The organism is uncultured Lawsonella sp. (genome assembly GCF_947252745.1).
Classification (GTDB): Bacteria; Actinomycetota; Actinomycetes; order Mycobacteriales; family Mycobacteriaceae; genus Lawsonella.
Genome location: NZ_CAMXWW010000001.1, coordinates 172456 through 230126 on the forward strand (window position 1 = coordinate 172456; position 57671 = coordinate 230126).

Sequence of the window (57671 nt, forward strand, 5' to 3'; positions counted from 1 at the left end):
AGCGGGCCTTTGAGCTTGGCGGGGCAGTATTGGCTGAGGAAGAGCGAGATTCCCAGTGAGATGGGGAGGGCAAGGAGGAGCGCTACCAGCGACACCACGAGAGTGGTCCAGAAGAGGTTGGAGATACCGAACTTCATGGCGTCTGGGTCGTCGGTGGACCAGGGGCCGTTGTAGGTGAAGAAGTTGACGGTGTTGTGCTGCAGGGCGGGGATGGCGTTCCACAGGAGGAAGATGCCGATGGAGGCGATCACGACGACGATGAAGATGCCGGAGCCCTTCATCGCTCCTGCGAAGACTTTGTCCTGTGCTTGTGTGCCTCCACTCATTTGTTAGCCGCCTCTACTGTGGCCATGAGTTTCTTCTGGTAGCTGGGGGGCAACGGGATGTATCCGTGGGTGCTGACCACTTTTTGGCCTTCGGTGAGGGCACTGTGGAGGAAGGTCTGCAGGAGGCCCCGGTCTGCTGGGGAGTACCCGGCGGAGCAGAAGATCTCGTAGGTGGTGAGGAGGAAGGGGTAGGCACCCGGCTTGTTCAGCGTGTACAGGTGCTTAGTGTCGACAACGCGGTCGAAACTCTTGTCGCGGAAGCGAATGTGGTCAAGGGCGCGGCCGGCGGACTGGTCTGTCATGGCAACGGGGCCAGAGCCGAAGTCCAGGCGGGCCTTCTGCATTTTGGCAGCGTATCCGCCCTCCACATAGGTGATAGCGTACTTGTTGCCCATAACGTCCCCGGCGACACCGGCGGAGCCCTGGGCGCCGTTTCCGACCCCCTGCCAGACTTTACCGGTGGCGTGCGATTTCCAGCTCTTGGGCGCGGTGTATGTGAGGAATTTCTGCACGTTGTCGGTGGTGCCGGATTTGTCCGAGCGGAAGATGACAGAGATGTGCTCCTCAGGAAGATTCTTGCCCGGGTTGAGCTTCTGGAGGCGGGGGTCGTTCCACGTGGTGATCCCGCCGTTGAAAATGAGGGCGAGAGCGTCGGGAGTGAGGGCAAGGCCATCTACACCTGGAAGGTTGTAGGCGATGGCGACGGGGCTGATGACGAGGGGGAGGTGCCAGGCGGGATGTCCCTTGCAGCGTTTGAGAGAACGCTGGGCTTCATCCTCATCGAGGGGAGAGTCGGAGCCGCCGAAAACGACGACGCTTTCTAGGAATTTCTGGACGCCTGCGCCTGAACCTGTGGCATTGTAGGCAAGGTTGATGCCATGTTCTCGAATAAGCACGTCGGCGAACAGGTTGATGGCGTTTTGTTGCGAGGTGGCACCTTCCCCGGTCAGGGTGCCGCGCGTGTTATCCGGGTTGCCTCCGCAGGCGGTGAGCACAGCACTGGTTGTCCCGAGAGCCAGCAGTGTCATGGCAATGCGCGCTCCGGTGCGCCGGGGGCGGAAAGCAGTGTCGTCTAGCGTGTCCATACACCGTTCACGGTACCGATAGGCAAGGAACGAGCACCTCCTTGGCTGGGTAAACAATTGATGAAATAAGCCGAGGTAGAGTGCCTATCTGGCGGAGAGGAGAGAGGGATCGTCCGCATCACAGCGGTACGCCACATCGCAGCGTGCCACGGTAAACCCATTCCGCTCATACACCTTCAAGGCGGCGGCATTGTCACCCTCCACGTAGAGGATGAGCTCTGGTACCCCTCGCGCCGCCAGCCGGCGTAACGCAAGCGAAGTGAGGACGGTGCCAATACGCTTGCCCTGAATCTCCGGGTCGACGCCGACGAGGTACAGTTCCCCGGCGGTCCCGGCGGGAGTGGTGTCAGTGACACCGTGGAGCTTGGTCCACACGAAGCCTGCCACCTGTGGCTGGGAACGGTGGTAGGCAGTGTCGTCGGTGACGAGGGCGACGAAGCACTCCTCCGAGGCGAACCAAGGTTCCTCCCGATGGGAGAGGATATCGTCAACGGTCCAGCCGCTCTGCTCGGGATGCCAAGAGAAAGCAGCATTGTTGACGTGCAGCATCTCTGCATCAATGGTGTCCTGTCCAAAGCGGGCATCAGCTTCGGCCAGGGAGATGATGTCGATACCGGTGGCGAGGTCCGGCAGGTTGACGATGAGGCTGTCGGCGGGACAGCTCATCCGCAGGAGTCCCCGGGACCTCTCGAGATCAAGGCGTTCCGCCAGGTGCCGGGAGGCAGGTAGGTCCCCATGCGACCACACCATGGGACGTTGGTCGAGGGACTCGTCACCGTCCGTACTGGCGGTACTGGTGTCGGTATCGCTGGGGCTGATGCGGAGGGCAGCATCGAGAAGTGCCCGCAGAAGCTTCTCGCCCGACCCTTGGTTTCGGGCGGTGGGGTGCACAACACATTCGATGGTAGGGATCCGGCGCGCATCGACGTTCCCGTAGCCCACCAGACGCCCATCGTCGGTTACCCAGGCGTGGAGGAGGGTAGCGGAGGGATCCGCCCAAATGAGGGCAGCGGCCTGTTCTGAGAGCGGTTCAACGCCGTCGTGGGACAGGGCAGCCGCACATACGATCTCGGCTTGCGCCCGCAGTTGAGCGGGAAAATCGATCTCGCAGTGTAGTTCTGGCACAGAGTTATCCTTCGCGTGAGGTGATGTCCATAGCACTCTCCGATTTCCTGCTCGCGGAGGGTGCCACCGCTTTGTAGCCTACGTTGCGCACTGTTGTAATGAGAGACTCGTACTCCGGGCCGAGCTTGGCGCGCAGACGGCGCACATGTACATCCACGGTGCGAGTACCACCGAAGAAGTCATAGCCCCACACTTCTTGGAGGAGCTGGGCACGGCTAAAAACTCGCCCCGCATGCTGGCACAGGAATTTCAGGAGCTCGAATTCCTTGTACGCCAGGTCGAGGGAACGCCCCTTGAGGCGCGCCACGTAGGTATTTTCGTCAATAACAAGATCACCGAGTGTGATGATGCCGTCATCCAACCTTTCTTCCGCCTCCTGTAGGCGCGCGACCACCATTCTGAGGCGGGCCTCCAACTCCGCTGGACCGGTAGTGGTGAGGAGCAAGTCCGCTACTTTCCAGTCTGGGCTCAAAGCAATGAGGCCACCTTCGGTAAGCACGGGGATGACGGGCTGGTCGCAGGTGGCGGCAAGGGAGCGGCACAAGGAGCGAGTTTCTGCCAGTTCGCTACGAGCGTCCACCAACACGACGTCACGCTCTTCTTCGTCGACGAGGACGCGAAGATCTTTGGGACGCATCACCACAGTATGGGGTAGCAGTCCGAGAGCCGGCACTACGGACGCGACATCCGTCTCGTGGCTAAGCACGAGAATACGCATAGGCTCTCCCTTCAGGGCACCTGCCGGGTTGACGCATCAGCTACCGGAGCAGAACAGCCAGGGCAGGCTCATTAATTACAGCCTATTCTACCCAACCACATGGCCATAGTTGTTAGTAAGCAGAGAACCGATAGTCCACAATAGGAGTATGCGCACGTGGAAAACGACGGTGATGAAGTGTCTGGCCGGACTGGCCATCGTGGTGGTACTGCTGGGAATCGTAGAGATCGCCATCTCCTCCTCTGCGGAGAAAATGTTCGCCAACGCCATCCTCACCAACCCGCGTATCCACACCCGCCCAGAGGTGGCCATCAAATCTTTCCCCAACCTCGTCAAACTTCCTGCCGGGCGCACGGGCGGGCTTCTCGTCAACCTCAATGACGAGCCCCACGCCTCCCCCGATATCCCTCGCGCTAACGTCCAAGTGGAATACTCTAACCTGCGCTTCGACCAGCACGATCTGTTCGCCGGGCGGTTACGCGACTTCAGCTTTGGGGAAGGGACAGGACGCGTCTACATTTCCGGCAGCGCCTTGGCCGAATACTCGGGCATAAGTGACCTCCAATTCCAGGCCGCCGACAATGCCTCCCCCGCCGGCACTGGAGAGGACAAAGCACTCCTCACCGGCACCCTCCAGCTCCCCTGCGGCAGCGACGGCCCCCACCCGGTGTTGGTGGCAGTGCGCGCCCACGTCTTCTTCTGGAAGGAAGGGAAGCGACTGGAAATTGACCCAGAAAATCTGGAAAAGTTCGTCGACACGTCACAACGGCTCAAACCAGACAAGTGCTCTGTCAACGACTCTCTCACCCAACAGGTATTTAAGCGGCTCTCGTTAAGCTTACGGGTCCCCTCACTCCCCCTCGGAATCGTCCCCCAGTTGGCTTTCGCGCAAGCCGGAAACCTTGTCATTGTGGGACCAACCGCCCAGTCCCCCATCACCGGAACAGACACCGCCCGGTATCCTGGAGGTACCTCAACTCAGGCGCGGTGGGAAAACCTCACCAACTACTTCAAGTTCGCCCCACAGTAACGACGTAACTCCCCCACCCCGCGCGTCAGAAAGGATGTGACGATGGTGACGGCAATGCAGATTGTCCTCATCCTGGTCGCCCTAGCCCAGGCGGTCGGGATGATGGCCGTACTGATCTACAACTTTCGCCGCATCCCCGTAGACGCACCGGACGATGACCCTCTCGACAGCGAGACCGCCGACACCGCCCTTTTCCGCAGCGACACCCCGGTAGACGCCGAGGACAATGGAACAGTGCGCCGTTCCCTCCGTACCCGAGACAGTCGCTCCAGCCGGCACCAGCGCCGCACTAACCGACGAAACTACTAGGACTCATCACCATCATGACTGACACCACTACCCCTCGCGACGACGCACCCCTCACCGGCAACGAAGCCATCACTAAAGCGGAGGAAGTTGCCGCCGCTACCTCCGGCCTCAACATCCCCGCCCTCGAAGGCCTGCCCATTGCCGACGACACCGCCAACCTGCGCTACGGGCCGGACATTCACGAAGGCCTGCTGGCCCTCCTCCCCCTGGTGGGCGTCTGGCGGGGGGAAGGCGTTGGGAACTACCCCGAAACCACCCCCAGCGAAGAAGAAGCCAAGAACGAGCAAGGGGACTTCGCCTTTGGACAGCAGCTCATTGTCTCCCACAACGGCGAAAACTACCTGTGCTGGGATTCTCGCACCTGGCGACTGGACGGGGACGGCTCCGTCACCAACCCGGATGTGCGCGAGACCGGCTTCTGGCGCATTAGCCCCACCGATGAGATTGAGCTACTGGTGTGCACCAGCACCGGACTCTCCGAACTCTACCTGGGGAAGCCGCTGAATGAGCGGGCTTGGGAACTGACAACCGATGTGTCCCTTGCCTCCCCCACCGGCCAGGATCTGGGCCGCAGCAAACGTCTTTATGGTCTCGTCGAAGGCACAGACCTGGGATGGGTCGAAGAGCGCGAAGTGAGCAACGAGTATGTGCCACGCATGTCCGCACGTCTTCACCGTGTTGTCGGCTAGCACCAGCTGAGCGGGTTAGACGGAGAGGAGCCGGCGCTCAGGTGTCGGCTCCACATTCATTACCTGCACACCCTCCGGTAGCTGAGCCGGCAGCACATGCGTCACCACCACCACCGCTTGGTCGGGGGTGAAGATATCATCTGCCGCCAAAATTCGCTGCATCATGGCGGTCACGTCCACCGCGTCCATGTGCTCGGTAGGCTCGTCGAGGAACACCACTGAGCGCTGCGACACCAAGGCGCGTGCCAGCAGGATGCGGCGGCGTTCACCACCAGAAACCGCTTCCGCACCACCCACCAGCTGGGTGTGCACTCCCGCGGGAAGGTGCTCGAGCCACTCGCCCAAGCCCACTTTCTGGAGGGCAGCCACGGCCTCGTCCTCCGTCAGGTCACCTGTCACCACATGCAGGTTCTCCAACACCGTCGTGTCGAACAGGTGGGCATCCTCGGGGAACACCCCCACAGCGGCGCGCAGGCTGGTCTCTTCCGCTGTGGCCACATCCACACCATGGATACGGGTCGATCCGTTGAGAGCCGGAAGCAAGCCAGCCATGGTGGAGAGCAGGGTGGTTTTTCCAATACCGGAGGGGCCCACGATAACCACTCGTTGGCCGGGCTGCAGCTGCACACTGAGCGGCTCATTGAGGGGGTGTGCAGCGTCCCAGCCAGCCACCAGGTTCTCCACCTGAACTGCCGGGGTACCCGCCGGTACGTCTGCTGGCACCGAAGTTCCCTCGGCCGTGCGGGGTGGGGTGAGGAGTTCGCGGAGTCGGCGGAGCGACGCGCGCGACTGCACATACTGTTGTGCGGCAGCCGGCAACTGGTCGGAGGCTTCAAAAGCAGCGAGCGGAAGGAGCGCCATCACCAGCAGGGTGGTGGGTTGCATGGCAGTTGTCTCGGCGAAGATAACCCCCGCCCCATTCTGGGCGTAGAGGATGATGCCGATCATCAGACAGGCCAGTACAGTCAGCCAGGTGGCAACTGGCCCGATAGCCGAGGCAATCGCGTTGGGGACCGCGCTACGGTCTTCTTCCCGCAGACTGCGTTGTCCGGCACGATCAGCGGAATCGATGACTGTGTCGAGACGCCCCGCCACAGCCAGCTCGGGGGCATGGTCCATGACGGTGACGACATCCGAGTAAAGGTCGTGTTCGGCCTCCGCGCGGGCTTCCTCGGCGGCAGTGTAGGAGCGGGCAGACAGCCATGGAACCAGTACACCGGCCAGGAGGAGGGTGACGGCTAGCACGAGCCCGGCCCATGGGGAGAGGAGGAACATCCACACCACCGCAATGACATCCAGCACGAGGGCTACGCAGGCGGGAATGATGGCGCGCACGATAAGGTCTCCCACGTCATCTACATCGGAGCCGAGGCGGGCGAGGAAATCCCCCTTGCGCATCCGCAGCACCACGGTGGGGTCGCCAGCGGCGAGCCGCTGGTAGATAGTTTCGCGGGCGTTGACCAGCCCGCCCAATGCAACTTTGTGGGAGGCCAGGCGATCCAGGTAGCGGAAGAGACCGCGGGACACGCCGAGTGCGCGCACACAGGTCACCGAGACAGTAATGGCAGCGACCAATGGTTTCTGCCAGGTACGTGCAATGAGCCAGGCAGACAGGCCGGCCAGGCTGAGGGCTGCCAGGAGGGTAAGACTGCCCATGAGGACAGCGAGGGCTATCCGCCACTTATTCATGCGGAGTAGATCGAAAGCGAAGCGAAGTTCGTTCACTGGTCAACCTCCTCAGATGTGGGAGCTAGGGCAGAGACGTGTGATCTTTCTCCGCTCTCCTCAGTATCCTTGTCCAGCCGTGCGACCTGCACGACCTTGTCTGCTGCCTGGAGAAGTTTGTCCCGGTGACCGACGATGAGGATAGTGTCTCCAGTGGCGGCCCGCTCGCGGAGACGCGCAATCACGCGTGCTTCTGCCTCCCCATCAAGGTGGGCGGTGGGTTCGTCGAGGAGTAGCACGTGGCGTGTGGTATCAGCGAGAGTGCGGGTGAGAGCGAGACGCTGGCGCTGCCCGAGGCTGAGTCCGAGGCCGCCGGATCCGAGCCACGTGTCGTAGCCGTTTGGGAGCTGGTCGAGCACAAGGTCGAAGCCCGTTTGGTGGGCTGCGTCGGCGATAGCTGCCATGTCGAGTTGTTGGGACGGACCAGTGTCACTGACGCTAGTGCCGCCAGCGGTGGTGGGGACACCGAGGTTGTCGAGTACGGTGCCGGCAATGAGGGCAGCACGTTGCGGTAGCCAGCTGACGTGGTCCCACAGTTGTGCGGTGGGAATGCTGGCAACGGGGTGGCCATCAACGGTGATGTCACCTTGGACACCGGGATCTCCGGGGAGCATACCGGGCATACCAAGGATACTGAGGAAGCTCGTAGACTTGCCCACACCGTTCGCACCGGTGAGGACGGTGATCTGTCCGGGTTCAGCGGTGAAGGAGAGCTGGTAGGGGGCGTAGGCGCCGCGCGAGTCAATGGTGAGGCCGGTGACAGCGATGCGGCTGGCAGGGGTAAGAGTGCAGGCGGTATCAGTCTCTGGCTGGCGGTGGGAGAGCTCCTCGGCCAGAGCGAGGGCGGTGAAAGCGCGGTCGGCGGCATGTTGGCCATCTTCGGAGTCGTGGAATTTTGACCCGACGGTGCGGAGTGGCTTGTAGACGTCTGCCACCAGAATGAGGACGAAAATGGCGTTGAAGAGAGGAACTTGGCCGGTGTAGCCCATGAGGCGGAAGCCCAGTTCGACGGCTACGAGAGCGACGCAGAGGGTGGAGAGAAGCTCCAGTACGGCGCTGGAGAGGAACGCGATGCGCAGCGAGGCCATGCTGGCGGCGAAGTGTTCTTCTCCTACTGTGCGAACGGTCCGGGCGGGGACTTTTTCGCGGCCGAGGGAGATGAGGGTGGGAAGACCGGCTACCAAGTCGAGGAGGGTGCTGGCAAGAGTCTTCATGGAGTTGAGGTGACGGCGGGTGCGCTCTTCGGTGAGCATGCCGACCAGGATCATGAAGAGGGGAATGAGCGGAATAGTGAGGGCGATGATAATGGCGGAAAGCCGATCCGCCCAGAGGATTGCCACCCAGGTGAGGGGGCTGACGGTGGCCGCCAGCATGAGGGCGGGGATGTAACTGATGAGGTAGGCGGGGAGCCCGTCCAGCCCCGAGGTGGCGACGGTGCGGAGTTCATCTCGGTTCGCGGCCAGCACGCGCGGGTTAGTGCGGCGGGCGGCGCGAAGGAGAGCAAGGCGCAGGTCGAGGACGACACGGCCGGCTGACCGGTGGGCGAAGCGGTCTTGTACCCAACCGGTGAGGGCGCGCAGCACGATCATGCCGGCGAGGAGGCTGAGTTCCAGTGTCCACGCGCTGAGGTGGCGGGTGCTGGGGTCGGTAATAATGCCGCTGGTAATGGTAGCGATGCACCAGGCGACAACGATCATTTGGGCGGCGATAAGAACGCCGACAACTACCGAGAGAACCAGGTAACTGCGGGCGCTTCGAGAAGCTTTCCACAGTCGCGGATCAATTGGCGGTTGTCGGCGTTCTTTGTTGTTCTTCACGAACTAAAGGCTACCTAATTTTGTCTTAGGAAGCCGGCTCCAAGCCGAGTCCATCGGGGATAAGAGCCGTGGTCAGTCGCTTACGGAAGACCCAGAAGGTCCAGGCCTGGTAAGCGAGGACAATCGGCGTCATCACACCCGCGGCGATGGTCATCACCTTCAGGGTGTATTGAGTGGACGAGGAGTTGAAGATGGTCAGCGAGAAGCCACCTTCCAGAGTGCTCGGCATGAGGTACGGGTAGAGGGCACCGAACAGCAGCAAAACCACACCGGCAATGGTGAGGCACATGAGGCCAAAGGCGGCTGCTTCCTTTTCGAGCCATGCCAGGGCGACGGCGGCAATCAAGGCGAGGGCGGCAATGACGAGGGCAGCCCACGTCCAGCCCTTTCCGTGTGCCAGTTGAGTCCACAGGCCGAAGGCTGCCACCACGATGATAGTGGGGATGGCGACGTAGCGAACTGCCTTAAGAGCGGACTCGCGAACGATGCCGTCGGTCTTGAGGGCCATGAAGACGCCTCCGTGGAGGGTGAACAGGAGCAGGGTGGCCAGGCCGCCGAGCAGGCCGTAGGGGTTCAGCAGGCCCCACAGCGGGGTGAGAATGTTCTTGTTGGCGTCAATGTCGACACCCTGGACGATGTTGGCGAAGGCCACACCCCAGAGAAGCGCCGGCAGCAGGGAGCCAACGAAGAATCCGATATCCCAGGCCTTGCGCCATCCCTTGGTCTCGATCTTGCCGCGGAACTCGATGGAGACGTTGCGCCAGATGAGGGCAAGGAGGATGAGGAACAGGGCGAGATAGAAGCCGCTGAACATGGTGGCGTACCACTGCGGGAAGGAGGCGAAGAGAGCGCCACCACCGGTGAGCAGCCACACTTCGTTACCGTCCCAGTGGGGGCCGATGGTATTCAGGACAACGCGGCGCTTCTTCTCTTGCACATCGGGATTATCGTGGCGAGAGACGAAGGGGGACAGAATGCCGACACCGAAGTCGAAGCCTTCCAGCACAAAGTAGCCGAGGAAGAGGACTGCGACCAGAACAAACCAGGTGATTTGCAAACCCATGTCAGTAACCTCCTCTTAGTAGGCGAAGGAGAGCGGGGTGGGGTCCCCGTTCTCGTCTTGAGCGTGGTCGGGGTAGCCGTCCTTGTCCTCATCCTTGAATTCGGGCAAGGGTTTCTTGTCGTGCTCCAGCAGACCTTCCATGGTGTAGCGGCGCATGAGGTAGAACCAGACGACGGCGAGGATGAGGTAGACCAGGGTGAAGCCAATCACCGAGATCCACACCTCGTAGGGCTCCAGCGGCGAGACGGCTTCTGCGACCGTCAGGTGGATGCGCGGGTCACCTGAGGGGTTCGGGTGCACGATCCAGGGCTGGCGGCCCATTTCCGTCATGATCCAGCCGAGAGAGTGGCCAATGAACGGGAAGGGCAGGCAGAAGACCGCGAAGCGACCGAAGTGCTTGCTGGTCGGGATCTTCCCCTTGCGGGTGACGACCAGGCCCACGATGGCGAGAATGGCGCTGAGGAGGCCCATCGCGATCATGAGGCGGAAGGTCCAGTAGGTGACGAGGAGGTTCGGGCGGTAATTACCGGGACCGTAGATGTCTTCGTACTGCTTCTGAAGGTTTTCTACACCTTCCACCTTGACGCCGGTCGGCTTCCATTCGAGAAGCAGGGACAGTACGTGCGGGGCACCAAGGACTTCCTTGGCATTGTCACACTTGTTGTCCGGGGCTGAGGTGATGACGGAGAAGTTCGGGTCCATCTCGGTCTTGCAGACCAGCTCGGCGGCAGCGCCCTTCATCGGCTGATCGCTGAAGACCCACTGCATCTGCACGTGGCCAGTGACCATAACGAGCAGGCCGGAGATGATCATCACCAGGAGGCCGAGGCGGAAGACCGGACGGAAGACGTTTTCAGCATCGTCCACAGTGTGCTCGCCGATATCTTCCTTCTCGAATTCAGCCGGCAGGGTGCGGTTGCGCACGATGCGGGACATCCACCAGCCGGCGATGCCGGCGATGAACGTGGCGGAGAGGAGGAAAGAGGCGGAGATGACGTGGCTGAAGGCCAGCAGACTGGCGGGGTTGCCGAGCAAGGCACCAAAGTCAACGAGTTCTGCACGGCCCGTTTCTGGATTGAACTTGGCACCGACGGGGTGCTGCATGAATCCGTTAGCGGTGATGATCCAGAAGGCGGAGATGTTGGTTGCTAGTGCGAAGGCCCAGGCAGATGCGAGGTGGGCCTTGCGGGGCAGACGGCCCCAGCCGAAGATCCAGAGCCCGAGGAAGGTGGACTCGAGGAAGAAGGCCATGAGGCCTTCGAAGGCGAGCGGTGCGCCGAATACGTCACCGACGTAGGCGGAGTATCCGGACCAGTTCATACCGAACTGGAACTCCTGCACGATGCCGGTTGCGACACCGAGGGCAAAGTTGATGATCATCAACTTGCCGAAGAACTTGGTAGCGCGGTACCACCCCTCCTTCTTCGTACCCATCCACATGGACTGCATGATGGCAACGAGGACCGTGAGGCCCAGCGTCAATGGCACGAAGATGAAGTGATAGACCGTGGTGATCCCGAATTGCCACCGGGAAAGGTCTAATACATCCATTGAAGCGACTCCGTTTGCTAGGCGTTTAAGCCATTGCGGCGATCCCGAAACATTTCGGGCCTAGGCTAAACTTAACAGGCCTGCCAGCTGAAATGAACCTGAATGCGACAGACTGTCTCATTATTTGTCATTAAGTGTTCGTTTTGAAACGGATTTCTTTTTCCGAATCGCTGTAGCACTTTCGTGACCGGCATTTATAGTGGCGTACGTCACAATTGATAACTCAGGCTAATCGTATTTTTTGACACTATTACAGACGGAATGCTTTACCCCCAAACGGGGGTGCTCCTGTTTTTATCCCGGATTTATCCTGAATTCCTTGGCTTTTGGCGGTGCACAATACGCCCTCCTGACACACACCGACAGTCTCGCTACACTTTCCCTATGACTACCAGCTACCAGTTCCCCCACGCGGTTTCTGCCCCCGCTCCCGCACAGAACCCAACCTGGCACTGCAGAGACCCCTTCACCGAGCAACGCGCCGCCCAACACAACGGTGCCCTTGTCGACTTCCGTCACCTCGCCGTTCTCAGCATCAGCGGAGAAGACTCCCCCAGCTGGCTACACTCCCTCCTCTCTCAAAAAGTCCTCGACATGCCCGCCGACTCCACCACTCGCAGTGAATTGCGCCGCGCGCACGTCCTCGACGCCCACGGACACATCCTTGAAGAATGCTGGGTAGCTCGCACCAGTGACGGTTACCTCCTCGCCACCCCCCGCAGCCACCAACACAGCCTCCTCGACTACCTCACCAGTATGGTGTTCTGGTCGCGCGTCTCCGTCACTGCCACCGACCACACCGTCGCCGCCATCCTCGGCCCCTTCACAGCAGAACACACAACAGAGGCTACGGACACTGCGGACACAACAGAGAACTTCCCCGCAACACCCCGTCCTCCCCTCTCCACACCAGTTGCCGAGATTATCGACCACAACCACCTTGTGGCAGCGGGCGGCTCTCCCCGCGGACTCCCCCTCACGCTGCTCTTCATCCCTCCCACCGCGGACCTTCCGCAGACAATTGACGCACTATTGGCCACTGGGCTCACTGCCACCGGCAGCTGGACCTGGGATGCGCTCCGCTGCGCCGCCGGACTGCCAGAAATCACCACTGATGTGGATGAGCGTTCCCTCCCCCACGAATATGACTCCGTCGGCGATCCGGCCACCGGTGCCGCTGCCTCCGTCACCAAAGGGTGCTACCGCGGGCAAGAAACTGTCGCCAAGATCCACAATGTGGGCCTTCCACCCCGACGCCAGGTGGTCCTCCTCCTCGATGGGTCCTCCGAACTACGCCCAACCCCCGGCACAGCCCTCTACGCAGATCCCGAGCAGAAGAAGGTTACCGGGCGCATTGGCACGGTGGTGGATCACTGGGAATACGGCCCCATGGCGTTGGCACTTGTCCGCCGCACGGTGGACGACACCACTGAGCTCACCTGGAAAACAGATGAAGGCGCAGGTAGTGCCGCAATCGTCGGCGAGCTTTCGGTTCATCCCGTCGAGCACCGCGCAGGCCGAGACGCGGTAAAAAACTTCCGATCTTCGGCACGGAATAGGAACTTGTAACGCGAAAAAGGAATTTTGGAGGGAAAACCGGTATCCTAGTTGCCAGGAACATACTTAAAGCATTCGGTGACTCACATCAGTGAGAGCCATCCACATTTCAAGGGGGTCAGGCCATGGGCCGCGGCCGTGCCAAGGCGAAGCAGGCAAAAGTTGCTCGCCAGTTGAAGTACAACTCTCCTGAGACAGATTTTGAAAGCCTTCAGCGTGAGCTGTCAGGCTCCTCTGGGGATGACGATCGCTACGTCGATAAGTGGGCGGACGAGTACGACGACGATACCGATGACGGTGACGACGATCAGTACAAGAAATACGCAGATTGGCAGTGACCAGCCCACGCGCTGAATGTTTTTCCACTCCATCCTTCTTCGGTGATGAGTAGCCTCACCATAACCTCACTTCCTTAGACCGATGACGGTACCCCCTACCCTTTGTCAGCGGCACACCCGCTCCCTCCTACTCCTACAGACCACAACAAAGGAGCTCCGCCCTTACAGACGGAGCTCCTTCACGTTTGTTTCTCGCACGGTTACCGGCGGTTCCTAGGAGTGCTCGCCGCAGTCCAACCGAACCCGTCACACTCCTCGATGACAAGTAGCCGGCGGCAAGTACACCTAGAAACGCGGATGGTTACCGCGCAGAGTGGCGCGCGGCGCACTGGCATCCTCAGCCACACGGACCTCGCCCAGCACCCACGAATCAATATGGCGGGCAGTCAGCACGGCCATTGCCCTGTCCACATCCTCCGGCGCCACCACAGCAACCATGCCCACACCCATATTAAAGGTCTGCTCCATGTCTGCGCGCTCCACCCGGCCTTCCTTCTGGATGACACGGAATACCGCACCCGGGTTCCAGGTGGCGCGGTCCAGATCGACAGTGAGGCCATCCGGGATGACGCGCGCCAGGTTACCGGCCAGACCGCCTCCAGTGACGTGGCAGAACGTGTGAACCTGAGCTTCCGCCATCACCGCCAGGCAGTCCTTGGCATAAATGTGGGTGGGCTCCAACAGCTCTTCACCCACCGTACGGCCAAACTCTTCAACCTGGGCGTCCAGGGGCAGGCCGGCCATATCCAGCAGCACCTTGCGGGCCAGCGAGTAGCCATTCGAGTGCAGACCCGAGGACGCCATGGCGATGCAGACGTCGCCGGCCTTTACCCGCTCCGGCCCCAGCACGTCAGCGGCTTCCACCACACCCACGCCAGTAGCCGCGAGGTCGAACTCATCGGGAGCCATCAGGCCGGGATGCTCGGCGGTTTCCCCACCCAGCAGGGCGCAGCCGCACCGCACACAGCCTTCAGCAATACCCTCTACCAGCTTGGCGACCTTCTCCGGCACCACATGGCCAATGGAGATGTAGTCCTGTAGGAAGAGTGGTTCCGCACCGCACACCACCAGATCGTCCACGACCATGGCGACAAGGTCAAGACCCACCGTGTGGTAGATCTCCATCTGGCGGGCAATATCAATCTTGGTACCAACACCATCAGAGGAAGCTGCCAGCAGCGGCTCCTTGTAGTGGGTGCCGAGAGCGAAAAGGCCGGCAAAGCCGCCTAGCCCGCCGCGTACCTCGGGCCGGGTGGCTTTCTTGGCGAGCGGCGCGAAAAGTTCAACGGCTTTATCGCCTGCTTCAATATCGACACCGGCTTGGGCGTAGGACATCCCTTGCGACTGGGGGTTTTCCACACTCATGAGACACTCACTTCTTTACTGCGGGGTGTTGGTGATCTGTTCTTCAGCTTCTACCAGGTCCAGCAGATCGTCTGGCACCTCGGTGTCGGAAGCCACCACGCAGTTGGCACCCTTCATGTGCAGAAGGGGCTTCACCAGTGGATTTTCCGGGGGAAGTTTAATGGGGTACTGGCCATCAAAGCAGGCACAGCACATTTCGTTGGCCGGCTGGCAGGTGGAGTTCACCATCGCCTCCTGGGAAACGAATCCCAGCGAGTCGGCACCGATCGCCCGCCGCACGCCTTCCAGCATGTCATCGGCATCATCGACACCGTTAGCAATAAGCTCTGCCGGGGAGGCGAAGTCGATGCCATAGAAGCAGGGCCACTTCACCGGCGGGGAGGCAATACGGACATGGACCTCCGCGGCACCAGCTTCACGCAGCATACTCACCAGGGCACGCTGGGTATTACCGCGCACAATGGAATCATCCACGACCACCAGTCGCTTTCCGCGGATCACTTCGCGCAGCGGGTTGAGCTTCAGGCGGATGCCCAGCTGACGGATGGTCTGGGAGGGCTGAATGAAGGTGCGACCAACATAGGAATTCTTAGTGAGGCCCTGGGCGAAGGGAATACCAGATTCTTGCGCATACCCCACCGCGGCGGGGGTACCGGACTCGGGAACCGGGATGACAAGATCGCCATCGCAGGGGTGCTCGCGGGCGAGACTGCGGCCGATCTCCACCCGAGCCGCGTTGACCGAGCGACCGTTCAGGAAGGAGTCAGGGCGGGCCAGGTAGACGTGTTCGAAAACGCAGCGGGCATGGCGCGGCTCGGCAAAGCGGCGCGAGTGCACGCCGGTGGCATTGATAGTGACAAACTCGCCTGGTTCAATATCACGCACGTAAGAGGCACCCACGATATCGAGGGCACAGGTTTCGGAGGCGACTACCCAGCCACGGTCCAGCCTACCGAGGCTGAGAGGACGCACCCCGTATGGGTCGCGTGCAGCGTAGATGGTGTCGGTGTCGCACATGACGAAGCAGAAAGCACCCTCGACCTTGGGGAGAAGATGCAAGGCTGCTTCTTCCAGCCCCCCGTTGACTGCGGTGTGGGCCAGTAGTGAGGCCACCACGTCGGTATCGGAGGCACAACCGGCCAGTTCGTTTTCCGGCATGATGCCGAGTTGAACGGCTCGCCGCTTGAGGGCGGTGGTGTTGACGAGATTGCCGTTGTGGGCCAGCGCCACTCCGGTGTCTTCGCCGATGGACCGAAACATCGGCTGGGCGTTCTCCCAAGTGGTGGCGCCGGTAGTGGAGTAACGGGTATGGCCGATGGCAACGTTGCCACGCATGGCCTGGAGAGTTTGCTCGTCGAAGACCTGGTTTACTAGACCCAAGTCTTTAAAGACGATTGTTTGGTGGCCGTCACCGACGGCGATACCGGCAGCTTCCTGACCACGGTGCTGCAGTGCAAACAGGCCGTAGAAGGTCAGCTTTGCGACATCTTCCTCGGGAGCCCAGACTGCGAAGACGCCACATTCCTCGCGGGGCTTCTGCTCTCCTAGGTCGTCCAAAGGGCTGGTCATGGTACTCATCGTACCTTTCTTGGTAGTCGTCTCGTTAGTTAGTTCGCTGGCACTATGGGCAGCCAGTGGGCGATCTCCCCGGCGCGACTTCCGGAGGCGCTCAGTCGGGGTGGGGCAACGTCCGCCCACCGTTCCTGGCCGGTAACGAGGCGCAGCCAGGTGTGGGGGTCGGTTTGCACCACATTGGGTGGGGTACCGCGGGTGTGCCGCGGCCCTTCCACGCATTGCACCGCGACGAAAGGCGGGATACGGACTTCCACACTCTGGCCGGGAGCTAGCTCGGCGAGAGTACGGGCGGATCCGCGCACCGCCTCGGCTATCGTGCTGTAACGGGGGTCGGTACGTGGAGGCACAGCCGCGCCGTCATCCTCGATCCAGGACAGGATACTGAGGATGACGGCGCGCAAGTCCGTCGGGGACGGTGCAGTGCGGGGCACGCTACGGGTTAGGCGCGCGCGAACAGGGCGGGGAGGGTGCCCTCCCAGGCCTGGCGCAGGTCTTCCAACTTCTCTGCGAACTGGCCCTGGACGGTAACGGTGGCGGATTCTTCCACCACGCCGATGCGGGTACAGGGCAGACCGTACTTCTCCACCTGGGCAGTGAAGGCAGCTTCCTGGTCGCGCGGGACGGCGACGAGGATACGGCCTGCGGATTCGGAGAACAGCTGGACGAACGGGTCGGAACCCTCCGGCAGGGTGATGGTGACACCGACGTTGCCGCTGAGTGCCGACTCGACGACGGCCTGCGCGAGGCCGCCTTCGGAGAGGTCGTGGGCGGCGGAGACGGTGCCAGCCTTAGCGGCTTCCACCATGAACTCGGCGAGCTTCTTCTCGTGGGCGAGATCGACCTGCGGCGGCACTCCACCGAGGTGCTGGTGCACGGTCTTTGCCCAGATGGAGCCGTCGAATTCATCCTTGGTTTCGCCCAGCAGGAAGATGCTTTCCATGGGGGCGGAGCCGAAGGCGGTACAGATGGCGTCGTCAACATTGTCGATGACACCCAGCACGCCGGCCAGCGGGGTCGGCAGGATGGAGGTGTCGCCGGTCTTGTTGTAGAAGGAAACGTTGCCACCGGTGACGGGGACGGAGCAGTAGGCGCAAGCGTCGGCGAGGCCGTGTACGGCTTCCTTGAACTGCCACATGATGGCGGGTTCTTCGGGGTTGCCGAAGTTGAGGCAGTTGGTGACGGCGACGGGGCGGGCACCAGTGGCGGCGACGTTGCGGTATGCCTCGGCGAAGGCCAGCTGCGCGCCAGCGTAGGGGTCCAGGTAGGTGTAGCGACCGGAGGCGTCGGTGGCCAGGGCGATGCCGCGGCCGGTGTTTTCGTCGATGCGGAGCACGCCAGCGTCGGCGTTTTCTGCCTCGATGGTGTTACCACGCACATAGCGGTCGTACTGTTCCACCACGAAGCGACGCGAGCAGAGGTCCTCGCAGGCCAGCATCTGGTAGAGGGTGTCGCGTAGTTCCTCAGCGCCCGCGGGGCGGGCGAGGTGGGCGGTGGTGTCGGTCTTGAGGGAGTCCTGCCACTCGGGGTATTCGATCGGGCGGTTGTAGACCGGACCTTCGTGGGCGATGGTGTGGGCGACGGCGTCGACCACTGTTTCGCCGTACCAGTCGATGACAAGGTGGTCACCGTCGGTCACTTCACCGATGACGGTGGCTTGGACGTCCCACTTCTTGCAGATGTCCATGAAGGCATTGACGTTTGCGGGGGTGACGACGGCACACATGCGTTCCTGGGATTCGGAGGAGAGCACCTCTGCTGGGGTCATACCCTTGGCACGCATGGGAACCTTGTCGAGGTCCACATGCATACCGCCGTCACCGGCGGCAGCGAGCTCGGAGGTGGCGCAGGAGAGGCCGGCGCCGCCCAGGTCCTGGATACCGACAACCACACCGGCGTGGTAGAGGTCGAGGCAGCATTCGATGAGGACCTTCTCGGCGAAGGGATCGCCCACCTGTACCGACGGGAGCTTCTTGTGCGGCTTAGCGCCGGTCTCGTCGGGGGTGTCGTCGAAGGTTTCGGAGGCCAGTACCGAGACGCCGCCGATACCGTCGAGGCCGGTGGAGGATCCGAAGAGGATGACCTTGTTGCCCTTGCCGGAGGCAAAGGCAAGGTGTAGATCGTCTACTCGCATGGTGCCCACACAGAGGGCGTTGACGAGCGGGTTACCGGCGTAGGTGTCGTCGAAGACAGTTTCGCCGCCGATGTTGGGGAGGCCCAGGCAATTGCCGTAGCCGCCCACGCCGGCCACCACGCCGGGGAGGACACGCTTAGTGTCGGTGGCGTCAGAGGGGCCGAAGCGGAGCTGGTCCATGACGGCAACCGGGCGGGCACCCATGGCCATGATGTCGCGGACGATACCGCCGACACCGGTGGCGGCACCCTGGTAGGGCTCCACGTAGGAGGGGTGGTTGTGGGATTCGACCTTAAAGGTGACGGCCCAGTCGTCGCCGATGGAGACGACGCCAGCGTTTTCGCCGATACCGGCGAGAAGGTTCTGGCGCATCTCGTCGGTCATGGTTTCACCGAAGTAGCCCAGGTGTACCTTGGAGGACTTGTAGGAGCAGTGCTCGGACCACATGATGGAGTACATGGCGAGTTCTGCGTCGGTGGGGCGACGGCCGAGGATTTCGCGGATGCGCAGGTACTCGTCTTCTTTGAGGCCGAGTTCCTTCCAGGGCTGTTCCAGGTCGGGGGTGACTGCCGCGTAGGCAACGGTATCAAGCTGCTGTTCAGACATCTCTCATCAATCCTTTCCGGTGGGGACGCTAGACCGAAAGGACGGCGTCGAGGGCGGACTTAAACATGATGAGGCCGTCCGTGGTGGGGCCGGTCATCGTGTCGATGGCGTGCTCGGGGTGCGGCATGAGGCCGACGACGCGACCATTCTCGGAGCACACACCGGCGATGTCGTTGGCGGAGCCGTTGAGGGTTTCGTCGGCGTAGCGGAAGACCACGCGGCCTTCCTCCTCCAGCATCTTCAGGGTGTCGGGTTCGGCGACGTAGCGGCCTTCTCCGGACTTCAGGATGACGGTCATAATGTCGCCCTGGTTGAAACGGCTGGTCCAGGCGGTTTCGGCATTGCACACTTTGAGGGGCTGCACGCGGCAGATGAAGCGGCGGTCCTGGTTGCGGGTGAGGGCACCGGGCAGTAGACCAGATTCGGTGAGAATCTGGAAGCCGTTGCAGATACCCAGGACGGGCATACCTTTCTTGGCGGCTTCAACCACTTCCCGCATGACGGGGGCGTGGGAGGCGATGGCGCCACAGCGCAGGTAGTCGCCGTAGGAGAAGCCTCCGGGGACGACTACTGCTTCAACGTTCTTGAGGTCGGAGTCGGCGTGCCACAGGGACACAGCTTCAGCTCCGGCGTACTCCACGGCACGGGCAGCATCGACATCGTCGAGGGTGCCCGGGAAAGTAATTACACCAACTCGGGTCGCCATAGGTTATTCCGCCTCGTTCTCCACGCGACGGACGACGTACTCTTCAATCACCGTGTTGGTGAGCAGGCTCTCGGCAATCTCCTCGAGCTGAGCGTCGGTGACACTATCGGCCACTTCCAGCTCAAAGTGCTTGCCCTGGCGAACATCGTCAAAGCCTTCGTATCCCAGGCGCTTAATTGCACCCAAAATGGCTTTACCCTGGGGGTCCAGGATTACCGGCTTGATCGTCACATCGACTACTACGCGAGCCACGCTCTTCTCCTCTTACATGGGCGTCACGGTGGAACCTTGAAAAATACAAGGATTTCACCCACAGTCTACCTTGCAGGAGCTCGTTTCTATAATGCTCAGAGGCCTGTTTGTGAGAGCATCCAGGCCAGCTCAAAGGCCGTCTGCTGCCATCGCGCATAGCGCCCGGAGACGCCACCGTGTCCCGCATTCATTTCTGTCTTTAAGAGAATTTCTTGTTTGGTGACGGAGCCCGCTACCGCCCGCAGTCGTGCCACCCATTTGGCGGGTTCTACGTACAGCACGCGAGTGTCGTTGAGGCTGGTGGTGGCGAGAATCGCCGGATACTGCTGGGCGGTGACGTTCTCGTAGGGGGAATAGCTGGCCATCAGGTCGTAGATAGCGGGGTCGTGCAGTGGATCTCCCCACTCATCCCACTCGATGACGGTGAGCGGTAGCTCCGGCATCAACATGCTGGTGAGAGGGTCAACGAAGGGGACATCTGCTTCGATGGCGACAAAACGATCTGGCGCCATATTCGCGACGGCACCCATTAACAAGCCACCAGCGGATCCACCATTGGCCACCATCTGCTGGGGCGTGGTGTAGCCCTTCGCAATGAGGTGATCCGCGCAGGCGATGAAGTCAGTAAAGGTGTTGACTTTCTTATCCAGTTTGCCGTCGTCATACCAGCGCCGCCCCATTTCTCCCCCACCGCGCACATGGGCGATGGCCAAGGCCATCCCGCGGTCCAGGTAGCTGAGGCGCGACACCGAGAACCCCGGGTCTCGGGAATCCTCATAGGAGCCATATCCGTAGAGCAGCAGCGGGGCTGGTGCGGGATGGTACGGATCCGTACCGTGCGTGCCCTTCTTGGAGATCAGCGAAATGGGGATCCGCTCACCATCAGAAGCAGTGGCCCACAGTCGTTTTTGCTCATACTGAGAAGCGTCATATCCTCCCTGTACTTCTGCCTGCTTGCGGATAATGAGGGCACCATCGGCAAGCCGATAATCGGCTACCGTCGGCGGAGTGATGAAGGAGCCATAGGAGAGGCGCAGCAGTGGGGCTGCCGGCTCCGGGTTGGCATGGATACCGATGTTGGGAAGTTCCTCCCCCACCTCGATATCCTGCATTTCCCTGCAGAGGTCGAGCAGGCTCGTCTGACTGCTCGTCTCCTTGGTGCGATCAAAGAAGATGAGGCCGAGGCGCGGCAGCGCGTCCCTACGGTAGGAGACTGCCAGGTAGCCTGTGAAGGCGTCCACGTCCTCAATGCGCACGGCATCATCATGGGGAAGAAGCTGCGGCAGGTCGTTGAGGGACGCCAGCTCACTCAGCTGCCAGGTGTCGGAGAGGGCCACGCAGGAGTTTGGACCGCTGGCATTATGGACCACTACAAAACCGTCTCGTGCGGGCTGGGTGTCGGTGGCAGGAAGAGTGAAGTGGTCCAGCCCATACTCCACTCCTTCTTCTCGTGGGCGCACACACTGGAAGTCGCCGGCAGGGGTGGCAGCGTCAAGGAACCACAGTTCAGTGGTAATCTTCGAGGAGACTGCAATGGTGAAGTACTGTTCGTCGCGGGTAAAGCCCATTCCCACCCAGTAGCGTTCATCCGGCTCGTGGAAGATCCGCACATCCTCGGCCGGGTCAGTACCGCGCCTGTGACGCCACACCGAATCAGGCCGCCAGGCCTCGTCGACGCGCTGGTAGAAGAGGTAGGTGCCGTCATTCGACCACTCTGCTCCGGGGGCAATATTGGTGATGACCTCGGGGAGATGCTCACCCGTCACCAAATCGCGCAGGTAGAGGTTGTACCGTTCGTCGCCCACCGTATCGGTCAGGTAAGCAAGATAGCGTCCATCCAAAGTGACGCTGGCACCTCCCAGGGCGAAAAAGTCGGTGCCCTCCGCCAACTCATTACAGTCGAGGAGGACTTCTTCTCCCTCCACTGGCTGGCCTGGGGTGAGCTGTGGAGGCTCCCACGCATCGGAGGTATCGACGGGACCCGCTGGGAGACGGCACACCACACTGTAGGCCTTGCCCTCCTGGGTGCGGGCGTAGTGCCACCAGCCTTTGTGCCGAGTGGGAACCGACAGATCAGTCTCCTTGATACGCCCCCGAATTTCTTGGAAGATCTTTTCCTGCAAGGGTTTCAGGTGAGCAGTCTGCTGTTCGGTATAGGCGTTTTCCGCCTCCAGATAGCGGATTGTCTCGGGGTTATCCTTGTCCCGCAACCATTCGTAATCGTCGACGAAGCGACGACCATGCACCTCCCGTACCTGAGGATGTCGGGCAGCGCGAGGAGGGGTTAGCGAGGCGGTGAGAGTTTGAGGAGTGCTCACAGTGGTCTTTCAAGGAGGATGAGTGCACGCCAGCCGGCCCGTCCCGCATGGGGCAGACCGGCTGGGAGGCTAGGCGGAGCGTCCAATGACACTCCGCACTTGTGGAAAATGGAAGGGTACCAACGACTTAGAAGGCGCTACCAGGCCAATCAGCGAAGCTCTTGCCGGAAATCTTCTCGTAGGCTTCGATATAACGGGCGCGGGTAGCGGCAATGACGTCCTCCGGCAGTGCTGGGGGCTGAGTATCGCTGGCCCGATGCCATCCGGAAGCGGGGCTAGTCAGCCAGTCACGCACATACTGCTTGTCGAAACTCGGCTGCACCTGGCCTTCTTGGTAGCTCTCTGCGGGCCAGTAGCGTGACGAGTCCGGGGTGAGTACCTCGTCACCAATAACTAGTGTGCCGTCCTTATCATGGCCGAACTCGAACTTGGTATCGGCCAGGATAATGCCGCGCTCCTTGGCAGCTGTGGCGGCCTGGGTGTAGATCTGCAGGGTGGCGTCCTTGAGCTGTTCAGCCAGCTCCTCTCCCACCATGCCGGCTACCTGCTCCAGGGTGACGTTTTCGTCATGCTGGCCCAGCTCTGCCTTGGCGGCAGGGGTGAAGATGGGGGCGGGCAGCTGGCTAGACTCCACGAGTCCGGCGGGCAGCGGCACACCACACACATGCTGCGTGGCGTTGTAGTCGATAAGGCCAGAGCCCGTCAGATAGCCACGTGCCACACATTCCACGGGCACCATGTCCAGTTTCTTGCAGACCATAGCGCGGCCGAGCACCTCTTCGGGGATGCGCTCATCTTCCGGGCCACCGGCCAGGTGGTTGGGAAAGTCGAGCATGTCGAAGAAGTGGAAGCTCATGGCGGTGAGCACCCGACCCTTATCGGGAACTGGAGTGCTGAGGATCCAGTCGTAGGCGGAGATGCGGTCGGTGGCGACCATCAGCAGAGTGTCGCTATCGATTTCGTAGAGCTCGCGGACTTTACCTGCGGAAAGATGCTTGTAATCGGAAAGTTGAGGACGCATAGTGTCAGCCTAGTCTTCGGGATACGGGGGCAGAAAGGGGTTAGAGGATCTCGCCAGGTTGGTAGGTGGCTTCCGTGGGGAAGCGGCTCACCCACGCGTCAACCTTGGCGATAACACGCTGCACCTGGCTGGGGGCAGCACCAATGAAGGATTCTTTGTCTTCCAAAGTTTCTTCCAGCTCTTCTTTGGTGAGCGGGATGCGCTCATCGTCAGCAAGGCGGTCCAGCAGGTCCTGGTCGCCGCCGTTCTCACGCATGTTCAGGGCAACCGCCACTGCGTTTTCCTTAATGGCTTCGTGGGCTTGTTCGCGTCCCACACCTCGGCGCACACACGCCATGAGCACCTTGGTAGTTGCCAAGAAGGGCAGGTAGCGCTGCAGTTCATTATTGATGACGGCAGGGTAGGCGCCGAACTCTTGCAGCACGGTGAGGAAGGTCTCGAACATGCCATCCAGCGCGAAGAAGGCGTCCGGGAGGGCAACACGGCGGATGACGGAGCAGGACACGTCACCCTCGTTCCACTGATTGCCAGCCATGTCGGCGACCATCACCGAGTAGCCACGGAGAATTACCTGAAAACCGCAAACACGCTCACAGGAACGGGCATTCATCTTGTGCGGCATGGCCGAGGAACCCACTTGGCCGGGCTTGAAGCCTTCGGTGACGAGCTCCTGTCCCGCCATGAGACGGATGGTGGTGGCCAGGCTGGAGGGAGCGGAACCCAGCTGGACGAGCGCACTGAGCACGTCGTAGTCCAGGGAACGGGGGTAGATCTGGCCTACCGAGTCGAGTACCTGGGAGAAGCCCAAATGAGCGGCAATGCCCATTTCCAAGTCGCGCAGCTTAGCCTCATTGCCGTCTAGCAGGTCAAGCATATCCTGGCTGGTACCCATGGGACCCTTGATGCCGCGCAGCGGGAAAGTCTCAATGAGGTGATCGACGCGTTCGATGGCGACGAGCATTTCGTCCGCTGCCGAAGCAAAACGCTTGCCGAGGGTGGTTGCCTGGGCTGCCACATTGTGGCTGCGGCCCGTCATGACAACATCACTGTAGGTGGTGGCCATTTCTGCGAGCTGGGTGACCACTGCGATAGCACGGCCCCGCAGCAGCTCAAGGGAACGCTTGATCTGCAGCTGTTCCACATTTTCGGTGAGGTCGCGGCTCGTCATGCCCTTATGGATTTGTTCGAACCCTGCCAAGTCACAGAACTCTTCGATGCGGGCTTTCACATCGTGGCGGGTGACGGCTTCGCGGCGGGCGATGGAGTCCAGGTCCACCCGGTTCTTGACGGATTCGTAGGCGGTGAGGGCTTCCTCGGCGACCTGGGGATCGCCGACACCCAGTTCAGTTTGGGCGCGCAGCACGGCTATCCAGAGCTCGCGCTCCATGATGATCTTGTGTTCGGCGCTCCACAGCTCCACCATTTCGGGGGAGGCGTAGCGATTGGCTAGGACATTCGCGATTCGCGGCTTCTGCTTCTTTTCCACGGTTTCTATTATGCCTGCTGTGGGCGAAAATACAGAGTCCTCGGGATGGTTCAGCACTCGCTACTCACAGATGCATCGTGGCGCCGATGCACAGAGCACCGACGCCACGACAACGTACTAAGAAACCGTCTAGAGCTTCTTCATTTCGCGGGCCACCTTCATCCCGCGAGACGGGTAGTTGGTGATGATGCCATCGGCACCCGCCTTGATCTGATTGCGCATAGCCTCTTCTGAATCCACCGTGTAGGGCACAACTTTCAAGCCGGCCTTGTGCGCACGGGTACAGAATGCGGCGTTGGCATAGAGATCATTGGCACTGCCGTAGTCGGGGCTCAACACTTGCGCATTCAGCTGCTTGGCGGCCTTGATGATGTCACCGCCGACCTCGAGGTAGCTCACCGGGCCACTCATCGGGGTAAAAGGCACCCAGTGGATGCGCCCGAAGAGCATGACGGTGGGCACGCTGGGAGCATACTTGCGCACCATAGCAAGCGTCCGCCAGTCGAAGGATTGCAGCATGACACGGTTCAACACCTTGTGCCGGCGGGCCGTATCGACAATGGTCTTCATGGTCCGGTAGGCCTTGGCATCGCTTTCCTTAACGGGCACAACCTTGGTCTCGATGTTGAAGTACACCGGGTAGGTGGCCTTCTTGTTCACCATGGTGAACAGCTCGTCCAAAGTGTAGATGGTGGCACCGGGCACCCGGTGGAGGGTGTCCTTGTACTCTTCCTGGAACTTATCGCAGCGGACGGTGCGGAGCTGCTGGAATGTCAACTCGGTGATGAACTTTCCCACATAGGGGTAGGCGGGATCATTCGGGAAGGCAGGGGCGGTATCCCGGCACTTCTTTTTCTGAATGGTCATGTCGTGCCAAATCATCGGCTTGCCGTCCTTGGAGAGAGAAATATCCAGCTCCAAGGTAGTGACGCCCAAGGTGAGGGCGTGTTCGTAGGCGGCGAGAGAACTTTCGGTGGTCTCCGCCTTGCCACCACGGTGAGCCTGCAGATCGAACCCTTGGGGGAGGTGACGTGCCGGGTTGGGGGTAGCCATCGCGGGTGCCACAGATGCCGGAATCATGGCAGCTGCGCAGAGGACAGCAAGAAATGCTTTCTTCATGCGGTTACTCGTTTCCATCTGGAGGTAAGCCCCAGGAGCAGCCCGTAACGGGGCTAGTCCTTTTTGGTGGCTTCCTTCAGCTCCTTCTTTACGGTGAAGGACTTGGGGAGCGGCATGCCCTTATCTTCCATGACCTTGCGAAGCATGGTCGGGTAGTCGGTGATAATACCGTCAACACCGGCCTCGATCTGCTGCGCGAGGATATCCTTGTTGTTGATCGTCCACGGGACGACTCGGAAGCCATCCTGGTGGGCAGCCTGCACGAACTCCTTGTCCGCAACAAGCTTGTATTCCCGCTGGCCTGGGAGAAGACCATAGGGGTTGGTGTAGCCGGGAGACAGTACCTGCACACCCAGCTTCTTAGCGGCTTTGAGGATGTCACCGTTGACGTCCTCGTAGCGCACGTCACCGGTCCAGGGGGATCCCTTCATCCAGGTGGTTTCATCCCACAGCATCACCAGCGGGATGTTCGGGGCAGCAGCCTTCACCAGTGGGAAGGTCCGCCAGTCGAAGGACTGAATCATGACGTGGTCTTGCACGCCGGCGTCCTCCACCGCCGAAAGAATGGCGTTAACGAAGACGGAGGGTTCTGCAGACCAGTCACGGTGGTCGCCTTCCACCTTGGTTTCGATGTTGTAGTAGATATCCTTGGTGGCGCCGTACTTCTTCGCAAGGGCAAAGACATCCTTCAACTGCAGCATGCGGTTACCCTCAGCCACCTGTTGGGCGGGGAACTTGGCAAGCTTCTTGTCGCAGCGGAGGGTTTGCAGCTGTGCCCAGGTGAGCTGGTGGAGCAGCTTACCCACGTAGGGGTAGAAGTGGTCTCCGGGGGTGGCGGGGGCGGTGTCGCTGCACTTCTCGGCCTGTACCTCAGGATCGTGCCAGACGACGGGCACCCCATCCTTGGACATCACGATGTCGAATTCGAGAGTAGTGACACCCAGCTCCAGCGCATGACGGAAGGCCTGTGCGGATTCTTCGGTGTTCTCTCCTCGGCCACCGCGGTGGGCCTGCAGGTCGAAGCCGTCCGGGAGCCCCTTTACGTGGTTGGCAGCGGTAGTAGTGGTGGAGGTCACGGTCGCCGTGGAGTCCTTCTTGTCACCAGAGTTATCGGAGCATGCGGCGAGGCCGAGTACCAGCGGCACGGTGAGTGCCAAAGTTGCGCCACGACGCAGCAGAGAAGTTGTCATAGTGGGTCCTGTTCTGTCCTGGAACGCTCCTGGCGTTCCATGGCTAGTTAGCCTGCCCACACAGGGACAGGCGTTACCACCATAATATGCAGTCGCCCAATAAACGTTCGCTTACTTAGGAATGAAGATCTTTCGCTCTTCAGCTTTTTGCCCAATATCCCGGCGGCTGAAGCCTCCGTCGAGGTCGATTCGATCCAGGTACTTGTAGGCTTGGGCACGCGCTGCGGCGAGGTCAGCGCCTTTGCCTACCACGCCAAGGATACGTCCACCGTTTGACACATAGTTGTTATCGTCATCGCGGGCTGTGCCGGCATGCAGCACTGCTTCAGGGTGCTTTTTCTCGAGTTTCTCAACGCCCTTAATGATGTCTCCCTTGCGGGGTTCCGCCGGGTAATTTTCCGCTGCCAGCACAACCACCACCGCGTAGCCGTCTTCCCACTCGAGTGGCGGTTGGTCAGCCAGCGTACCAGTGGCCACCGCGTAGAGCAGCTGGCCCAGCGGGGTCTTGAGAAGGGAAAGCACTGCCTGCGTTTCCGGGTCGCCGAAGCGGCAATTGAATTCCACCACGGCGGGGCCTTCTTTACCCCAGGCAAGGCCAGCGTAGAGGAGGCCAGAGTAGGGGCATCCACGCTTCACCATTTCCTTGGCGACGGGTTCGCACACCTCCTTCACGATGCGCTCGACACCACCTTCTGGAAGCCACGGCAGCGGACAGTAGGCGCCCATACCGCCGGTGTTGGGGCCTTCGTCATTGTCATAGGCGCGCTTGTGGTCCTGAGCGGGCAACAACGGCACCACAGTTTCACCGTCAACTAGGCAGAAGAGGGAAATTTCGGGGCCGTCCAAGTAACTTTCCAAGAGCACCGGGTTGCCGGCATCCAAAACTTCGTTGACATGTGCAAGAGCTTTCTTGCGATCGTCGGTGACGACAACGCCTTTGCCAGCAGCGAGCCCGTCATCCTTCACTACCCAGATGGGGCCAAAGTGGTCGAGGGCTTCGTCGATGACGGCATCCGAGGGGGCTGCCACGCCTTCCGAGTCGGCGGAAATGATCTCCGCGTGGGCGGTGCGCACCCCGGCAGCCTTCATGACGTCCTTGGCGAAGGCCTTGGAACCTTCGATGCGGGCAGCGTCCTTGTTGGGGCCGAAAACATTGAATCCGGCGTTGCGGAGAGCGTCGGCGACACCGCGTACCAACGGCGCTTCCGGCCCGATAACAACGAGGTCGGGTTGGATTTCCTGGGCGAGTGCCACACAGCCACTGCGGGAGGTTTCCACCACCGAGTGGCGAGTGACCGTGGCCGGGGAGCCGGCGGGCGCCGAGTCAGTTCCCGCATTGCCGTTAGCAATGTGGATTTCGGTAACCTCCGGGTCCCGGGCTAGACCAAGGAGGAGGGCATGTTCACGGGCTCCAGAGCCGATTAGAAGTACTCGCATGCCCCTAACCCTAATGGGTGAATGCCCACGATACCTAGTTCCCAACTGTGTAATTAGGCTGGGCGAGCACCGCCCCCACCCCTTTCTGGGTATGGTGGGGACATGGCTTCTGTTTTCAGCATGATTATCAATGGCGACCTGCCTGGCCGGTTTGTCTATAAGGACGAGCAGGTCGTGGCCTTTTTGTCGATTGAACCACTTAACCCGGGACACACTTTGGTGGTGCCGCGCCAGGAAGTAGACAAGTGGACCGAGCTGCCGGCCGACGTGTGGGCACATGTGGCGGAAGTCTCGCAGCTACTCGGTCAGGCGGTCTGCCGGGCATGGGATGCACCGCGTGCTGGCAACATTATTGCAGGTTTTGACGTGCCGCATACTCACGTCCATATTTTCCCCGCCTGGCAGATGTCCGACTATGACTTCTCTCAGGCCGCCCACGATGTTCCCGCTGCCGACATGGACGAGGCGGCCGAAAAAATTCGGGCAGCTCTCGCTGAATTGGGCGTGAACTGGGAAGACGGTTCTGCGCTTTAACGGGTGCACTGGACATAAGTGATTAGTGCGCTGCGCGGCGGTGCGCTGCAGAATGTTTCCCGTCCTGTCTGTGCGGTAGGGACGCCTAGTCGTCACTTTCTACAGCGAGGGGCAGCGTCACCACGAATTGTGTCCCGGCACCCGGGCTGCTTGCCACGGTGACGGTGCCGCGATGCGACTCCACCAACGACTTCACAATGGAGAGCCCCAGCCCGGAGCCGCGCCCACCGGTACGGTCCCCGGTGTCCCTGGCGCGCGAATTGTCCCCGCGGAAGAAGCGGTCAAACACATGGGCGGTGGTCTCGGCATCCATCCCGACGCCATTGTCGGAGACCATAATGAGGGCATTGTCGTGGTCGTGGTCGATGCGCAATCCCACCCGCACTTGGGCATCCGCCCCCGCATGGCGCAGTGCATTAGTGATGAGGTTGTCCACTACCTGTCGGAGGCGTGTCTCATCGCCCACGACAATGCCGTCTTCGGGGAGCAGGAGTGAGATTTCACGGTCGGGCCAGGACACGCGTGCCGCATCGACGGCGTTGGTGAGCAGTGTTCCCAGGTCCACTTCGGTAATGTCCGACAGATCGAAGGGCCGGTCGTTGTCGATCCGTGCCAGCAGCAGAAGATCCTCCACCAGCACCTGCATGCGGCTGCTTTCTTCGCTAATGCGGTCCAGTGCCGTAGCTGTGTCGATGGCTCCCATTTGGGCGGCGTCTGCAAAGCCGCGGACGGCGGTCAGTGGGGTGCGGAGCTCATGTGAGGCGTCTCCCACAAAGCGCCGCATACTGCTTTCGTTGAGGCGCGCTCGATTCTCGGAAGCCGCCCTCTCCGCAAAGGTGTTTTGTACTTGCGAGGCCATCCGGTTGAAGGCGTAGCCAAGAGATTCCACCTCGGTGTTGTAGCCGGTGAGTGGGACGCGGCGCGAATAGTCTCCAGTGGCAATGTCGGCGGCGGCATCTTCGACTTTTTGGAGGGGGGCAAGGGCACTATTAACGAGTAGCCAGCTGAGACCTCCCGCCAGGGTAAGGATGATGAGTCCCACCAACACCTGCAGGGTGATGAGACGTTGCAGCGAGTTGCGGGCGGCGTCCATGGGGAGGGCTAGGGTAGCGACGCCGGGGACGATGTGGGGCCCGGCCGGGCTGTCCCAGCCGACGATGAGGTCCACGGGGTAGCGGATTGCTCGCCACGTGGGCCCAGGGCCCTCGGACGTCACTTCGTGAATGGTGTCGTCTACGGGGAGACTACTGACATCAGGGAGAGCACGGTTGTCGTTGTAGATCTCGGTGGCGCCATCCGGGAAGGTGAGGGAGAGGAAAAAGTGTGACGGTGGGGTGGTTGCTAATTCGTCGACGTCGTCAGTGTCGTCGGCGTTGTCGGCATCGTCGGCGTCATCGTGGTGGTGTCGATTCCGGGGGTCGTGCACGTTGTCGCCGTAACCGTACTGTGCGAGCGCCAGTGCACCGGGGTGGGCGGCCCACCCGTAGCGGGCATCTTTGAGGTCGGTGGCGAGCGCGTTCATGCTGGTGTTCCATTGGGCTGTCGCCACGAAAACATTGGAGGCGACAATGCCGATGAACAGCAAGATGAGACAGCCGATAGTGAGGGAGACACGGAGCGGGAGGCGCGCGACGAGCGGTACGCGTTCGTGCTGTGGGTAGGCTGCAGTGTCGTAGAGGTTACTTGCGTGGTTCGCGTAGGACATAGCCAACTCCGCGCAGCGTATGCAGGTATTTCACATCTCCAGTATCGATCTTTTTGCGCAGGTAGGAGATGTAGGACTCCACGACATTCGCATCTCCGTTGAAGTCATAGTCCCAGACGTTGTCGAGGATGCGGGCTTTGGAGAGCACCACGCCGGCATTGACCATAAAGTAGCGCAAGAGGGCGAATTCGGTAGGGGTGAGCTCCACCAGCTGGCCAGCTTTCCACACTTCATGGGTTTCGTCGTTGAGTTCGATATCGGCAAAGGTGAGGTGATTGCTGACCTGTCCGAGGGAACTGCGGTCGCTGCGCCGCAGGATGGTGCGAAGGCGGGCGATGACCTCTTCGAGGCTGAAGGGTTTGGTGACGTAGTCGTCGGCTCCCAGCGTGAGGCCGCGGACACGGTCCTCCACTCCGTCTTTGGCGGTGAGGAAGAGGACGGGGCCATCGTGGCCGTCTTCTCGCAGACGCGAAAGCAGCCGGAATCCGTCCATGCCCGGCATCATGATATCGAGGATGAAGGCATCGGGGCGGAAACGGCGAGCTACAGCCATGGCATCTTCGCCCGAAGATGCCGTGGCCACGTCGAAACCCTGGTACTTCAAGCTCACCATGAGGAGTTCGACGATGGAGGGTTCATCGTCGACGACGAGGATCTTGGTACCGGTGTAGTCGGGGAAACCACCATTGTCTGCAGCAGTCATGTATTCATTGTGCCGACTGCACCTGCACACTTTCTAGGACATCGCTGAGAATTCGCTGGATACCTCTCAAGCTGGCAATCCATGGAAACAACCGCACGTCACCAATTCTTTAACGTTAAAGTCGGAGCTACCGTGCCACATTCTCGGGGCAGCAGCCTGCCACTTCCGCCCCGCTACCCGGCACCAGTAGTGCTGCACTCCCACCGTCGCAGAGCGGGGAGGGGCATCCCCGCCCCACCCCTTCCACTACCCAGCGGCGACACTGTCACACCACTGACACCACCATCCAAAGGAACGGATATGAAGCTGCACTCGCTTTCCACGAAGATCGTCACCGCCGTCGCTACCGTAGCCTTGCTGGCTGTCCCCCTCGCCACTACCCCTCTCGCTACCGCCGCGCCCGCCGCGGCCGTCCAGAAGGGCGCCACTAAGGGTTGGGACAAGTTCTACTGGGGTTCCGCCACTGCCGGCTTCCAGGTGGAAGGTAGCAACTACGACAGCAACTGGCTGCGCTACATCAACCGCGAATCCAAGAAAGACCCCACGAAGGTCAACCCGGTGAAGAACGCCACGGACTTCCGCCATCGCTACAAGGAAGACCTCGGCAACGCCGCTTGGATGGGACTCAACACCTTCCGTATCTCCATGGAATGGTCGCGTATCGAGCCGAAGAAGAGTCAGTGGAACTGGAAAGAGATCCACTACTACGACGATGTCATCAAGACCATGCGCAAGCACGGCATGACTCCGATGATCACCACCGTGCACTATGTGTATCCCGGCTGGGTACAGGACCAGGGCGGCTTTATGAACAAGACAACCCTGCAGGATTACCAGCGCTTCGTGAACTTCCTCGCCAAACGCTACTCCGGCAACGGCACCATGTGGATCACCTTCAATGAACCGCTCGTGTTCTTCGGCCACGAAGTGGAGATTGGTAACATCACCCGTGCCGACATGGCCCCCTTCATGAAGAACGTGCAGGCAGCCCACAAGATCGCGTACAACACCATCAAGAAGTACGACAAACGCGCCCGCATCGGCTCCAACGAAGCCTACCTGCCCTTCGTCACCTCCGCTGCAGACCAATTCTTCTTCAAGCCAGTGGAAAAGGAACTCGACTTCGTCGGTATCGATTACTACTACACCGTCGCACTCTCGAACCTCTCCGCCATCTACGGTGCTACCTCCCAATTCGACAAGATCGATCCTCAACCGGAAGGCATCTACTTCGCCATCCAGCACTTCTCCGAAGCCTTCCCCGACAAACCGGTCTACATCGTGGAAAACGGTATCCCCAGCTACAACGGACACCGCCCCGACGGCTTTACCAAGGGCGACTGGCTAAACGACACCGTCTTTTGGATCCAGCGTGCAGTTGCTGACGGCTACCCCGTAGTCGGCTACAACTACTGGTCCATCACCGACAACTACGAGTGGGGCCAGTATGACTCCCGCTTCGGCCTCTACACCGTCGACGTGCTGAAGGACCCCGCCCTCAAGCGCAAGCCCACCGACGGCCCGGCCGCCTTCCGCCAGATCACCAAGAATGGTGGTGTTCCTCAGAACTACCAGCTAAAGTCACCGCTGCGCTTCTGCCCGCTATCCGAAGGCCTTCGCTCTTGCGTCAACCCACCGCGAGTCTACGGCCCGCGCGCCATCCTGAAGTAGCAGGTCACCCGCGCTGACACAACCTCCACAGGGGGGGGCAGCTCTCACCCGAGAGCTGCCCCCCCTTTATTTCTCTCCTTTGCTCCACCACACACAAGGCCTAGGCTAAAAACGTGTCCCGCAGCAACACTCCACCTTCCCTCCCAGATAGCGGGTGCCGAGCCCGGCGCAACGGCACCCGCTCCTCGCGGAGCCGGCGGCGGCCCTGCCGGCGCATCTTCCTGGGCGTTTCTCTCGTCACGCTCATCATCGGCGCGGGGGTAGTTGTCACCATGGATGGGGACGGCCTCAGCGATGCAGAGCTCTACCAGTGGTGGGCCACCAGTTGCCGCGGCTACCAACGCGTAATCGACAATGCCGTCGCCCAGCGCCCCGCTCGCGGTGCCGCCATCGTCGACCTTGATAATGAAGCCCTCGTCACCCTCTACCAGCAGAACCAAACACAACTTCGGAACGCGGAAAATGCCCTGGAAGCACTCCCCTTCCAACACCCCACTCTGCACCAACGACATGGTCGCGAGGAGATTCTGGAAGCCCACCGCCAAGCCATCCAAGCTATCTCCGCCGCCCCTATCCCCAGCGCCCAACAGGCCCATCGCATGCCTGACCTCTACGTATCAACTCACCAACTAAAAAACATTTATCTTATTTATGGGGATCAATTGACGGTGGGGCTCACCCGCCTGGGGACAGGCTCACCTGCCGCCACTAAGCGAATCCGTGCGCTGTCCGAATGCCGTCCTTTCCTCTAAGCTAAGGACAGCGGACACCATCATCCCCCACTACTGTGTACCCACGATCACCGAGGAATCATGACAACTCCAGCACAGCCCCCCGTCCAGCCGAACGGCCCACAGCAGGACAAGCCCACCGAACGGCCCGCTGCCCCCTCCCCTGCCCCGGCACAAGACGCGGCACCGAAGGAAGAATCTTCCGAATACCGCTCCGCCCGGCGCAAGAAGATCTTCGCTGGTCTCTCCTTCGGACTCGTCATCATCCTCATCCTGGCGATCACCACCTTCGTCGATAACCGTCCAGGCAACCGGGAGACCCCCGAGGCTCTGCCGTCCAACTCCATCCTCGGATTCTGGACCAGCTTCTGCCCTGCCCACAACACCATCGTGGCGGACGCCGACGCCATCAGCATTCAAAAAGGGGAAAGCACCGAGAAGTATCTCGACCGGCTGCGCTCCACCCTAGAACGGCAAGCAGCCGACTTCCGTGACGCTGCCCTGCAACTCAGCGCCAGCTCGGTGATGATGAACGGTTCCGAAAAACAGAAGAAGGATTTGCAGAATTTGGTGGATGTGCTGCGCGAAGGCGACAAGGTCTTTACCGAGCGCGCCAAACAATTGCGGGCTCACCCCATCCGCACCCAGGCCGAAATGGATGAGCTGGCAGCCGCACTGAAGAGCGTCTACGATCGCTACTCCAAGGCTGTCTCCAAAGCCACCTCCGCCATCGGCATGGGCGACAAGAAGACCCGCGAGCGCATCGAAAATCTCTCCGAGTGCAAGCAGCTCCTTGTACAACAGTCGCCGCAGCCCACCACGACGGGTACATCCACCGGATCCGCCTCTGACACCGCGGAAGCCACCAACACCACTCCCGGCACACCCGCCGCCTAAGCCGACACGCTCCAGACAGCATCACAGTGGCCACACGACTGTGGGGCGCTCCACGAGAAGGAGCGCCCCACAGCGTTATTATTTGTGGAGCTAGAGACGGGACTTGAACCCGCAACCTTCCGATTACAAGTCGGGTGCGCTACCAATTGCGCCACTCTAGCAAGGCTTTCCCCATCTTAATGGATAAAACCCGTGAGACAGGAATTTCACGAACTCTTTCTCCCCGCTGGGAAAAAGCAAGTCGCTCACCTACCATGTAATTAATTACACACTCATCTAAGGAAAGTGTTATGCCTCCGAAGACTAGCGATATCACGCGTACCAATCACGACAACTATGGCCCTCTGGAAGAGGAAACAGCTCGTCGTGCTCGCCGCGTCGTCGCCGGCTACGCGGAGAACCCCGAGGAAAGCCTCGAACTCATGAACATGCTTGGAGTGGGACTGTCCGACTCAGAGGAGTAACTATGACGGACACTAACGAGCAGAACGAAACCGTAGAAAGCTCCCTAAACACCGTCGACGTCGCTGACGTCAAGCACGTCGACGCCACAAAGTGCGCCGACTTCCTCGTCGTTGCCAACCGGCTCCCCACCGACCTCGTCACCAATGAGGACGGCTCCCAAGAGTGGAAGCGCAGCCCCGGTGGACTCGTCACCGCCCTCGAACCCATCCTCCGCAAAAACCACGGTGCCTGGATCGGCTGGCCAGGCGTCCCCGACGCAGCCCCCGAACCCTTCGAACAGAACGGCAGCACCGTCGTCCCCCTCGCGCTCAGTACCGACGAAGTCCAGAACTATTACGAAGGCTTCTCCAACGACACCCTGTGGCCCCTCTACCACAACTGCATCGTCCCCCCGACCTACCGGGAAGACTGGTGGCAGAGCTACCAGAAAGTGAACCGACGCTTCGCCGAACGAGCCGCCGAAGTCGCCGCCCCCAACGGCATGGTCTGGGTGAACGACTACCAACTGCAGCTAGTTCCCCAAATGCTGCGGGAACTCCGCCCCGACGTCCGCATCGGCTTCTTCCTCCACATCCCCTTCCCACCGCTAGAACTCTTCGACCAGCTGCCATGGCGTGACGACATCATCGACGGCCTACTCGGTGCGGACCTGGTGGGCTTCCACCTACCCCACGACGCCGTCAACTTCCAGCGGCTCACCTTTGTCCGCCGCAAGCACGCCATCACCCGCGGCCAAATCAACACTCCAGGCCACTATGGTGAAGTAGCCGTCCCCGATGGTGAAGGCGGACTCCGCTCCGTCCGTGTCGGCGCTTTCCCTATTTCCATCGACTCCCCCAGTTTCAACTCCGCTGCCCGCCAACAGACCATCCGCCGCCGTGGTCTGGAACTGCGCCGCAGCCTCGGCAACCCCGAAAAACTCGCGTTGGGTATAGACCGCCTGGACTACACCAAAGGCATTGAGGTACGGCTGGAAGCAATTCATCAACTTCTCAAAGAAGGCCGGATTGATCCTGACAAGTTCGTCTTCGTGCAAATGGCCACCCCCAGCCGCGAGCGTGTAGACGCCTACCGGGAGTTGCGTTCCCGAGTGGAGGAGAAGGTAGCTCGCATTAACGGCGAGTTCGGTGCCGTCGGCAAACCCGTGGTATCTTACCTGCATCAATCAGCTGGATTTGAAGAGCTGCTGGCACTGTACCGCAGTGCGGATGTCATGCTCGTGACTCCGCTGAAAGACGGCATGAATCTTGTATGCAAAGAATATGTAGCGGCTACCACCAACGGTAACGGAGCTCTGGTACTATCCGAGTTCGCGGGTGCAGCTCGTGAATTACGATCCGCATACTTGTGTAATCCTTACGACATCGAAGGTGTAAAAGATGCGATTATGAGTGCGCTCACGGACCCCGACGAAGATCGTCGCCGCCGTATGCGGGCGCTCCGTCGCCAGGTTCTCACTCACGATGTTAACCGGTGGGCTCGTTCGTTCTTAGATGCTCTCCCAGAGAACTCGACGCCTAAAGTGAATACCCAATTAAAGGAATAGGTAATGGCCAAGCTTGGCGCAGTGCAGAGTCCGGGATACCCCTTCCACCCTGCAAACCCTGCTGAAAATGATCTCCCGCCGCGCCGCAAACTGATTCTCGACACAATCCGAGAGGCAGATGCACCGCTGCAACCGCGGGAAATCGCCAACGAACTCCATCTTCATCTCAATACCGTCAGAGATCACCTCGCCGCACTGGTTGAGGCAGGCCTGCTGATCCGTAAAACCGTGCCGCATGCTGGGCGTGGCCGGCCGGCAATTGCCTACATGACGCCTCCGGGTGACGCCGACACTCCGGATCGTCGCACCTCCAACGCCCTTATCGTGATGCTGCTCGATCACCTCGACGAGACCTCCCCCATCCCCGAAGTGGAGGCCCGCCGAATGGGAGAGGAGATGGGACGTTACTTGGCAACCACCCTCAACTCGGAACGCCCGCTCTACCTCGAGCTCCTGCGGCTCGCCCAAGACTGGGGCTTCGACGCGGCCTGGCACAGTTCCACCAACACCCTGACGCTGGGCAGCTGCCCACTGGGACTGGAGGAGAAAATCCGCTGTAACCTGCTCTCCGAGATTCACGCCGGTGTTCTGCGCGGCGTTGTCGAGGGAACGGGACACAGCCTAGACGACTGCAAGGCAGTCAGCCGAGAGGATGGCACCAGTTGTGTGCAATTCCTTCCCAAAGCGTTCACCAACGTCGTCTAAATAACTTTTCAGCATGGGGTCCTGCAGTTCACCTGCGGGACCCCATTTTTAAGAGCTAAATAACGGGCAGACAGCGCATAGAGACCCGCCCCCTCCAGTAGCATTAGGTCTAACAACCAATTCTCAGGAGTCCCATGTTTCACAATCGCCGCAAGCCGTTGAGCTCCGCCCCCCACGTGCACCCCACCTCTGGAGGCCGACTCCAACGACACTTCCACGCACCCCTCACCGCACTGGTTGCCACCGCCCTGGTCGGCACCACCCTGCTGAGTGGATGTGGCTGCGACGACTCCACCGACTCCCCCACCCCCCAGGAATCCTCCACCGTCACCTCCACTACTAACCGACAGTACGGTGACGGTGCCGCTCCTGTCACTACTCCCAACGCCTCAGACGACACCCTCTCCAGTCCCTCCAGTAGCACCAGCATCACGCCCAGGACCGCCCCCAACAGTAGTCAGACAGCCGGTCCCACCACTCCTCCCAAAGACACTCCCACTACCCCCATTGTTACCTACCCCGCTCCCATCCAACCTGGCAGCGTCCTGCCCCAAACCAACCTCGACAGCAAATACGCCCCGCTCGGCGTGCCTATCATGAGTCCCCCCGGCCCCATCAAGCCCTTCATCATCGTGGTTAGCTTGACCCGCGAACAAACCCTGCAACTACACGAAAAACAGGTTGGTGAAAAGATTGCCCAAGCCGGCTCTGCCGTCCCCCTCCTCGGGGACCCCGTGGCAGCCATGGGCGGTGTACTTGCCGGATCCTCCACGTTTAGCGCCGACCACCCCAACACCTGCGTGCGCACCTGGGTGGAACTCGGTCCCAACGGAAGGGGTACCTACGCTACCTACGTGACGGGCACAGAGTGCCCCGCGACCATGAAAGTTTCCGGACAATTACCTGGTCCAGCGATCTAGACAGCAATTCGTGGCCAGGTCTTACGCACTTCGTTAACCTGGAAGCGACTGGAAAATATCCATACTATAACACCGATAGAAAACGACTATGAAGCGATCTCAAACTCCAGAAAAAGCTATCGCGCTCGAGGCGAAGCGCGAGAAGGCTGTCGCGAAGAAGCTCCAGTTTAAAAACCGCGAGGAGCTCCGCGAGCTCTACCGGATCGGGAACCCCGATAAGTTCACTAGTGATGACATCTGGCTTTTCGTTGTGTCATGTTTTGGTGTCGTCCTCGTCATGGCCGCAATGGCCTCTCTCAATACCGTCCTCCCCGATATCGCCATGGACGCCAAGGCCAGCCAATCTCAGCTCACCTGGATTGTCGACGCCTACACTCTGGCCCTCGCCGGACTCCTCCTGCCAGCAGGTGCAATCGGCGACCGATTCGGCCGCAAAGGCGTCTTTATCGGCGGCCTCATCGTCTTTACCATCGGCTGTCTTATCCCTATCTGGTGGGACACCGCCAACGCGCTTATCGCTGCCCGCGCCGTCTCTGGCCTGGGCGCCGCCTTCGTCATGCCCTCCACCCTCTCCATCCTGGCCTCCCGCGTACCCAGTCGCCGGCGTCCCCTCGCCATCGCCATCTGGGGTGCTAGCGCCGGCATCGGCGCCGTCCTCGGCCTCGTGAGCTCCGGCGTCATCCTGCTGAAGTTTGAATGGAAGGGTATCTTCGTCGCCCTCGCTGCCTTCGCCGCACTCATGGCTATCTGCTCCTTCACCATCGAAGAAAGCAGAGAAAAAAACCCGCCACGCTTTGACCCGCTGGGCGCTGTCCTCTCCGCCATCGGCATTGCGCTGCTGGTACTGGGACTTATCGAAGCCCCGACAGCAGGCTGGGGCCACCCCGGCATTATCGTCTGCTTCATTGCTGCCATCGCCTTCATCGGTGGCTTCATCGCCTGGCAGTTGAAGTGTGACCACCCACTATTGGACGTCCGGCTCTTCGCCAACCGCGGATTTGGCTCCGGCTCCCTATCCCTCCTCGTGCAGTTCGCCGCCACCTTCGGCGTCTTCTACCTACTGGTCCAGTTCATGCAGCTCGTCCAGGGGTACAGCCCCATCAAATCTGCGTTCTCCATGGCACCGCTGGTTCCGCCCTGCATCATCTTCGCCCTCCTCTCCATCTGGGCCACCCGCAAGATCGGCCAAAAGTGGCTACTCGTCTTCGGACACCTTATCCTGGCAGCTGCTCTTCTCATGATGATCGGTGTCACGCGTGAAACCGGGTACTGGTACATCACCGCCCACATGCTCATCTTCGCGACGGGCCTCGGCCTTACCGCTGCGCCGGCCACCACCGCCATCATGCTGCAAACCCCTGAGAAGAAGTATGGTGTGGCCTCCGCCGTCAACGACGCCGCCCGCGAGATCGGCGCCGCCCTCGGCATTGCCCTCACCGGCTCACTCCTCACCACCTTCTACAGCGACCAGGTGACGAGCATCGCCAACAAGGTGCGTGACTCGCTCAACATGGCAGCACAGATGGGGGCAGGGCAACCGGGTAGCGGCGCCAAAGCGCACGACGCCATCACCGGCGGTCTTGCCGGCGCCCAATCCGTCGCCGAACAGCTTTCCCACAACCCAATGACGCAGCAGCTCGCTGGAAAACTGGTGAACGACGCGCAAACCGCCTTTGTCGATGGCCAAATGTGGGCTGCTATCGTGCTTGCCATCATCCAGATCGTCACCGCGATCATCCTCGCCTTCTGGGCCCCCGGTTTCCACACCGTGAAGTCTCAAAGGGATGAAGAAGCCCTCAACAACGCCAAGCAATCCATTCCGATTCCGCTGATGACCGCCCTCGACCAGGCAGCCACCCGTCGACACCTGCTCGTCGCCACCGACTTCGACGGCACTCTCGCCCCACTGGTGAGCAACCCGAAGAAGTCCACCCCCATCCCGGGCGTGCTGGAAGCCCTGGAAATTCTCGCAGATGTTCCCCACACCAAGGCCGCCATTGTCAGTGGTCGAGACCTTGCCAGCCTCCGCAAGGTGGCTCCGGTAAGTCGCGAAGTCACCCTGGTAGGTTCGCACGGTGCGGAAATCTCCGATGAAGAGAGCGATCTCAGCAAGGAACAGGAAGAACTCCTCAAACGCCTCACCGAGGAAGTGAAGCAGGCATCCAAGCTCATCCACGGCTCCCATGTCGAGGAGAAGAAGTACGCTGTAGCCCTCCATACGCGCACAGCTATCAAACCTGCAAAAGCTGCCGAGCAGGTTGCTGCCTTAGAAGACCAACTGGCAGCCATCCCCGGCGTTACCCTGACTCACGGCAAGATGGTATCCGAATTCGCTGTCATCAACGCCACAAAAGATGCGGCACTGGAATCCATCACGAAGCGTTGGGAAAATGGCGCGGACGCTGTTCTCTACCTGGGCGATGACATCACCGACGAGCACATCTTCACTGGCCTGCCTGCCCGCCTCGCCTCCCCAACCACCGAGATCATCACAGTCAAAGTGGGTGAGGGCGAGACAGCAGCACAGTACCGGGTGGACAATGAGCTCATTGCCGCAGCGGCCATCGACTACCTCTGCGAGGAGCGCGACCGCTTCGCCGACGAGCACTTCACCAAGAAAGACCGGAAGCAGCATCGCAAGAATGTGCGTAACCGCACTGTGAAGCGCATCGTTGCTACCGTCCCCGGACGGTAGAGAAAAAGAAACTCACACAACAAAGAAAACCCCGCGGCCCTCTGGCTGCGGGATTTTCTGCCTATATAGGCCATTAGGTGTGAGGACACTACTCACTAGATACGTGGAGGAGCCGACGTTTCTCCAACCTGGAAACGACACTCCAGGCGTTCTGATTCCACCGGTCCATGCTCACTGGCGAACAGCAGTTCACCCGCACGCAGGCCCTTCCGCTCTGATGGCTGCACAACAGTGGTGAACTTCCGCTCGATAGCCTCCGGAATACCGTCAAAGCCAGTAATGGTGAGCTCTGCGGGCACGGAAATACCCTCATTATGGGCGTATTGCATGGCCCCCATTGCCAGTACATCAGAGGTGCACAGCAACGCCGTAATCTCCGGATGTGCCTTCAGCACTTCCTCTGCGGCAAGGCCACCCGAGGCGTAGTTGTTTTCGAAGCTTTCGAAGATCACCACATCGTCCGCATCGATTCCATGTTCGGCAGCAGAGTCAAGCACCGCGCTAATACGGGAAGCCTGCACATGCATTCGCGCAGCGCGAGCATCCTCTGCAGACACTGTGCCATTGTGGCGTACCGGGTTAAGACGAATACTGAGGATCGCTAACCGTTTGTGCCCGAGATCGAAGATATGGTCCGCCAGCATTTTCATGGCGACATAGTCATCGATGGAGACAGTAGGGATGCCTTCCAGGTCCGCCGGCTGATCCACCACCACCATGGGCATATTGCGGGCAACAACAGCTTCCAGGTAGGGGTCTTCTTCTGCCACCGAGTAAATGACGAAGCCGTCGACGCTCGCCTGATGGACGACATTGGCGGCACGGCTGGGGTCGCCTACTTCGGAGGCAGGAATGAGGGTGAGGCCGCTTTCCTGTGCCCCACAAGCTTCGGCAAGGCCGGAGAGGAACTGGGCGGCGGCGGGGTCCCGTACGGCAAACGCAAGCTCCTCGGTGAGGAGCAGACCGATGGCTCCTGCTTTGCGGGTACGCAGCGATCGGGCAACCGGATCTGGGCCCGGATAGCCCAGACGTTTAGCTGTCTCAAGGACACGCATGCGGAGTTCTTCCGACAGTTGGTCGGGCCGGTTGTAGGCATTGGAGACGGTAGTGCGAGAAACGTTCAATTCCTCAGCGAGAGAGGCGAGGGTCGCACGCTTCGACTTGGACTTCGGCATGGTTACAGTATCCCTAAAATAATTCCTCGACTAAATCGATTCTAGGAGCAGATTTCAACCACGAAGCGATTGTTCCCACGGAGTGGCAACAGGCGAGTAACTCACAGCACAGAGACGGGGAGCTCCATCACAATACGCAACGCTGAGATGTCCTCATTATTGTCGGCATACACGGTACCGACCCTGCCCCACCTCGCAATTGTTGCCAGATAACGGGCGGTTTTTCCGCTGTAAAGCCACCCAAAACAGCAGATATAAGCCGATACGCATTAGTGGGGGATGTTTCCGGAACCTACCATTGAAGTGCAGACTTTCTTGGAAAGGAACGACATGCCCGGTCATCTCCCCCGCTTCCGCCGTCGCCTCACCACCGGCCTTCTCGCCCTCACCACCGCCGTGGGCATGGGTGGTCTCACCGCCTGCGATAGTGCTTCTTCCACAGAGCCCGACGGCATCAGTATTGTTGCCAGCACCAATGTGTACGGTTCCATCGCCCAGGCCATTGCCGGAGAACATGCGACCATCCACTCCATCATCAAGGACCCCTCCGCAGACCCACACTCCTACGAAGCAAGCCCCACAGATATCGCCACCTTAAAAGATGCTGACATCGCCATCGTGAACGGTGGTGGCTACGACGAGTTCGCCGTCAAGGCCCTTGCCGACCAGGACCAGAAGAAGATCATCAACGCCTACAGTTTCCTGGAAGGCGATATCAAAGTCGACGGCGAACCGGACCGCGACAATGAGCTCATTGAGAACGAGGCCGACCACGTTGAGCAGCATGCCGACGAACACTCTCATGGGGACGAGCACGCCGGACACCATCACCACCATGTTCCTGGCGCCCCCAACGAACACGTGTTCTACGACGTGGACGTCGCCAAGGATGTCGCATCCGACCTCACCCAAAAACTGAGCGAACTTGACCCCGCCAACCAGACCACCTACCAGGACAATGAAGAACACTTCGCCCAGCGTATCGGCGAGGTAAAGGCAGTCCTGGAGAAGATCGAGAAGCAGCGTAACCACGCTCGCTTCCTACAGACTGAACCTCTCGCCACCCACCTTGTGGACCTGGCTGACATGCTGGACGTCACCCCCCACGGCTTCGCCGAAGCCATCGAGGAAGGCGCTGACGTGTCCTCCCTACAGGTAGCCGAAATGCGCGATGCCATCACAGGAAAGAAGGCGGACGTCTTCCTCTTCAATACGCAAAACGCTAACTCCACCACCCAGGAGATGCGGAAACTGGCAGAAAAGAGCGGTGTCCCCGTCGTCGACCTCACCGAGACACTGCCCGAGAAGAAGGACTACACCACCTGGATGCTCGACAATGCGGAAGCTCTCGCCACTGCCCTTGACGTGAAGTAAACACCCGCCAGCACTCTGCCCACCCTACGCCCCACTCCTCCTGCAACTGCCCTATGACCCAACCCCCTGCCCTTACTCTGCGCGGGGCCGGCCTTGACGTCCCACTGCGTCACCCCGGCCCCGGCGACGCGCACACCCGCACCCTCTGGACGAACCTCGACTTGGAGGTCCAACCCGGCGAATTCATTGCCATCTTAGGCCCCAACGGCTCCGGAAAAACTACCCTCCTGCGCGCCATCCTGGGTCTCACCTCTCTCACCCGCGGAGCCGCTTTCGTCAACGGCGAACCGATACGGCGAGGGTTGCCCTCCGTCGGATACATTCCGCAGCAACGAACCTTGGATGTCGACCTACCCATGCGGGGTCGAGATCTCATTCAGATGGGTATCGATGGCCACAAGTGGGGGTGGGCAGGGCTCTTCGCGCGGCGCCGCAACCGCGATCTCGTGGACCAGGCCATTGCCGAAGTGGGTGCAGAAGCGTTCGCGGACCGGGCAGTGGGTACACTGTCCGGCGGCGAGCAGCAGCGTATCCGGGCAGCCCAAGCACTTGTTTCCAACCCGTCAGTACTACTGTGTGACGAGCCACTGTTGAGCCTGGACCTCACCCAGCAGAAACGGGTAGTCGAACTGATCGTGCGGCAGGCTCGCGAACACCACACAGCGGTCCTCTTCGTCACCCACGAAATCAACCCGATCCTTCCCTATGTGGATCGAGTGCTCTACTTGACGGATGCCGGGCATCGTAGTGGCCCGGTCGACGAGGTGATGACGTCGGAGACGCTCACCGCGCTCTACCGTTCCCCCATCACTGTGGCGCGCGTGGCGGGCCAGATTGTGGTTGTGGGTACCGAGGAGGCGACCCATGAATGAGTTGAGCACCTTCTTTTCCGGCTTTGTCAACTGGTCGGTGACGAGTCACCTCCTCGCCTACGATTTCGTCCAGCATGCCCTCATCGCAGCGGTACTGTTGGGCCTCATCTCTGGACTTATCGGCCCATTCATTGTGATGCGGCAGATGTCCTTCTCCGTCCATGGCACCTCCGAACTGGCCCTAACCGGCGCGGCGGCAGCACTCCTCATTGGTGCATCCGTCGGGGTGGGTGCCATTGTGGGCTCGGTGATCGCCGCCCTGATTTTCGGCATTATGGGGAAGAAGGCGCATGAGCGCGATAGCACCATTGGGGTGGTACTGTCCTTTGGGCTAGGTCTGGCCGTCCTCTTCCTTCACCTCTACCCTGGCCGAACGGGAAGCCAGTTCTCGCTGCTCACCGGCCAAATTGTGAGTGTCTCCGAGAGTCACCTGACCACTCTCGTGGCGGTGACTGTCGTCGTGGTGGTGACGCTGTTGGTGATTGGTCGGCCGCTGCTGTTCTCGTCTGTGGACGACTATGTGGCCGAATCCCGGGGCGTACCAGTACGGCTGGTGAACGGAGTGTTTGCGGTGCTGGTGGGGTTGGTCGCCGCAGAAGGGGTGCAGATTGTGGGTGCCCTGCTGGTGCTCAACCTGCTGGTAACACCAGGCGCAGCGGCTCTCCAGGTAACGAAGCGGCCCGGAATGGCGGTGCTGCTGTCGGTAGTTTTCGCCGAGATTTCGGCAGTGGGCGGCATTCTCTTGTCACTCGCCCCGGGTGTGCCCATGTCGGTCTTTGTGACCTTCCTAAGCTTCCTCATCTACCTCATTTGCCGAGCTATTCCGAACAAAGCGTAGCGGCAGCGCCACCGTTGCGCGGCGGCCGTGGTCTGGGTTAGCTGGTCGGGGTTTGTAGACGCCGCTGCCTGGCAAACTCCGACAGCACCACACCACAGGCCACGGAGGCATTCAAACTCTCCACATTACTGGCCATCGGAATGGACATAATGGAGTCGCAGTTCTCCGACACGAGGCGGGAAATCCCCTTCCCCTCGGAGCCAACCACCACCACCACGGGACCGGTGCCATCGTAGGTGTCCAGGGACGCGTCACCACCTGCATCCAGCCCCACAATCTGGCAGCCTGCCTTGGCAAAGGCCTGCACTGTACGGGTGAGGTTGGTCGCACGTGCCACGGGTAGGCGGGCGGCGGTACCGGCGGAGGTGCGCCAAGCCACGGCCGTCATGGAGGCACTCCGGCGCTCCGGGATCACCACCCCGTGCCCACCGAAAGCAGCAGTGGAACGGACAGCCGCGCCCAGGTTACGCGGGTCAGTGATGTTGTCGAGCACCACAATGAGCGGTGCTTCCCCCTTCTCGCGGGCAATGTCGATAAGCTCGGCGGGGTCAGCATACTCGTAGGGCGGAATCTCCAGAGCAATGCCCTGGTGCATGCCGTTCTCGGAGAGGCGGTCGAGTTCCTTGCGAGACACTTCCTGAATGGGCAGACCCAGCGTCTTGGCGGTGTTGATGGCCTCAGTGAGGCGATCATCGTTGCTGGTGCCCTGTGCTATGTACAGGGCAGTGGCAGGGACTTCTGCCCGCAGGCACTCCAACACCGGGTTGCGGCCTAGCACCATTTCCGGCAGGTCTCGCACATTGACGTTGCGGCGACGCTGCCCGACCTGTCGCTTGCGGGCGACCCGTTGCTGCTTATCGGCGTACCAGTGCCGATCCTGTGCCTTGGGGGTGGCACCCCGGCCCTGCAGAGCTCGGCGCCCCTTCCCGCCAGACCCCTTGACCTGGCCTTTTTTAGTGCCGGCGCGGCGGACGGCGCCACGGCGCCCAGAGTTGCCTGCCATTTACTTCTCCTCCTGCAGGGACCATTCGGGCCCAGCTGCCGTATCGGTGATGACAATGCCGGCCTCGTTGAGGCGATCACGCACCTCATCGGCGACCGCCCAATTCTTCTCTGCGCGGGCGGCGGCACGTCGGTCAAGTTCTGCGCCCACCAGCACATCCAACGCCTCCATGGCGCGAGCGCTGGCGGACGTGCTGCTATCCCGCCACTGCTCTGACAACGGGTCAATACCCAGCACATCTGCCATAGCACGGACGGTACCAGCGACCTCGTGGGCACGCTGCTGGTCCCCAGCTTCCAGGGCGGCGTTTCCGGCCCGCACCTGGGTGTGGATTTCGGCGAGGGCGGCAGGCACGCCAAGATCATCGTCGAGTGCCCGCTCGAATGCGGCAGTCCAGGTGGTTATCTGGGGTTCGCTGCCGGTGCGACTGACTACCCGCTGGAGGAACGCTTCAATACGGCGGTAGCCGACGGCGGCTTCCTGCAGCGCCTCCTCCGAGTATTCAAGCATGCTGCGGTAGTTGGCGGAGCCCAAGTAGTAGCGCAGTTCCACCGGGCGCACCTTCTCCAACATGTTGGGAATGGAGAGGGTGTTGCCGAGGGACTTACTCATCTTTTCCCCGGACATGGTGACCCACCCATTGTGGAGCCAATAGTGGGCGAAGCCGTCGCCCGCACCGTGCGCTTGGGCGATCTCGTTCTCGTGGTGGGGGAACTGTAGATCCAGTCCACCACAGTGAATGTCGAATTCGGCGCCAAGGTAGGTGGTGGACATGACGGAGCACTCGATGTGCCAGCCGGGACGTCCCGGCCCCCACGGGGTGGGCCAGCTAGGCTCGCCGGGTTTGGCTGCCTTCCAGAGAGCAAAGTCGAGATGGGAGCGTTTGCCGGTGCCGGCAGAGTCGCCCTCTTCCATGTCATCAATCTTCTGGCCGGACAGACAACCGTAGTCGCCCTTCGGGTCCCTGGACCACTTGGCAAGGTCAAAGTAGACGTTACCGTCAGCGGCGTATGCGTAGCCTTCGTCAATAATGCGCTGGATGTACTCCACCATTTGGGTAACGTGTCCAGTAGCGCGCGGCTCGACGGAGGGGGGTAGTACACCCAGCATGTTGTAGGCCTTGGTGAACTCGCGCTCAAAGGTAGACACCCATTCCCACCACGGACGGCCGTTTTCGGCGGCCTTGGTGAGGATCTTGTCGTCAATGTCGGTGATATTGCGAACAAAGGCGACGTCGTTGCCTTTTGCGAGGAACCAGCGACGGAGAATGTCGAATGCTACACCAGAGCGCACATGGCCAATGTGCGGGTAGGTTTGTGGCGTCGCTCCACACAAGTAGATGGAGACGTGCCCGGGTGTGATGGGCTCGAAATCTCGGACGGTTCGGCTAGCAGTGTCATAAAGTCGCAAGGTCACGCGGTTAATTTTAGAGGAATCCGCCGCGTAAAGACACTTTCTGGGGTGTTTACCGTGGGGTGAGCTTACTCATCGAGTGCGGCATCAACGCCGTCATCTAACTCCACTCCCAGATTGTCGGCGATAACGTGGGAGACCGCCTGGGCATACTCGCTAGGCATCACGAGTGCGGTGGCGACGGCCCCCACACCTTCTCCACGACCGGCGAAGCCGAGCTTGTCGGTGGAGGTGGCAAGGACAGAGACGGGAGCACCGAGGATGTCGGTAAGCACCTGTTCTGCTTCCAGCCGGCGTGGGCCCATCTTGGGGCGGTTACCCACCATCTGAACTGTAGCGTTGAGCACCACCCAGCCATTGTCGGCGAGGAGTTCACGGGTTTCGGTGAGGAGCCGCTCCCCGGTGACATCGTCGTATTCGGGACGCCCAACACCGAAGATGGTGCCGAGATCCCCGATGCCGGCGGCGGAGAGGAGAGCGTCGATGAGCGCATGGACGACTACGTCGGCGTCCGAGTGCCCGGCGCATCCATCATCGTCGGGGAAGTGCAAGCCGGCCATCCAGCAGGCTCGCCCCGGTTCCACTTGGTGGGCGTCGGTGCCTACTCCGACACGGGGAAAGAAGTTGCGCCAGTTCGCATTCTCCATAGAGAGTTATCCTTCGCAATCCTCTTCTAGCAGCAGCTGGGCGAGGCGTAGATCGGTGGGAGTGGTGATTTTGAAGGCCTTTTCGCTCCCCGGCACAGTGGTGACCCCCAGTTGGTACTTCTCCAACAGGGTGGCATCATCGGTGGTAGTGAGCTCTTCCTTCTTGGCAGCCTGGTGGACTGTCCACAAGAGTTTAGCGTCGAAGCCCTGCGGTGTTTGCACTCGGCGGAGGCGCGTACGGTCCGGGGTTCCCAGGACGTTGTCTGCACTATCCACCATTTTCACAGTGTCGACCATGGGTAAGACGGGGATGACACCAGCGGCGGCGTCCTCCGCCATGAGAGCACGAACCTTTTCTGCCACCTCTGTGAACAGCTCGGTGGGGGCGAAGCAGCGGGCGGCGTCGTGAATGAGGACAACCCCGACGGTCTCTTCGGCATCGTCACGCATAACGTATCTGAGGCCCTCATAGATGGAGTCAGAGCGGAGTACGCCTCCGGGAAAAACTCGCACAGGAGTGGATAGGGACAGCTCGCGTGCCTGTTCTTGGGCGGTAGCGCACATCTCAAAGGCGGCCATGATGATGATTTCGTCAACGACGCTACTGGCGTCTATACGCCGCAGCGTATGCTGCAGCAAGGTGTAGTCGCCTACGCGGACGAAGGCTTTGGGAAGGTCAGCACCAAGCCGATGTCCTGCGCCAGCGGCAGCAACAATGGCGACAACCTTCCCATCTTTCCGGCTTGATGCAGATTCAACCATAAAGTTTACTCTCCTCTAAACGAGGGGCTCCTTAGGAACAGTCGGTAGCGAAATGGGGTATCAAGTTATGCAGTGTAAGTTATGCAGTGGATGTGATCAGAGGAGCCAGCGACGCGCCCGGTATCGGTACACATTCCAGACCCGTCATTCTCCTACCTATTACTTCTTCTCTGCTGCTTCCTTTTCGGCGTCAGCAACGGCCTGACGGGCACGCTCGCCCTCGGCCAGGATGGCGTTGATCTGTTCGTCACGATCGGCGTCTTCCGAGCCTGCCGCTAGTGCAAGTTCACCGACCAGGACTTGGCGGGCCTTCGACAGCATGCGTTTTTCGCCCGCGGACAGCCCGCGATCCTGCTCGCGCCGCCAGAGGTCACGGACCACTTCAGCCACCTTATTGACGTCACCAGAGGCCAGCTTTTCCTGGTTAGCCTTGTACCGTCGTGACCAGTTGGTGGGCTCTTCCACATGGGGGGTACGCAACACCTCGAAGACCCGCTCTAGGCCATCCGCATCAACGACGTCCCGAACGCCAACCTCTTCTACGTTCTTGCGCGGGACGCGAACGACGAGATCGGATTGCTGGATATGAAGTACCAGGTACTCGGTGGGCTCTCCCTTAAGAGTGCGAGTTTCGATTTCGACGATTTGGGCTGCCCCGTGGTGGGGGTAGACGACGACGTCTCCGACGTTAAATTCCATGTGGTGTATTCCCCTTTCAACCGTCCCATTCTACCACGTGCCTGACCTGCGCTTTTAATACATCGGTAGACTTCTAGCGGAAAACGAAAAGGAGTGACGTCGCTACCCGGAGCAGGGCTGCTTGCTAGTGGGCCGGCTGAGAGCCGCGGGTAGACTTCTGCGTGGTGCGCTTCTGCGTACTCTTCTTCGTCGTGGCAGACGTAGACGGGGTGGTGGCGGTGTCCTCGTCGTTCTCCGCTACCGCAGTATCATCCTCGCCCGCGGGAACCACATTGAAGGTAGCTGGCTCACCCATCTGTGCATTCAGCAGAGTGTAGAGCTTATAAGCACCTGGACCAGCCGGGGCAGCCTGCGCCGAGCAGTTACCGTCGGCATTCTGGCGGGTGCCCTCCCAATTCACAGTGAAGCGGCGGGTCTCCCCCGGATCCAGTACCTCTTTGCGGTTCTCGGCGGAAGTGTAGCAGATCTCCGACTTCCACACCGGACGGTTCGCCTTCATGGTGTAGACCTCGTAACGCTGGTGGGCGGCACCCAATTCAGCCTTACACGCCTTCTTAGACGTGTTGGTGATCTTCATAATGAGCGGCAGGTTATTACCCTGCGCCACATTAGGACGACCCACCTGGGCCTCAATCTTGAGGGCACCCGCGGCACAATCAGGGGCGTTAGAGGGCTTCTCTGTCACCGTTGCGGTAGAGGACACCGTCACCGTCGAAGAACCAGCGGTAGACGAGTTTTTCTTTCCCCCCTTGTTGACGGCTGCCACGATACCCCACACGATGAGAGCTAGCACGACAACGATGACAGCAACCGCCACTATACGGCGACGCCGGTAAATCTCGGGCGGCAACTGACCTTGTTGATCGCGGTAATCGCGGTGTTCCATGCTCACACCTTCACGATAACCAAAATTGGGGGTGCCGGCTGCTCATTGCCGTCCCGTGTCTTAGACTGACCACGTGACGACCAGCTATCTCTCCACCCCCGCCGCCCACCAGCGTATCCTCAGCTGGTTCGCGGAAGCACGCCGCCCCTTTCCCTGGCGGGATCCCCACACCAGTGCCTGGGGAGTGCTGGTCTCGGAAGTCATGAGCCAACAAACCCCCATGACCCGCGTTGAGCCCATTTGGCGGGACTGGATGGAACGCTGGCCCCACCCCAGTGACCTGGGCAAAGAGCCTGTTGCGGAGGTCGTCCGCGCATGGGGAAAACTCGGCTACCCGCGTCGTGCCCTCCGCCTCCGGGAATGCGCCCAAGTGGTGGCAGCCAAGTATCAGGACACAGTGCCGCGAGACGTAAAGACACTACTCTCCCTTCCCGGGGTGGGCTCATATACCGCGCGCGCAGTGGCCTGTTTCGCTTACGGCGATAATGTGCCTGTCGTTGACACCAATGTGCGGCGCGTCGTCGCCCGGGTCGAGCACGGCAAACCAGACCAAGGGAAACCCCGCGAGAAAGCGGACCTGGCAGAAGTGGAGGCACTGCTGCCGGAAGACCCCACCACCGGAGCCCAGTTCTCGGCCGCGCTGATGGAATTCGGGGCGCTGGTGTGTACCGCGCGGGCGCCCCGCTGCGCGGAGTGTGTGCTGGCGGATGCCTGTGCCTGGGTGGCGGCCGGAAAGCCCGTGTGGGATGACGACACGCATGGCCGACGCCCTGCTCCACAAAAATTTACGGGCACTGACCGGCAGGTGCGGGGTCTGTTGCTGGATGTGGTGCGGGAGCAGCCCGGTGGGGTGGAGAAAACGGCGCTGGATGTGGTGTGGCCGGATGCGCTTCAACGCGAGCGGGCACTGCAGTCTCTGCTGACGGATGGGCTGATGGAGTGCTCCGCGGCGGGCCGCTATGGTCTGGCGGGAGAGCTAAGTTAGCTGCTGTAAGAACGCGCCCACGTGCCGGCGATAGAGTGCCGGTTCGACATCGTGAATAATATGCCCGGGAGTGGTGGCATACACCAAGGGAAGTGCCGGGCTGTTGCGCTGCTCCATCTGTTCCATCGTGCCGTCTTGCGTCACCCCATCCTGTGCTTTGAGGAGCAACGTGGGGCAGGCGACGGCGTTCCACTCCGCCCAGGTGGGGTGGTCTCCCCAGTAGTTGGCGATGGCGGTGTACACCTCCATGTAGCCATGCAGAGTCCACACAGTGGAGGCACGGCTAGACGAGAGGTGGCGGTCGAAACTCCGCCGGAAATAACGCCCCGCAACCTCACCGAACATCTCCCCGAAGGTATCCGCGTCGAATGTCACCGGCCACGAATTGTAGTAGTCGTCGTAAAGCACCGTGGACAGCCCGCGGAAATCTGGAGACATATCCTCCACTACAACCCCCGCCACCAGCTCTGGCCAGTGGGCTGCCGCACACCAAGCGTGGAGGCTCCCCATGGAGTGGCCGACCAGGACGACCCGCCGGGCTCCGCTGTGGGCGAGGACCTCGCGGATTGCCCGCCCCAGTTGTTGGGTAAAGAAGAGGGTAGAGACATCGGGGAGGGTGTCGAGGAAGATGCGGGGCTGACCGACGACGGCCTCCGCGGGGAGCTCCGGTGGGTAGGGGCCACCGGTGTGGTAGGGCTGGTCGTAAAGATAGACCTGCCCGAGACCGGCACGGTTGGCTGCCGCAGCGAACCAGTCCAGATGGTCGAGCCAGGTGCGGGCGCGGCCCATCAGCCCATGGATGAGGAGAAGGGGATAGGCGTCGGTGGAAGGTGCCACTGCCGGCTGGGCAGGAGCCTTCACCCCGACCGGGTGAAGACCATCGTTCTCCCCTGGACAATACTGGTAGAGCCGGTAGTGGGGGCTTAGTCCACCCGGTGCAGCAGCGAGACTATTGGGCGGCGAGAATCTCATCAACCAGACGCCCCAGATCGGAGACCGTCCACCCCGGATAGCCATGCAAGCACGCTGTCCACTCCGCAGGAATAGCGGAAGCGCCCCAGCATGCCCCCAAGAGGGCGCCGGCGATGCTCGCCACCGTATCCGTGTCATGGCCCAAGGCAACCGCCTTCCGCAGAGCCTTCTGGAAGTGTTCGCCACCCCTGCCCGGCGTCGTCGCAATGGCATGCCATGCGCACACCAGTGCATCCACAACCCAGCCGTTCGTCTCCACATGGGCGGATACATCGGATTGTTCTGCCGCCTGAAATTGCTTCACCCAGAAACGCTGCTCCTCGGTATCCGCGTAATTTTGCAGGTAGGCCGGTACGCCCTGTACCGTCCCCACGAGAATGGCGTGGCGAATGGCGTTCGTCCACATTCGGCAGGCCTGGCGGGCGCGCAGATCGTAGTGGGTCAAGTCAGAGATCACCCCCGCCGCCTCCACGGCCTCGCCACCTTTCCCCTCGCCCAGATACGGGAGTGCTACCGGGGCGGTCCGCATCAACGACCCATTGCCCCCTTTATGCGTGCCCGGCAGATGCTTGGAATCCCGCAATAGTGCCTCGGCAGTGCGGGCGCCACTCGCCCCCAACACCCGCTTCGTCTGCGCACCGATAGCCGGCGGATTACTCTCCGCCCACTCCTGGAAGCCTGTGGCGACACTATCCAGCGCGGTAGCGGAGAGCAGCTCATGGTAGGTAGCAGCCGCCTGCAAAATGACAGTGCTCATGGCGGTATCGTCCGTCCACTCGCCTTTGTCCCGCTGTAGGTGCGTTGCCCCGGCGCGCATCTCAATTTCGCCCTGGTGAGCGATCTCTGCGGCAGACAGGAATTCATAGGAGGCCCCCAGAGCGTCACCCACCGCAGCTCCCAGCACGGCGCCCAAAGCCCGATCGCGGATGGACTCGTCCAACATGTGAACCTCCCGAATAGACAACCTGTGCCGGAGAAAAGACAAGGGCAGCAGATCTGATGACGAAACAGCTGGCCCCATTCTACCCGACTGCCCGTTCCCCTCCCCGAGTAGGATGAAGCCATCCCCTCCGTCTAATTGTGAGGACAACACCTGTGACTATCGTTAACCACCACGGCGCCACCAGGCGCCGGGTTCTCCGCAGCACCGCCGCCGCCACCACCGCCCTCGCCCTCACCACCGGGCTCCTGGCGGGCACCGCGCAGGCCGGCCCCAGCCCCGTCTACAAGGTGCTCCCCACCACCCCCTGGTATGTCAATGACGTTGCGGGTATGCCTGCCCCCTTCCGCGGACCACGGAAGATCGACGTGTCGGCCCCGCATGCGAAAACCCTGCAAGTCCACAATCCCAACGCAGCACCCCCGGGAGCTGGCGATTGGAATTGCCATCCCAGCAAAGAGCACCCCAACCCTGTCATCCTCGTCCACGGCACAAGCGATCGCCCCGTGTACGCTTGGAATGCTCTCGCTCCACTTCTCAAAAACGCGGGCTATTGTATCTTCGCCCCCAGCTATGGCCTTGTCCCGGGCGGTAATGGGGACGGCGCCATGGACAAGGTCGAAAATTCCGCTCTGCAGCTAAAAGCCTGGGTGGAACTAGTGCTTGCCAAAACCCGTGCCGCGAAGGTCGATATTGTGGGTCACTCGCAGGGTGGCATGATGCCCTTCTTCTACATGAACTTCCTCGACGGGTATAAGAAGGTCAACCGTATGGTGGCCATCTCCCCCTCCCTGCGCGGCACCGACGCCTTCGGCCTTCTCAAGAACCAGGCTGCGACAGATCGGGTGACGGCTCTGGGCGGCGATCTCATTTCCCCTTCGCAGCAGGACCAGATGAAGGGCTCTGCGTTTCTCCGCAAGCTGCATTCGCGCCCGCTCACCCACCCAAGTGTGGACTACACCGTCATCACCACCCGTTATGACGATGTCGTCACCCCCTACACCTCCCAGTTCTTACCTCCTGCCAAGAATGTGAAAAACATTGTGGTCCAAGACCTCTGCTCCACCGACTTAACAGACCACCACGCCAATATCTTCGACCCCACCACCCTCAATACGGTCCTCCGTGCCCTCGACCACCGCTACCACGGCACCGTCCCCTGCGGTGTCTCCTTCCCCTACATTGGCGGCTACGTCCCATTCCCCCAACAAGGCACAGCCACTGCCACAACCACCCCCAAGCAGATTCTGCCCAAAGCTTTTTACGGACCACATCCGGTAGTGATGAACAAGCTCAAAGCACAGCAGGCTGGGCTGAAAGACAAAAACGCCACACCTGCCGGCGCCAACTACTTTGACCCCGCCCTCGCCGCCCGTCACCCGCGACCCATCATCCTTGTGCACGGCACCTACGAAAACTCCAGCTCCAGTTGGATTGCCCTGGCGCCCCTCCTCCGTAATGCCGGATTCAACGTTTTCACCTTCAACTACGGCCGGATGAGCGCGCAATCCACTGCAGGCGGCATCGGAGACATGCGCGACTCTGCCAAAGAACTTGCTGCCGAGGTGGACAAGGTCCGTGCTCTCACCGGCGCCCGCCAGGTAGACCTAGTTGGCCACTCACAGGGCGGCCTCATGCCACACTGGTACCTCACCAAACTAGGTGGGTGGAAATACGTCCACAACTTTGTCGCCCTAGCCCCCGCCAACAAGGGCACGTTCACCTCCGCCGCCGCCACGTTCGTCGGCATAGAGCGAGGCCCCGCCCTCAACCAAATGCTGCCCACCTCAGACTTTGTCAGAGAACTGTGGCGCAGTGGCACACCCACGCACCCGGCGGTGCACTACACCTCCATCGCCACCCTCTACGAGGATGCGGTGGTGCCGCAGTGGTCCAGTTACCTGCCGAAAGCCCCGAACGTCACGAATATCACGTTGCAGAGCAAATACCCGCTGGACTTCGCCGACCACTTCGCACTGCCCTACGACCCGTATGCGCTCTACGAGGTGGTGCATGCCCTCGACCCGCGCATAACGTGGGCAATGCCGCGCGGGGTGGTGCCGTTCTACCTTGGCGGGTTCATACCGCTTAGTTAAGACAGCAACACAATGGCCCCATCTGGCTCAGCATTGGGCGCACACACTGTGGTCAACAAACACTAGCCCCACGAGGGCCGACAGACACCAGCCAACAGACGAGAGGTCCCCGCTTCCTTTGGGAAGCGGGGACCTCTTCACGTACTGGCATGTCCCTACACTCAGCTGAGGAACTCCTCATCTTCCGATTCGGCGGCAGCAGCACCGCCCGCGGAAGTTGGTTCATCATTATGGGAGGCGAGGGGCACAATCTGCTCCGGCTCCGCCGCCGGCTCGGGGGTATTGGCACCAGCAGCGGCCCCATCACCAGCATCCACCACATCGCGGGGCGCCTCCGGCTTCACATCGGTGAAGGTGAAGAGGGCGTTGTCGTGGGAGCCTTCGCCGTCCCAGCCGTCGACGCCCACCTGGATGGTGTCGCCCGGCGCGAAGTCACCGAAGATGATCTTCTCGGACAGTTCGTCCTCCACATAGCGCTGAATGGTGCGGCGCAGCGGGCGGGCGCCCAGCACCGGGTCGAAACCACGCTTGGCCAGCAGGCGCTTGGCTAGCTCGGTGACCTCCAGGGTGAGATCCTGGTGGCGCAACTGCTTCTGCACGCTACCCAACATGAGGTCGACCATCTCCAGGATCTCGTCCTCGGTGAGCTGGCGGAAGACGATGACGTCATCGATACGGTTGAGGAACTCGGGGCGGAAGTGCTTCTTCATGCCCTCGCGCACCTTGTTCTGCATCCGCTGGTAATTGCCCTCGTTCGCATTGGAGGAATCCTGGAAGCCCATGCCGACCGGCTTGGAAATATCCTGGGTACCAATATTGGAGGTGAAGATGATGACGGTGTTGCGGAAGTCCACCTCGCGGCCCTGTCCGTCCGTCATGCGGCCCTCGTCGAGGACCTGCATGAGGGAGTCGTAGATACGCTGGTGGGCCTTTTCGATCTCGTCGAAGAGAACCACGGAGAACGGCTTGCGGCGCACCTTCTCGGTGAGCTGGCCACCCTCTTCGTAGCCCACGTATCCGGGCGAGGAACCGAAGAGGCGGGACACTTGATAGGCATCGTGGTATTCGCCCATATCCACCGTAATGAGGGCGTCGTCGTCACCAAAGAGGAACTCGGCCAACGCCTTCGACAGCTCAGTCTTACCCACACCGGAGGGGCCGGCGAAGATGAAGGTACCGGCAGGACGCTTCGGGTCCTTCAGGCCGGCACGAGTGCGACGGATGGCGCGGGACACGGCCTGTACTGCCTCATTCTGGCCAATGATGCGCTTGTGCAGCTCATCTTCCATGTGCAGTAGACGGTTGGATTCGGACTCGGTGAGTTTGGCGACGGGGATACCGGTCCAGTTGGCCAGCACCTCGGCAATGTTGTCGTCGTCCACGATCGCATCGGAGGCGGATTCACCGTCCCGCCACTGCTGCTCTCGCACCTTCCGTTCGGCAATGAGCTTCTTCTCGTCGTCGCGCAGCGCGGCGGCCTTCTCGAAGTCCTGGTTGTCGATGGCGGATTCTTTGCGACCGCGTACCTCGGCGATCTTGTCGTCGAACTCACGTAGGTCCGGCGGGGCGGTCATGCGCTTAATACGTAGGCGGGCACCGGCCTCGTCGATGAGGTCAATGGCCTTATCCGGCAGGTAGCGGTCGGTGATGTAGCGGGCGGACAAGTCCACGGCACTGGTGATAGCAGCATCAGTGATGGTGACCTTGTGGTGCTGCTCGTAGCGGTCGCGCAGGCCCTTGAGGATGTCGATGGCCATTTCCTGAATCGGCTCTGGCACCTGAATGGGCTGGAAGCGGCGCTCCAGGGCGGCGTCCTTCTCGATGTGCTTGTGGTACTCGTCCATGGTGGTGGCGCCAATGCACTGAATCTCGCCACGGGATAGGCGCGGCTTCAGAAT

50 protein-coding genes, 1 tRNA gene and 1 pseudogene (2 of these 52 only partly in view) are annotated in these 57671 nt (G+C 60.8%); 19 read left to right on the top strand and 33 right to left on the bottom strand.

Annotated elements, in window-relative coordinates; genetic code table 11:
- The 4 genes from pstC to Q0X28_RS00780 form a co-directional block, all read right to left on the bottom strand.
- Positions 1-326, bottom strand: partial view of a phosphate ABC transporter permease subunit PstC gene (gene pstC, locus Q0X28_RS00765; protein WP_296238085.1) — the start only. 610 nt of this gene lie to the left of the window's left edge; the window shows 326 of its 936 coding nt (coding positions 1-326); it begins with the start codon at positions 324-326; its stop codon lies off the left edge, out of view.
- Positions 323-1411: a phosphate ABC transporter substrate-binding protein PstS gene (pstS, locus tag Q0X28_RS00770; protein ID WP_298575489.1), complete on the bottom strand. Its 1089-nt coding sequence runs from the start codon at positions 1409-1411 to the stop codon at positions 323-325. Before pstS ends, pstC begins: the two co-directional genes overlap by 4 nt.
- An 84-nt stretch (positions 1412-1495) precedes the next feature.
- Complete coding sequence (gene mshD / locus Q0X28_RS00775; RefSeq protein ID WP_298575492.1) at positions 1496-2536, bottom strand: mycothiol synthase; 1041 nt, start codon at positions 2534-2536, stop codon at positions 1496-1498.
- A 4-nt stretch (positions 2537-2540) separates the two neighbouring features.
- A complete protein-coding gene (locus Q0X28_RS00780; protein WP_296238090.1) occupies positions 2541-3254 on the bottom strand; it encodes a response regulator transcription factor in 714 nt (237 codons plus the stop codon).
- A 148-nt stretch (positions 3255-3402) separates the two neighbouring features.
- On the opposite strand from Q0X28_RS00780, the gene Q0X28_RS00785 reads away from it, so the two are divergent.
- Genes Q0X28_RS00785 through Q0X28_RS00795 form a run of 3 tightly spaced genes read left to right on the top strand, consistent with a single transcriptional unit; the run spans position 3403 to position 5282 of the window.
- Positions 3403-4284 carry a DUF2993 domain-containing protein gene (locus tag Q0X28_RS00785; RefSeq protein WP_296238092.1) on the top strand — a complete coding sequence of 294 codons (882 nt, stop codon included), beginning with the start codon at positions 3403-3405 and terminating at the stop codon, positions 4282-4284.
- A gap of 42 nt (positions 4285-4326) precedes the next feature.
- Positions 4327-4593 carry a hypothetical protein gene (locus tag Q0X28_RS00790; protein ID WP_296238094.1) on the top strand — a complete coding sequence of 89 codons (267 nt, stop codon included), beginning with the start codon at positions 4327-4329 and terminating at the stop codon, positions 4591-4593.
- Between the two features lie 14 nt (positions 4594-4607).
- Positions 4608-5282: an FABP family protein gene (locus Q0X28_RS00795; RefSeq protein WP_296238096.1), complete on the top strand. Its 675-nt coding sequence runs from the start codon at positions 4608-4610 to the stop codon at positions 5280-5282.
- Between the two features lie 15 nt (positions 5283-5297).
- Here Q0X28_RS00795 and cydC read toward each other — a convergent pair whose 3' ends face one another.
- Genes cydC through Q0X28_RS00815 form a run of 4 tightly spaced genes read right to left on the bottom strand, consistent with a single transcriptional unit; the run spans position 5298 to position 11438 of the window.
- On the bottom strand, positions 5298-7007 hold the full coding sequence (gene cydC / locus Q0X28_RS00800) for a thiol reductant ABC exporter subunit CydC (protein ID WP_298575497.1): 1710 nt from the start codon (positions 7005-7007) through the stop codon (positions 5298-5300).
- On the bottom strand, positions 7004-8824 hold the full coding sequence (gene cydD / locus Q0X28_RS00805) for a thiol reductant ABC exporter subunit CydD (protein WP_296238100.1): 1821 nt from the start codon (positions 8822-8824) through the stop codon (positions 7004-7006). Before cydD ends, cydC begins: the two co-directional genes overlap by 4 nt.
- A 25-nt stretch (positions 8825-8849) precedes the next feature.
- Complete coding sequence (gene cydB / locus Q0X28_RS00810) at positions 8850-9887, bottom strand: cytochrome d ubiquinol oxidase subunit II (protein WP_296238102.1); 1038 nt, start codon at positions 9885-9887, stop codon at positions 8850-8852.
- Between the two features lie 15 nt (positions 9888-9902).
- Positions 9903-11438, bottom strand: coding sequence for a cytochrome ubiquinol oxidase subunit I (locus tag Q0X28_RS00815; protein WP_296238105.1), 1536 nt, complete (start codon positions 11436-11438; stop codon positions 9903-9905).
- A gap of 384 nt (positions 11439-11822) precedes the next feature.
- Here Q0X28_RS00815 and Q0X28_RS00820 point away from each other — a divergent pair, with 384 nt between their 5' ends.
- Together Q0X28_RS00820 and Q0X28_RS00825 are read left to right on the top strand one after the other, a co-directional pair.
- A complete protein-coding gene (locus tag Q0X28_RS00820; RefSeq protein WP_296238107.1) occupies positions 11823-13007 on the top strand; it encodes a folate-binding protein YgfZ in 1185 nt (394 codons plus the stop codon).
- A gap of 113 nt (positions 13008-13120) precedes the next feature.
- Entirely contained in the window at positions 13121-13333 is a 213-nt protein-coding gene (locus Q0X28_RS00825) for a DUF3073 domain-containing protein (protein WP_298575502.1), read from the top strand.
- A 285-nt stretch (positions 13334-13618) separates the two neighbouring features.
- On the opposite strand, the gene purM is transcribed toward Q0X28_RS00825, so the two are convergent.
- The 12 genes from purM to purD form a co-directional block, all read right to left on the bottom strand.
- Positions 13619-14698: a phosphoribosylformylglycinamidine cyclo-ligase gene (gene purM, locus Q0X28_RS00830; protein ID WP_298575505.1), complete on the bottom strand. Its 1080-nt coding sequence runs from the start codon at positions 14696-14698 to the stop codon at positions 13619-13621.
- Positions 14699-14713: 15 nt separating this feature from the next.
- Complete coding sequence (gene purF / locus Q0X28_RS00835) at positions 14714-16276, bottom strand: amidophosphoribosyltransferase (RefSeq protein ID WP_296238112.1); 1563 nt, start codon at positions 16274-16276, stop codon at positions 14714-14716.
- Between the two features lie 29 nt (positions 16277-16305).
- Positions 16306-16704, bottom strand: coding sequence for a sterol carrier family protein (locus Q0X28_RS00840; protein WP_296238114.1), 399 nt, complete (start codon positions 16702-16704; stop codon positions 16306-16308).
- 8 nt (positions 16705-16712) lie between these two features.
- Positions 16713-19010 (bottom strand): phosphoribosylformylglycinamidine synthase subunit PurL, encoded by a 2298-nt coding sequence (purL, locus tag Q0X28_RS00845; protein ID WP_298575510.1) that lies wholly within the window; start codon positions 19008-19010, stop codon positions 16713-16715.
- Positions 19011-19038: 28 nt separating this feature from the next.
- A complete protein-coding gene (gene purQ / locus Q0X28_RS00850; protein WP_298575513.1) occupies positions 19039-19716 on the bottom strand; it encodes a phosphoribosylformylglycinamidine synthase subunit PurQ in 678 nt (225 codons plus the stop codon).
- A gap of 3 nt (positions 19717-19719) precedes the next feature.
- A complete protein-coding gene (gene purS, locus Q0X28_RS00855) occupies positions 19720-19968 on the bottom strand; it encodes a phosphoribosylformylglycinamidine synthase subunit PurS (protein ID WP_053962254.1) in 249 nt (82 codons plus the stop codon).
- Positions 19969-20063: 95 nt separating this feature from the next.
- The gene (locus Q0X28_RS00860) at positions 20064-22286 is read right to left on the bottom strand and encodes a S9 family peptidase (protein WP_296238625.1); all 2223 of its coding nucleotides are present in this window, start codon (positions 22284-22286) and stop codon (positions 20064-20066) included.
- A gap of 127 nt (positions 22287-22413) precedes the next feature.
- The gene (locus tag Q0X28_RS00865; RefSeq protein ID WP_296238622.1) at positions 22414-23307 is read right to left on the bottom strand and encodes a phosphoribosylaminoimidazolesuccinocarboxamide synthase; all 894 of its coding nucleotides are present in this window, start codon (positions 23305-23307) and stop codon (positions 22414-22416) included.
- Positions 23308-23347: 40 nt separating this feature from the next.
- Entirely contained in the window at positions 23348-24802 is a 1455-nt protein-coding gene (gene purB / locus Q0X28_RS00870; RefSeq protein WP_298575995.1) for an adenylosuccinate lyase, read from the bottom strand.
- 120 nt (positions 24803-24922) lie between these two features.
- Positions 24923-25912 carry a glycerophosphodiester phosphodiesterase family protein gene (locus tag Q0X28_RS00875; protein ID WP_296238621.1) on the bottom strand — a complete coding sequence of 330 codons (990 nt, stop codon included), beginning with the start codon at positions 25910-25912 and terminating at the stop codon, positions 24923-24925.
- Between the two features lie 53 nt (positions 25913-25965).
- Positions 25966-27102, bottom strand: coding sequence for a glycerophosphodiester phosphodiesterase family protein (locus Q0X28_RS00880; RefSeq protein ID WP_296238619.1), 1137 nt, complete (start codon positions 27100-27102; stop codon positions 25966-25968).
- 111 nt (positions 27103-27213) lie between these two features.
- Complete coding sequence (gene purD / locus Q0X28_RS00885) at positions 27214-28539, bottom strand: phosphoribosylamine--glycine ligase (protein WP_298575519.1); 1326 nt, start codon at positions 28537-28539, stop codon at positions 27214-27216.
- Positions 28540-28641: 102 nt separating this feature from the next.
- Between purD and Q0X28_RS00890 the strand changes: the two genes are divergently transcribed.
- A complete protein-coding gene (locus Q0X28_RS00890; RefSeq protein ID WP_296238615.1) occupies positions 28642-29073 on the top strand; it encodes an HIT family protein in 432 nt (143 codons plus the stop codon).
- Between the two features lie 85 nt (positions 29074-29158).
- Here Q0X28_RS00890 and Q0X28_RS00895 read toward each other — a convergent pair whose 3' ends face one another.
- Positions 29159-30778 carry a cell wall metabolism sensor histidine kinase WalK gene (locus Q0X28_RS00895; protein WP_298575522.1) on the bottom strand — a complete coding sequence of 540 codons (1620 nt, stop codon included), beginning with the start codon at positions 30776-30778 and terminating at the stop codon, positions 29159-29161.
- Positions 30753-31481 (bottom strand): response regulator transcription factor, encoded by a 729-nt coding sequence (locus Q0X28_RS00900; protein ID WP_296238611.1) that lies wholly within the window; start codon positions 31479-31481, stop codon positions 30753-30755. Before Q0X28_RS00900 ends, Q0X28_RS00895 begins: the two co-directional genes overlap by 26 nt.
- A gap of 300 nt (positions 31482-31781) precedes the next feature.
- Here Q0X28_RS00900 and Q0X28_RS00905 point away from each other — a divergent pair, with 300 nt between their 5' ends.
- From Q0X28_RS00905 to Q0X28_RS00915, 3 genes are all read left to right on the top strand, one after another.
- On the top strand, positions 31782-33152 hold the full coding sequence (locus tag Q0X28_RS00905; protein WP_298575524.1) for a family 1 glycosylhydrolase: 1371 nt from the start codon (positions 31782-31784) through the stop codon (positions 33150-33152).
- A gap of 113 nt (positions 33153-33265) precedes the next feature.
- Complete coding sequence (locus Q0X28_RS00910; RefSeq protein WP_298575526.1) at positions 33266-33904, top strand: hypothetical protein; 639 nt, start codon at positions 33266-33268, stop codon at positions 33902-33904.
- 60 nt (positions 33905-33964) lie between these two features.
- A complete protein-coding gene (locus Q0X28_RS00915; protein ID WP_298575528.1) occupies positions 33965-34780 on the top strand; it encodes a hypothetical protein in 816 nt (271 codons plus the stop codon).
- 85 nt (positions 34781-34865) lie between these two features.
- Here the strand turns inward: Q0X28_RS00915 and Q0X28_RS00920 are convergent.
- Positions 34866-34941, bottom strand: a tRNA-Thr gene (locus tag Q0X28_RS00920).
- Positions 34942-35070: 129 nt separating this feature from the next.
- Between Q0X28_RS00920 and Q0X28_RS00925 the strand changes: the two genes are divergently transcribed.
- The 5 genes from Q0X28_RS00925 to otsB all read left to right on the top strand — a co-directional run bounded on the left by Q0X28_RS00925 (position 35071) and on the right by otsB (position 41111).
- Entirely contained in the window at positions 35071-35244 is a 174-nt protein-coding gene (locus tag Q0X28_RS00925; RefSeq protein ID WP_298575530.1) for a hypothetical protein, read from the top strand.
- A 2-nt stretch (positions 35245-35246) separates the two neighbouring features.
- Positions 35247-36791, top strand: a complete 1545-nt coding sequence (locus tag Q0X28_RS00930; protein ID WP_298575533.1) for a trehalose-6-phosphate synthase — start codon at positions 35247-35249, stop codon at positions 36789-36791.
- 3 nt (positions 36792-36794) lie between these two features.
- Positions 36795-37496: a metalloregulator ArsR/SmtB family transcription factor gene (locus Q0X28_RS00935; RefSeq protein WP_298575536.1), complete on the top strand. Its 702-nt coding sequence runs from the start codon at positions 36795-36797 to the stop codon at positions 37494-37496.
- A 134-nt stretch (positions 37497-37630) separates the two neighbouring features.
- A complete protein-coding gene (locus Q0X28_RS00940; RefSeq protein ID WP_296238600.1) occupies positions 37631-38416 on the top strand; it encodes a hypothetical protein in 786 nt (261 codons plus the stop codon).
- Positions 38417-38504: 88 nt separating this feature from the next.
- A complete protein-coding gene (gene otsB, locus Q0X28_RS00945) occupies positions 38505-41111 on the top strand; it encodes a trehalose-phosphatase (protein WP_296238597.1) in 2607 nt (868 codons plus the stop codon).
- Positions 41112-41206: 95 nt separating this feature from the next.
- Here otsB and Q0X28_RS00950 read toward each other — a convergent pair whose 3' ends face one another.
- On the bottom strand, positions 41207-42286 hold the full coding sequence (locus Q0X28_RS00950) for a LacI family DNA-binding transcriptional regulator (RefSeq protein WP_298575539.1): 1080 nt from the start codon (positions 42284-42286) through the stop codon (positions 41207-41209).
- 330 nt (positions 42287-42616) lie between these two features.
- On the opposite strand from Q0X28_RS00950, the gene Q0X28_RS00955 reads away from it, so the two are divergent.
- Genes Q0X28_RS00955 through Q0X28_RS00965 form a run of 3 tightly spaced genes read left to right on the top strand, consistent with a single transcriptional unit; the run spans position 42617 to position 45370 of the window.
- Entirely contained in the window at positions 42617-43660 is a 1044-nt protein-coding gene (locus Q0X28_RS00955) for a metal ABC transporter solute-binding protein, Zn/Mn family (protein WP_298575542.1), read from the top strand.
- A gap of 53 nt (positions 43661-43713) precedes the next feature.
- Positions 43714-44532 carry a metal ABC transporter ATP-binding protein gene (locus Q0X28_RS00960; protein ID WP_296238590.1) on the top strand — a complete coding sequence of 273 codons (819 nt, stop codon included), beginning with the start codon at positions 43714-43716 and terminating at the stop codon, positions 44530-44532.
- Entirely contained in the window at positions 44525-45370 is an 846-nt protein-coding gene (locus Q0X28_RS00965) for a metal ABC transporter permease (protein ID WP_296238588.1), read from the top strand. Before Q0X28_RS00960 ends, Q0X28_RS00965 begins: the two co-directional genes overlap by 8 nt.
- A 37-nt stretch (positions 45371-45407) precedes the next feature.
- Here the strand turns inward: Q0X28_RS00965 and rlmB are convergent, their stop codons facing one another.
- The 6 genes and pseudogenes from rlmB to Q0X28_RS00995 all read right to left on the bottom strand — a co-directional run bounded on the left by rlmB (position 45408) and on the right by Q0X28_RS00995 (position 50780).
- Positions 45408-46373 (bottom strand): 23S rRNA (guanosine(2251)-2'-O)-methyltransferase RlmB, encoded by a 966-nt coding sequence (gene rlmB / locus Q0X28_RS00970; RefSeq protein ID WP_296238587.1) that lies wholly within the window; start codon positions 46371-46373, stop codon positions 45408-45410.
- Positions 46374-47789: a cysteine--tRNA ligase gene (cysS, locus tag Q0X28_RS00975; protein ID WP_296238585.1), complete on the bottom strand. Its 1416-nt coding sequence runs from the start codon at positions 47787-47789 to the stop codon at positions 46374-46376.
- A gap of 161 nt (positions 47790-47950) precedes the next feature.
- Positions 47951-48433, bottom strand: a pseudogene (gene ispF / locus Q0X28_RS00980) (2-C-methyl-D-erythritol 2,4-cyclodiphosphate synthase); the annotation flags it as partial.
- A gap of 6 nt (positions 48434-48439) precedes the next feature.
- A complete protein-coding gene (ispD, locus tag Q0X28_RS00985) occupies positions 48440-49195 on the bottom strand; it encodes a 2-C-methyl-D-erythritol 4-phosphate cytidylyltransferase (RefSeq protein ID WP_296238584.1) in 756 nt (251 codons plus the stop codon).
- A gap of 159 nt (positions 49196-49354) precedes the next feature.
- Positions 49355-49894, bottom strand: coding sequence for a CarD family transcriptional regulator (locus tag Q0X28_RS00990; RefSeq protein WP_296238582.1), 540 nt, complete (start codon positions 49892-49894; stop codon positions 49355-49357).
- A 124-nt stretch (positions 49895-50018) separates the two neighbouring features.
- Positions 50019-50780, bottom strand: coding sequence for a hypothetical protein (locus tag Q0X28_RS00995; RefSeq protein ID WP_296238580.1), 762 nt, complete (start codon positions 50778-50780; stop codon positions 50019-50021).
- A 73-nt stretch (positions 50781-50853) separates the two neighbouring features.
- Here Q0X28_RS00995 and Q0X28_RS01000 point away from each other — a divergent pair, with 73 nt between their 5' ends.
- Positions 50854-51765, top strand: a complete 912-nt coding sequence (locus Q0X28_RS01000) for an A/G-specific adenine glycosylase (protein WP_296238577.1) — start codon at positions 50854-50856, stop codon at positions 51763-51765.
- Here Q0X28_RS01000 and Q0X28_RS01005 read toward each other — a convergent pair.
- Both Q0X28_RS01005 and Q0X28_RS01010 read right to left on the bottom strand, forming a co-directional pair.
- On the bottom strand, positions 51757-52737 hold the full coding sequence (locus tag Q0X28_RS01005) for an alpha/beta fold hydrolase (protein WP_298575551.1): 981 nt from the start codon (positions 52735-52737) through the stop codon (positions 51757-51759). The two genes, Q0X28_RS01000 and Q0X28_RS01005, sit on opposite strands and share 9 nt — an antisense overlap.
- The gene (locus Q0X28_RS01010; RefSeq protein WP_298575554.1) at positions 52715-53680 is read right to left on the bottom strand and encodes an ADP-ribosylglycohydrolase family protein; all 966 of its coding nucleotides are present in this window, start codon (positions 53678-53680) and stop codon (positions 52715-52717) included. The genes Q0X28_RS01005 and Q0X28_RS01010 overlap by 23 nt, the downstream gene beginning before the upstream one ends.
- A gap of 152 nt (positions 53681-53832) precedes the next feature.
- Between Q0X28_RS01010 and Q0X28_RS01015 the strand changes: the two genes are divergently transcribed.
- Positions 53833-55773 (top strand): alpha/beta fold hydrolase, encoded by a 1941-nt coding sequence (locus tag Q0X28_RS01015; RefSeq protein ID WP_298575557.1) that lies wholly within the window; start codon positions 53833-53835, stop codon positions 55771-55773.
- 161 nt (positions 55774-55934) lie between these two features.
- Here Q0X28_RS01015 and Q0X28_RS01020 read toward each other — a convergent pair whose 3' ends face one another.
- Positions 55935-57671: the 3' portion of an ATP-dependent Clp protease ATP-binding subunit gene (locus Q0X28_RS01020; protein WP_298575560.1), read on the bottom strand. 954 nt of this gene lie beyond the right edge of the window; 1737 of the gene's 2691 nt are visible here — the last part of the coding sequence; its start codon lies off the right edge, out of view; it ends in the stop codon at positions 55935-55937.

What these genes read in the sequence shown, in the direction of transcription:
- Q0X28_RS00960 (WP_296238590.1), top strand. Translation starts at nt 43,714, where the DNA reads ATGACCCAACCCCCTGCCCTTACTCTGCGCGGGGCCGGCCTTGACGTC.
- Q0X28_RS00780 (WP_296238090.1), bottom strand. Translation starts at nt 3,254, where the DNA reads ATGCGTATTCTCGTGCTTAGCCACGAGACGGATGTCGCGTCCGTAGTG.
- rlmB (WP_296238587.1), bottom strand. Translation starts at nt 46,373, where the DNA reads ATGGCAGGCAACTCTGGGCGCCGTGGCGCCGTCCGCCGCGCCGGCACT.
- Q0X28_RS00940 (WP_296238600.1), top strand. Translation starts at nt 37,631, where the DNA reads ATGTTTCACAATCGCCGCAAGCCGTTGAGCTCCGCCCCCCACGTGCAC.
- Q0X28_RS00935 (WP_298575536.1), top strand. Translation starts at nt 36,795, where the DNA reads ATGGCCAAGCTTGGCGCAGTGCAGAGTCCGGGATACCCCTTCCACCCT.
- Q0X28_RS00795 (WP_296238096.1), top strand. Translation starts at nt 4,608, where the DNA reads ATGACTGACACCACTACCCCTCGCGACGACGCACCCCTCACCGGCAAC.
- Q0X28_RS00790 (WP_296238094.1), top strand. Translation starts at nt 4,327, where the DNA reads ATGGTGACGGCAATGCAGATTGTCCTCATCCTGGTCGCCCTAGCCCAG.
- Q0X28_RS01005 (WP_298575551.1), bottom strand. Translation starts at nt 52,737, where the DNA reads ATGAGATTCTCGCCGCCCAATAGTCTCGCTGCTGCACCGGGTGGACTA.
- Q0X28_RS00990 (WP_296238582.1), bottom strand. Translation starts at nt 49,894, where the DNA reads ATGGAATTTAACGTCGGAGACGTCGTCGTCTACCCCCACCACGGGGCA.
- Q0X28_RS00890 (WP_296238615.1), top strand. Translation starts at nt 28,642, where the DNA reads ATGGCTTCTGTTTTCAGCATGATTATCAATGGCGACCTGCCTGGCCGG.
- Q0X28_RS00905 (WP_298575524.1), top strand. Translation starts at nt 31,782, where the DNA reads ATGAAGCTGCACTCGCTTTCCACGAAGATCGTCACCGCCGTCGCTACC.
- purQ (WP_298575513.1), bottom strand. Translation starts at nt 19,716, where the DNA reads ATGGCGACCCGAGTTGGTGTAATTACTTTCCCGGGCACCCTCGACGAT.
- purF (WP_296238112.1), bottom strand. Translation starts at nt 16,276, where the DNA reads ATGAGTACCATGACCAGCCCTTTGGACGACCTAGGAGAGCAGAAGCCC.
- Q0X28_RS00925 (WP_298575530.1), top strand. Translation starts at nt 35,071, where the DNA reads ATGCCTCCGAAGACTAGCGATATCACGCGTACCAATCACGACAACTAT.
- Q0X28_RS00820 (WP_296238107.1), top strand. Translation starts at nt 11,823, where the DNA reads ATGACTACCAGCTACCAGTTCCCCCACGCGGTTTCTGCCCCCGCTCCC.
- Q0X28_RS00880 (WP_296238619.1), bottom strand. Translation starts at nt 27,102, where the DNA reads ATGACAACTTCTCTGCTGCGTCGTGGCGCAACTTTGGCACTCACCGTG.
- Q0X28_RS00955 (WP_298575542.1), top strand. Translation starts at nt 42,617, where the DNA reads ATGCCCGGTCATCTCCCCCGCTTCCGCCGTCGCCTCACCACCGGCCTT.
- Q0X28_RS00875 (WP_296238621.1), bottom strand. Translation starts at nt 25,912, where the DNA reads ATGAAGAAAGCATTTCTTGCTGTCCTCTGCGCAGCTGCCATGATTCCG.
- Q0X28_RS00915 (WP_298575528.1), top strand. Translation starts at nt 33,965, where the DNA reads ATGACAACTCCAGCACAGCCCCCCGTCCAGCCGAACGGCCCACAGCAG.
- Q0X28_RS00995 (WP_296238580.1), bottom strand. Translation starts at nt 50,780, where the DNA reads ATGGAACACCGCGATTACCGCGATCAACAAGGTCAGTTGCCGCCCGAG.
- pstS (WP_298575489.1), bottom strand. Translation starts at nt 1,411, where the DNA reads ATGGACACGCTAGACGACACTGCTTTCCGCCCCCGGCGCACCGGAGCG.
- cydB (WP_296238102.1), bottom strand. Translation starts at nt 9,887, where the DNA reads ATGGGTTTGCAAATCACCTGGTTTGTTCTGGTCGCAGTCCTCTTCCTC.
- purD (WP_298575519.1), bottom strand. Translation starts at nt 28,539, where the DNA reads ATGCGAGTACTTCTAATCGGCTCTGGAGCCCGTGAACATGCCCTCCTC.
- Q0X28_RS00865 (WP_296238622.1), bottom strand. Translation starts at nt 23,307, where the DNA reads ATGCGTCCTCAACTTTCCGATTACAAGCATCTTTCCGCAGGTAAAGTC.
- Q0X28_RS00895 (WP_298575522.1), bottom strand. Translation starts at nt 30,778, where the DNA reads ATGTCCTACGCGAACCACGCAAGTAACCTCTACGACACTGCAGCCTAC.
- Q0X28_RS00930 (WP_298575533.1), top strand. Translation starts at nt 35,247, where the DNA reads ATGACGGACACTAACGAGCAGAACGAAACCGTAGAAAGCTCCCTAAAC.
- ispD (WP_296238584.1), bottom strand. Translation starts at nt 49,195, where the DNA reads ATGGTTGAATCTGCATCAAGCCGGAAAGATGGGAAGGTTGTCGCCATT.
- otsB (WP_296238597.1), top strand. Translation starts at nt 38,505, where the DNA reads ATGAAGCGATCTCAAACTCCAGAAAAAGCTATCGCGCTCGAGGCGAAG.
- purM (WP_298575505.1), bottom strand. Translation starts at nt 14,698, where the DNA reads ATGAGTGTGGAAAACCCCCAGTCGCAAGGGATGTCCTACGCCCAAGCC.
- Q0X28_RS00965 (WP_296238588.1), top strand. Translation starts at nt 44,525, where the DNA reads ATGAATGAGTTGAGCACCTTCTTTTCCGGCTTTGTCAACTGGTCGGTG.
- Q0X28_RS01010 (WP_298575554.1), bottom strand. Translation starts at nt 53,680, where the DNA reads ATGTTGGACGAGTCCATCCGCGATCGGGCTTTGGGCGCCGTGCTGGGA.
- Q0X28_RS00815 (WP_296238105.1), bottom strand. Translation starts at nt 11,438, where the DNA reads ATGGATGTATTAGACCTTTCCCGGTGGCAATTCGGGATCACCACGGTC.
- Q0X28_RS00950 (WP_298575539.1), bottom strand. Translation starts at nt 42,286, where the DNA reads ATGCCGAAGTCCAAGTCGAAGCGTGCGACCCTCGCCTCTCTCGCTGAG.
- purL (WP_298575510.1), bottom strand. Translation starts at nt 19,010, where the DNA reads ATGTCTGAACAGCAGCTTGATACCGTTGCCTACGCGGCAGTCACCCCC.
- Q0X28_RS00785 (WP_296238092.1), top strand. Translation starts at nt 3,403, where the DNA reads ATGCGCACGTGGAAAACGACGGTGATGAAGTGTCTGGCCGGACTGGCC.
- Q0X28_RS00900 (WP_296238611.1), bottom strand. Translation starts at nt 31,481, where the DNA reads ATGACTGCTGCAGACAATGGTGGTTTCCCCGACTACACCGGTACCAAG.
- Q0X28_RS00825 (WP_298575502.1), top strand. Translation starts at nt 13,121, where the DNA reads ATGGGCCGCGGCCGTGCCAAGGCGAAGCAGGCAAAAGTTGCTCGCCAG.